Below are 53954 nucleotides of genomic sequence, written 5' to 3' on the forward strand. Positions count from 1 at the left end.
GGCCCAGCGTCAGGACATGTTCCTCCATGAAGATACAGAAGTGATTGTAGCCACCATCGCCTTTGGTATGGGGATAGACAAGCCGGATGTACGCTTCGTGATCCACTACAATATTCCAAAAAGCCTGGAAAACTATTACCAGGAGACCGGTCGTGCCGGCAGGGACGGACTGGAAGGCATCTGTATCTGCTATTATTCCCACAAGGATGTGCAGAAACTGGAACACCTGATGCGGGATAAATCCCTCAGCGAACGCGAAATGGGCGCCCAACTCATCAACGAAACCGTTGCCTATGCAGAAAGCGCTGTGTGCCGCCGCCGGGTGATTCTCCACTACTTCGGAGAACACTTCGAAACGGAAAACTGCGGTCAATGCGACAACTGCCGCAATCCAAAAGAAAAAATAGAGGTGAAAAACCGGGTAGTGATCATGCTGAAAGCCATCCGCGCGCTGGAAGAACGTTTCGGCAGCGAATACGTGATCAACATCATCACCGGCAAAACAAGCCCTCAGATCAACACCTACCGCCACGATCAGCTGGAAGTGTTTGGAGAAGGCAAAGAAGACGATGCACATTTCTGGAACTCCCTGATGCGTCAGATGATGCTGGAGGGACTGATAGAAAAAGATATAGAAGAATACGGCCTGCTGAAAGTCACCGACAAAGGCACCCAATTCCTCAAAAAACCATATTCCATTATGGTGGCTCTGAATCATCAGTTTGATGCAGACGCCATGGATGATGAAGATGAAGCTGCAGCGGAAGCACAGGCCTCCGCAGACCCTGCATTAGTGGAAATGCTGAAAGAACTGCGTAAAAAAGTAGCGAAAGAAAAGAACCTCCCTCCTTTCGTTATCTTCCTGGAAACTTCCCTGGAAGACATGGCCACCCAATACCCTACCACCGTTCAGGAACTGGAAAAGATCCAGGGCGTAAGTAAAGGTAAAGCGGTTCGTTATGGTAAACAGTTTGTGGATGTCATCACCAGGTATGTAGAAGAAAACAACATCACCAAACCGGACGACTTTGTCATGAAAAGCGTGGTGAACAAAAGCGGTATGAAAGTATTTATTATCCAGAACATCGATAAGAAAATACCGCTGGAAACCATCGCCAAAAATAAAGAACTCTCCCTTTCACAATTACTCGATGAAATGGAAACCATTGTTGCCAGTGGTACCAAATTAAACATCGACTATTGTCTGGATGAAGAGCTGGATGACTATGCCCAGGATGAAATCATGGAATACTTCAAAGGTTGTGAAACCTCCAGTCTCGCATTGGCAAGAGAAGAGCTGATTGAAAACGATTATACGCTGGAACAGCTGAAACTGATGCGTATTAAATTCCTGGTAGTATACGGCAACTAAGCCCTTTATTATCAGTAGCAAAGCATACAAAATGAGTATCAAACAAATACAGGAAACCATTGCCTCCAACAGGCAGAAAGTAGTGGCGCACCCGTTATATGCGGAACTGCAAACACTGGAAGACGTACGCACCTTTATGCAGTACCATGTTTATGCCGTTTGGGATTTCATGTCGTTACTCAAAGGATTACAACAACAGCTTACCTGTGTAAATATTCCCTGGGTACCCGTTGGCAATGCGGCCACCAGGTATCTCATCAATGAAATTGTAACCGGCGAAGAAAGTGATGTGGATAAAGCTGGCAACCGCTGCAGCCACTTTGAACTGTATGAGCAGGCGATGCAACAGGCAGGTGCTGATATCGGCAATATAAAGACGATTATAGCCGATGTAAAAGCCGGGAAGTCTATCCAAAGTATTTTGGAAACATCGTCGCTTCCTAAGGCTGTAAAAGGCTTTTTAGGCTTTACTTTTGATGTGATTGCTACCGGTAAGGCACATATCATGGCAGCTGTATTTACTTTTGGCCGCGAAGATCTTATTCCTGATATGTTCCTGGCATTGGTGAAAGACCTGGATCAGAAATTTCCCGGCAAACTGGATACCTTCATTTATTATCTCGAAAGACACATAGAAGTAGATGGCGATCACCATAGTCAACTGGCTATGCAAATGGTTAACGAACTTTGTGGAGCCGACGAAAATAAATGGCGGGAAGCCGGTGAATACGCCCAACAGTCGCTGTTTTGGCGGCATGAATTGTGGAGCGGTATTTTGCACGAAAAAGTGATTTTATAAATTTTTTGAAAAAATATTTTGCAATTCAAAAGATTGTATTACTTTTGCAATCCCCTCACGAGAGAGGGCAACAAAAAAGGATGGTGCGGTAGCTCAGTTGGTAGAGCAAAGGACTGAAAATCCTTGTGTCGCCGGTTCGATCCCGGCTCACACCACAGAAAAAAGGTCATCGGAAGATGGCCTTTTTTTATGCCTGCAAGCGCCGGTCCAAACGGGCTTCAGCATTTATTACGCTCAGGGAGCTCTGACCTCCGCAGGCGTATTCCATTTTATTAATTCGCCACTTTAATATACCCCCACCCTTCTCTTTGCCTGGTGATTATTTCATAAATCGCATCTGGTACTACTTCAACGCCCGGGATCAATTCACTGGCATTTTTATTATTCCGCTTCATCGTAGCACCACATACTTTTACACTCACTTTTTTATTGCTCAGCAGCTCCGTGAGAGCAGGTGTTATTTTTGATTTATCTTTCAGTACCATCTCTAATGCATCACCATAAACAGCTACCTCCAACTGCGCATCCGGACTACCTTTCAGGATGCCGTTCACTTGTCGCATTACGGTGTTTTGATCCTCTACTGATTTACTGGTAATATCAAATACTACCTTGTAATCCGCCTGAGCATAAGATGCGAGATATCCAAGCAAACATCCAACAAGTACTAACAGCTTCTTCATGATCATATTTTTTCTTGAAATGATGAAATATTAACCGGCAGTTTATCTGATGCGCCGCATTCCCCTTTGATGTAGAATAGGACCAAAAGGACCATATTTATGCTGTTGCTCAGAAAAGGTATCGCTGAAGGGCCCGAAAGGATGATCTATAGGCTTGGTGCTTACTACAGGCCAGTCTTCAGGAAATCTTTTAACAGGACGCTGTTGTGAATTAACAAAGGCTGCTACATCCCACGCTTCTTCGTCGGTTAATTGTGGTTTACTAAAGTCGGCGCCAAACGGCATATTATCTTTTACATACCCGGCAAATCTCGATAGCCTGTAAATGCCGGCGCCTGTGTTATAAGCTGACTTTCCCCACAATGGTGGATACTCGTACCCGACTGCACCTGCTGATAGTTTTCCATCACCATTCTCTCCATGACATTTACTGCACTTCTCCGCGTATACCAGCTTACCTTCTGTGGTATCTGCACTTCTTCCCAGGTAGGCGATTTCTTTTATTCCGCTTCCCGGTGGTTTATATCCTTTAGGTACATCTTTTCCGAGCCATTGTATGTAAGCTATCATAGCCCTGAGCTCCCGGCTGTTGCTGTCGAGGGCGTTGCCATCAAGGCTTCGGATCAGACAATCATTCACTTTTTTGGCAATCGATTCAACCGTGCCGCTCCTTTCCCTGAATTTCGGGTACGTAGATGCCGTACCGCCATAGTTGTTTCCCCAGCGTTTGGTGCCCGCCTCCAGATGGCAATTCTGGCAGTTCATACCATTGCTGATGGCCGCTATTTTCCCTTTGGGTCCCAGGTACAGAGAAGTATGCGCAATAAGATCCCGGCCATACCGGATCATTGCACCATTTGGTGTATGCGGAACCGTACTTGTATCCGGAGCCATCCACAACGCCGCCGTTGCCTTTTCTCCGCGTTTAATCTGGTATGCTAAAAACATTTTAATAACAACCAGGATCATTCCCAGCAACACCATTCCCAGCAACACCCAAAAAAAAATCTTTTTCATCCTGCAAAACAGTAGCCGCAATTCCGTTCCTGGGCGCGGCCTACGGCCCATACCCCGGAAGGTACCAGTTGTATTCCCGGTAAAATTCCTTCGATCCATTCTTTCTTAACACTGGCAGCATCGAGCGACATGTTTTGTGCTATCACTGCACTATACACTGTTAACGCCATATTACATACGCAGAATAATACACCGCTGGCCTGCAGTTCATTGATCCCGATCGCTACATCGCCAACACCCGGAACTTTAAAATCTCCCGGCTTAGGCTCCCAGAAAGGGTTTCTGATCGCCGGCGCCTTTGTGGCAGGATCATCTGCTTTAAATACTTCTCCAAATTTATACTTGGCCCATAACTCACTTTTCATAGCATATGGAATCGCCTCGTGACGCAACACCACTACTACACAACATTCTTTTTCGGGCGTGCCCGTAGCTGCATTGGTCAGTAAAAACACTTTAGGCCAGGCGAAAGGTAGTATGTCGTGCGGACGAACTACATCCAGCACCATTTTGTGTTTGCCCTTGATTTTATTTACCCACGCTTCGGGGTCTTCGAGGCCAATATTCATTTTTTCAGGAGTAAATGCCGCCTGCAGGTCCAAAGGAACAAAAGACGGCATGGCCAATACCGTTGCTCCTGTGATGATTTTTCCGAGAAAATCACGGCGGTTGGTTCCTTCGTTTTCGATATAACTCATATGATTGCTATTTTGGTGAATGCAATATTTACCCATAACATCTGCCATTGCTAATAGCAGGCAGTCAATAAACCAGCATTAAAGGATAGTGGGATTTTCGAGGAAACGGTCAAAAATATCAGGAGATGTATCTTCGACATAACTAAACTAATACGGCCAATTCGTCAACCAATGTTATCATTGCTTAACCGTATTAACGAGGGGAATTACAAGTGATGCTAATTTAGGAAAATAAAAATAGGGACTATCGGATAAAAGTGACAAAATCTAAATTCCCAACGCCAGCTCCAGGCTACTGCGGAAACCAGGATATTCATGCGGTAAACATCCCGCGAAATGCCTGAATTCATTGATAAAGTGCGTTTGGTCGCTATACCCAAACCGGTTAGCCAATAAACGCCATTGAAACTTTTTTTCTTTTTCCATGTATTCAATCGTTCGCCGGAAACGCACAATGCGACAAAACGTTTTCACGTGAAGCCCTGTTTGCTCAAGGAAATTTCTTTCTAAAGTACGCTTAGCAAGATAAGCCCCCGACTCCAATTGCCGGATGGTAATATTGCCATTTGCCGCATATATCATCCGTATCGTCTCATCCAGATTTCTCGAATATCTTCTTTCGGTTAAGAACTGCCCGATAAGAAATGCTTCCAGAATAGCAACCTGTTCTTCTCCACTAATGCATTCCCTTAGTTGCTCCCCTAATTCATGCATTTGAGATCCGACAGTAACTGACAGATCAGTACTTTTATTAGTGAAATTTGTTGCCGGAATATGGAAGAGTTTAAACCAGCCGCCTGGCTTAAAATTTACCACCAAACTTTTCATCCCCGCATAAATGCAGCGTTCACAAACCACATCATTGGGCCCTGTAATACTATCTGATGCTACGTATTCCATATTTGTAACATCATAAACCTTATCCGGCGGGCCTAAATTAAATGCCAGACTTTGGATAAGGTGCGGCAGTATGGTCATCTTCCGGTTATCGTCCTCCTGGAAATCACTTTCCAGGATTAAGAGGGAAAGTATATAATCCCGTAACAACCTGTGTGGCCGGAAAGATTGCACCTTGAACATATTCAACCGTTTTAGAGATACCGAATAAGTAAATAGTAGCTACGACCAACCTTGAATCCATAGGGCAAATATAAGAATCATTATCCTTCCTATAAATCTGGGAATCCTTGCCAGATCCTCCACAAAACATTTCGACCTCTCCCCACTCCTTTCGACAGAAAAAGGGTTATCGGAAGATGGCCTTTTTTTATGCCCGTAAATATAGTCACAACAGGGCTTCAGCATTTATTAGGCTCAGGTTTTCAACGTGGGAATATCTTCTTTCAATATGCGCTAAATACCAATATACTCCCGTTTTCCACTCGCAAATCCTCATCGAATATTATACAATTCTCATAGCATTAGCTAAATGCTACTCTTCCATCTATCCCGCAAATGCGTTCCCCGAATTATGTTATATTTATAGTAATCAAAATAATCTCCCATGGCAAAACAAATGTCTGTCATTTCCTTTACGGGAAAACTCGGGAACCTCATAGGGTATAAGCGCAATGGCGAATACTTCCTGCGCTCCATGCCGGAAAAAGTGCAGCAAACGGCTGCTACCCGCCGCGCATCCAGGCGCTTTGGCATCGCCAGCAGGAAAGGTGCTTTTATCCGTCATGCTTTTTACGGCAACCTGGATATCCATTGTGACAGTGGCCACATCAATCGGCTCAACAAGCTACTCATTGCTGCTGGCGATCATCATGCCGCCATCACAGGCTTCCGCTTCAATCAGCATAGCGGCGTAGATCGTTTCTTTACGGTAGCTCCCCGCCTTTTCAGCAACGGGATATTAAATATTCCCGCACAAACCATCGCCGGGTATAAAGGGGTGGCTGCCCTGGAAGTAAAAGTGATCGCAACCCGTATTGACTTTACATCACGTCAGGTGGCAGGTAGCGAAACGGTTACGCTCATGATAGATCCGGATACCACTTTCCAGGAAACAAATGTTTCGCTGGAGGTACCCGGGAAGGGCTCACTGGTAGTGGTTTTCCAGGTAAGAGCGATGTACAGAGACGGCCCATCCCGCAACAGGCAATATATGGCCGCCGATATTATTGCGGTAGCAGCACCACAGGTACCCAAATATGCTAAAAAACGTACTTACCCCAAGCGGACAAGATTGCTTCCTAACCTTACCTATACACACGCATATCCAGCTATCATTCAACTGGAATAAAGCCATCTTGCCCACGGAGATATTTTGATGAATAATCCCTTTATACCTGCTTCCTTTGAATAATATATTTCTTTCCGCAGCTACAGCCAGGCACTGAAGCAGCCCTGCTATGGCCGATTGTGGCCTCCTTCCATTTGCTGATACAATTTCATCGGGGTTATACATCCGGAACTCATCTCCACATCAAGTCCACCTCTCCTACACTGCTACTATAGGTATATAGCGGGTGTCAGGCATAGCATCGAAAAAATCCCGATAGCCTGTAGATGCCGGTGCCTCTATTATAAGTTTTCTCTCCCCACAAAGGTGGATACTCATACCCAACAGCAGAAAAAACAGGTCATCGGAAGATGCTCTTTTTTCATGCTCATAAACATTGGCATCTTGAAAAGTATTCTTTCTTTTTAACCCCTTTTTAATTCTTTTATACCTTCTCAAAACATAGTTTTTTATTACTTTTCAGAAAAAATGAAATCCCTATTACCCCTGTTTGCGCTGGCACTGATCCCAGCCATCGCTGCAGCACAAAAAATTGATCTGAAAGTGAACGCCGGTGCTAACATCAGTATACTCCCCAACTTTAACAATCAAATTATAATCGTGAATGGTTTTACAATTCCGGGTGTAATAAGTGTGGCCAATGCCGCCAATCCTCCTATGGCCACCACTGCTACTTCTAAAACTAAACAGCAGGTTGGTTTTAACTTTGAAGTCGAAGCCGGGAGGAAGCTAACTGATAGATGGAAGATTTCACTATCACTGGGAGTAAACCAGATCCGGTATGATTACGATACCCACATTTATCAATCCATTATTTATAAAAATGATTTTGATTTAAGCGAATTAACAACGAAGTATGGCGATTCAAAGTTCACCTACCTCACATCTCGTCCGTTAAATGTTTCACTGACTTTTGACAGGTTCTCTCTACAGGCGGGCCCTATTGTCAATTATCTGATTGGCAAAAAATACTCCAACTATGTGGTTGTTTCCAATGTAGATACCCGGGAAGCAATCGGCGCCTTCTTTGAAAGCAAGGGAGATGTACAAAAATTCCTGTATGGTATACATTTGAATGCCCGCATGGCTGTGGCAAAAAACCTGGAAATTATGCTGGGTAGCCAATACTTCCTAAACTCCCTCTATAAAAAAGAAACTACATACAAACCGGTATATGATAAAAGCAAGGCACTGCAGATTCAGTTAGGATTGAGCTATAATTTTGCCGCTTTTATCAGGTAATCCCAATCTGCATTGCCTGATAACATATACTCCCGTTTAATAAAGACTTCCGGAAAAGGCCATCTTCAATGGCTTTTTCCAGGCCATAAGTATCATTCACAAAAAATAATATCCTTCCGCTCAGACAGACGCAGAACATAAAATATCCACTGCAATACAGTTGCGCTGCAGCTGCCAATTGCCGGACAAATTTCTCCAATACCAGTAATCACCCACCCTTTCAGGTGGGAAAGATGCAATCATCCATTGCCATCAAAAATAAACCCGCTTTGTTTCCAGCACCTTCAACATCTCTCCCTTTACTTCCGCCGTTCTTTCATTAAAGCGTTGCAAAGACTTCGTTACTACCCGGTCCAGGAGGTGAACGGTTCCATTTTCGACCGCTTCTTCAAACAGTGCGATATCAGCAGAACTGATCATCTTTCTTTCATACCAGCTGCTGCTTAGTACCAGGTAATGAACGTCAAAACCAGATTGGTTAAAATATACCAGTATGTTTTGTACATCCTTTATACCATTACCAGGCACCAGATTCATGACCACCAAAAAAGAAGTGTCAGATTCCCTGTGAAACTGAATGATGGTCTTAATACGGATCAGATAATCTTCTGAACCATTATAACGGGGAAAGATAACTACAAACTGCTCTTCTCCAAATGATGCCGCTTGAATCGGCTGCTTGAAAGGAAAAAACATCTTCCTTTCAAAGATTTGCTGGGTCGTTTTTCCTTTGCCTGTATGGGGGTTACCAACAATAGCAAAAAACGTTCTGGGCTTAACAATCATCTCCCAAAAAGCAAAAAAAAATGGAAAAGACTGTTAATCAATTCCAAATAGTATCAACATTGTAGATTCCTTTATGGGAAAATAAATACCTGCTATACTTTTTCCGCCAACAGCGCAATGAGCTGTGCACAAGGCAGGAAGAGTATCTGCGCTAACAATGTACCGCCAATCCTGGCAATAACCATATAGGAAATATATTTCCGGAAAGAGCTCTCTGCTACCTTACCCAATACCACATCATCTGTAAGGATCGATAAATGAGGATCTATAAATAACGCCATTAACACAGTAGCTACCCCATTTATAACCCCGGAAAGATTACTGGCCGTTGTTCTGTATTCCGGATTCAAATAAGCCGCATATACACAGGACAACACCGCAATAGTAAGTATGGCCGTGGCCAGCAGGTTATACAAAAATATACGCCATGGAAAACTCTTCTGAGCCGTTAACTCCACTAAATGATCCCTGGATGGCATTTTCAGATTCTCCTTCACAAACTGCATTCCTGCACCGGAAAGACCCAGATAAAATAATCGGGGTATCGACTTATGCACGCTGAAATGCACCACCGCCCTGGACAATAACCGCTGAAAAGTAGGGATAAGAAATGCTCCCAGGACAGACCCGACCGTACATGACAAAATAATGTACCTGAACATCAGCGTATTGGAAGCCACCTGCAACTTCAGATCCTGTTCTACCGTTTTAGCCAATAGTGGCGCCTGTAGCGTGTTAGCAGTTCGTGATAATAATACAAGGATATTAAATAATGAAAAGGTAATGGCAATTCTTCCGGTCCTCACTCCCACTATTCTTACCGCGTAAGATAATGTAGTGATCAGGTTGATCAGCAAAGTGAGAACAAGTACAATAATAATCTGGGTAGTCATTTTAGTAGCAATTATAAACAGCTACTAAAATAATCTTTATTCTGTTCTAAGGCTTTTTACGGGGTTGGTAGTCGCCAGTTTCCGCGTCATACCAATAATGACAAATGCTACCAATAACATCAGCAACACACCCACTATTAAAAACGGTCCGGCGCCAATGTTAATTCTATAAGCATAATCCATTAACCAGGTATGTAATAAGTACCACGCCAGCGGCCATGCTACCAAATTAGAGGCAACAATGATCCAGGAAAATTCTTTCACGAACAACGTAATAATATTAAGTACAGAAGCGCCTAATGCTTTCCTTATTCCCATTTCCTTATTCCTTCTGGCAATACTTAAGGTAACTATTCCCAACACCCCAAGTAACACTATCATCAACGATACAATCGTAGCAGCCCTTGCTGCTTTCTGCATTTGCGTTTCTGTTTCATACAACTGTGCAATGCTGTCATCCAGGAACTTAAAATCAAAAGGAGCATCCGGAAAAACCTGTCCCCACTTATTTTGCAACGCTGCTATTTGTTTGGAGGTATTACCCGCATTTAGCCGAAACGAGATGAAGCGATAAATACCCATTGATTCTACCGTCATAAAGCATAGTGGGGAAATTGCATCCCGCAAGGTACCAAAATGAAAATCACGGGTAACGCCGCTCACATACATCACTTCATTAAAATTATGCATCCGCACCGGCTGATTTATCGCCTCTGCCGCACTTTTCCAGCCAAGTGCATGAACGGCCGCTTCATTGATAACAACCTTCGATGAGTCTGCCTGCGTACCTGTATAATAAGCACCCGCGCTCATCTTAATCCCATAGGTAGCCACAAACCGTTCATCTGATATAACTGATACTGAGGAAATAGCAGTACTGGAGTCATTCTCCGGCCTATAAATCATATTAGCCCCATTACTCCACCCGTCAGGGATCGCATAAGAAAATGAAGCATCTTTTACCTCAGACATCGTACGAAACTCATCTCTCATTCTTTCCATATGCTTTACACCTGAAAAGGTCCAGTCCCGCGGTACCGGAACGGTGATAACACGCTCCTTATTAAAACCGAGATCTGAATTAAAAAAGAAAGATACCTGTCTGTCTATGACGATGGCGGCTATGAACACCACGATAGCAGTTACAAACTGCACGCTTATCAGTGCCCGCCTGAATAACAACTTCTCCTTTACATTCTTCAGCTTTCCTTTTAACGCAGTTACAGAAGGTTGTGCAGACAATACAAAGGCCGGATATAATCCTGCCAGAAACCCCGTAAACAGAATAATAAATACAGGTAAAAAAGCAAACCAGGCAGGGAAGGAAGACAAGCCTGGTATATCTTTTCCTATCATCTGGCTGAATAGTGGTTTTAACAAAAAGAACATCCCGAGTGATACCACAAAAGAAAATGCCACCACTAACACCGATTCCGTAATAAACTGAAATACTAGCTGTCTCTTTTTACCACCCATGGCCTTTCTCACACCAATTTCTTTTAACCTGGTTAAAGAGTTCCCAATAGAAATATTGATGAAATTAATAATCGCCATCAGCAGGATGAACATTGCCACGAAAGAAAAGATGGTGACCATTCTACCAGCAAGACCTTTATACATGCCCATATAAACGTCCTTTAATGCTACCGGATACACCTCCAGTGTTTTTTGTATTTCAGAAGAAGCATTTGTTTTTATTAACGTAGCCAGTGGCACTTTTAATTGTTCCGGTTTTACCCCCGGCTTCAATAATACGTAACCAACAATATTAGGTGATAACCAGCTATTGAAGCCAAACTCGCGGCCAAAGTACCTGATACTCGCAGGCCCCATGAATATTTCATTACCCGGCTTGCTATAGTTGGTAACAGTATTGAACGGCAAATCTTTTACTACCGCCGTTACTTCAAAATCCTCATTTCTCCCATCAAACGATTGAATCTTCAACAGCTTTCCTACTGCATCTGCTTTACCAAAATATAATTTTGCCTTCTTCTCCGTAAGCACTACTGCGTTAGGTTTATCCAAAGCAGTGTGAGGATCGCCGTAAGCAACCGGTAAATTAAATACATCAAAAAATGTGGAATCTCCAGGATGTATCCCTTCCCGGTAATGCTTATCTCCTACTGACACCACTGTAGTAATGCCATCATGACTATATGCTTTCTCTATCAGCGTAGGATAATTGTCCTGCAATGCTTTTGTTAGTGGTCCTAACGTTGCAAATTCAACCCCGGTTTCAGGATTCGCCCACTTACTTTTCAACAAAAAAATACGATCGTTGTTTTTAACGAACCTGTTTACCTGTAATTCCCCCCAGGTATACGCTCCTATCAGCAAAACAAAGGTGATTCCTATAGATAATCCCCAAATATTCACCATCGCAAAAAACCGATGCTTCACAATATTTCTCCACGCAACCAGGAAGTAGTTTTTTATCATAAGACAAGAGTATAGGGCGTTAGTGCAGCTAAAAAAATGCCGCAACAGAAAGTATTGATAATCAATTCCATTATTCTCGCTTCATTGTCCGATAACGTACATACACTGTCCACTTCTGCACGACCTCTTTTTTGCACGAAAAGTACTAGGACCTGGTAAATTAGCATATATATCCTTTCCTTTTATTTGTATTTTGTACACTTATTCCTCGTTAGTAAATGTTTAAACATGAAGAAACTACTGGCCATAGGCCTGGTATTGCTGACCCACCTGGCTTCGGCACAAAATATACACATCCGTATTAATACCCAACATGTTAGCCTGGTATATGGCGTTAGCGCTGAAGGAAGGCTGGTACAACAGTATTTAGGCCAGGCATTGCAGCCAGCCTTCGCGGACACCACTTTAAAAGGTAAACAGGAAGCCTATGTAACAGCTGGTATGGAAAGTCTGCTGGACCCCGCCATCCGAATAGTACACAATGACGGTAACCCTTCTCTGGAACTGAAATACGCAGCTCACGAATCAGCGCCACAGAAAGAAAATGATGTCACCGCTACCACCATTACGCTGAAAGATCCCGTATACCCGGTAACCGTTATCCTTCATTTCGAGGCCTATTACAAAGAAGATATCATCAAAGCCTGGACGGAAATAAAACACGCAGAGAAAAAACCGGTACAGGTAACCGCATATGCCTCTTCCATGCTGCATTTGAAAGCGGATAAATACTGGCTGACCCAGTTTCATGGCGATTGGGCAAAAGAAGTAGACATGCAGGAACAATACCTGACCACCGGTATGAAAATTCTTGACAGTAAATTAGGTACCCGCGCCAACATGCTTCAATCTCCTATGTTTCTTCTCTCTCTTGATCACCCTGCAGAAGAAGAAAACGGCGAAGTATTGGCTGGTACACTCGCCTGGACAGGTAATTTCAAATTTGGCTTTGAGGTAGATGAACATAATGCACTCCACGTTAATGCAGGAATTAATCCCTACGCCAGCGACTATACGCTGAAACCAGGTGAAATATTCACCACTCCGGCGTTCATCTTCACATTGTCCCCGAAAGGAAAAGGACAAGCCAGCCGCAATTTTAATCGCTGGGCACTTGACTATGGTGTCCTGGATGGACGTGGACCACGCCTTACCCTGCTAAATAACTGGGAGGCCACCGGCATGGACTTCAATGAACAACGCCTGACCGCCCTTTTTGGAGGTACCAAAAAATTAGGCGTAGACCTCTTTTTGTTAGATGATGGCTGGTTTGCCAATAAATTTCCCCGCAATGCCGATAATGCAGGTCTGGGTGATTGGGCCCCCAATACCACTAAACTCCCACACGGCCTGGGATACCTGGTACAGGAAGCTCAAAAACAAGGCGTTAAATTTGGTATCTGGCTGGAGCCCGAAATGGTCAATCCAAAGAGTGAGCTGTATACCCAACACCCTGAGTGGGTGTTGCGCCTCCCTAACCGTGCAGAAAATTATTTCCGTCATCAAATGGTGCTAGATCTCACCAACCCGGCAGTACAGGATTTTGTATATGGAATAGTAGATAAAACAATGTCGGAAAATCCGGGAATCGCCTACATCAAGTGGGACTGTAACCGTATGCTCACCAACACCTGGTCTCCTTACCTGAAAGAAAAACAATCACACCTCTTCATAGAATATACACGGAGTTTATATAAAGTGCTGGACAGGGTCAGGGCAAAATATCCTCACCTGCCCATTATGCTTTGTTCCGGCGGTGGTGGTCGTACCGATTACGGCGCCTTAAAATACTTCACCGAATTCTGGCCCAGTGATAATACAGATGGTCTGGAAAGAATTTATATCCAATACGGTTACTCTCACTTCTTCCCATCTAATACAATGGCAGCACACGTAACCAACTGGGGCCATCAATCGCTGAAATTCCGTACAGATGTAGCTATGATGGGTAAGCTGGGATATGATATAAAAGTAGATGACTTCACCGAAAAAGAATTACAATTTAGCCATGATGCTGTAGAAACGTATAGGCGTATTAGTGATGCTGTATGGTATGGTAATCTTTATCGCCTCGTTTCTCCATATAAAGAAAACAGGGCGGTGTTTCAATACACCAGTGAGGATCAGAAAAAAACAATTCTGTTTAACTACCTGATGAATATCGCCAAGAACGATGTTTTTGCAGCAGTAAAATTACAAGGCCTGGATCCTCAGAAAAATTATCGTATCCGTGAAATCAATTTGTATCCTGACACCCGCACCTCCTTTCATTTTGATCAGCTATATAGTGGTGATTTCCTTATGAAAGAAGGCATTCAACTGACAGGCAACGGCAGATCATTGAGCAGCAATATTCTTGAAATAACAGCTGAATAATTTTTTAGAAAGTCAAAGCCCTGTTTCTTTCGGAAACAGGGCTTTTCTTTTTGCAAAAGTCGGGTTTAAAATAGAAGCGATTGATTCACTATCTTCAGTACATCAAAATGCGTACGTATGCTTCCTTTTGCCAATATGCCTTACGGTAATGCGCCTGGCTATTGCTTTCCGGTAACAGAACTTTGTATGTTTGCTTTGTTGCTTATTTGCGGCTGGCATGCCTTTAAAAAAGGTACCGGACATGTATCCTGGTTATTGGGTGCATTGGGGTTCGGCCTGCTGTTGGAATATGTAAATGTCGCCACCAATAGCGGCTACGTATATGGCCGTTTTTGGGTAATGCTGGGAAAAGCCCCTCACAGCATTCCTTTATGTATTGGGTGCGGCTGGGCAGTGATCATATACTCATCCCGGTTATTCACTGATAACTTCGCACTTCCTCTTTGGGCCGCGGCTGCATTCGATAGTCTGCTGGCATTGAATATCGATTTGAGTATGGATGTAGTAGCCTATCGCCTCCACATGTGGCACTGGGATTGGGCAGGTAGAGGTTATCCCACAGAAACCCTTACAGGGCAATGGTTTGGCGTACCTTATGCAAATTTCTATGGCTGGCTGCTGGTTGTATTTTTCTATTCGTTGTTCGGCAGACTACTGGAAAAAGTATCCGTTACTGCTATATGGAAAGCCATACTCCCGCTGCTTTCTATCATCATTTCCCAGGTGGCGTTGTGGGTGGCATTGTTTCTGCTGGCTGACTTATTGAAACAACTTTTTGGTATCAGCAGCATGCATAGGCTGATCGCATTATTGGTATTGCTTGTAGCGTTAGTCATCTCCGGATATATAAAAAAGGGAAAAACAGGAGTTCATTATTTCCCCTTTGCAGCATGGATTGTTCCGTTATGGTTCCACGTGTATTTTCTGATGTGGTTATTTCTGGGAGGCTTTGCCGGAGAAAACAGCCGGATGACTACCTTTTCTATCTTCAATGTGGTATTGGGTTTGCTCATACATTTACCATTACTAATAAAAAAGAAACCCATAACCATTTTAGCGGAAACGCGTTAATAGTATATCTTGCTTACAGTTTATGAAAACGCTTATCGGTTATCTTACGGGAACAGAGTGGCATCCTTATATTAAAATAGGTAGTAGCATTTTGCTGGTGCTTATTTTCATTGGCCTTGTAGCCACTATTCTGCTGGAAAACCGCAACCCGGTTAAAGCTATTGCATATATACTGCTGCTGGTATTTATTCCTGTTTTAGGACTCATTGTTTATTATTACCTGGGCAGGGATCTGCGTAAAAAGAGGCGGTTTACCTTAAAAGGCAGTAAAGATGAGGGGTTGTTTTCCCGATACTGGGAGTCTCAAAGAAGTGAGATAGAGCAAATGCAGCTGGAGTTACGGCAACTGGCAGGCAACAAGCAGGAGCTTTCTGCCATGTTGCTGAATACACGGCAATCTGTTTTAAGTAAAAACAACCAGGTACAACTACTGATCAATGGAGAAGAAAAATTTCCAGCTGTTTTTAGTGCCCTCCGTGCTGCCAAACACCACATACACATAGAATATTACATGATTGCTGCAGATGACGTAGGCAATGAAGTCACTGAAATACTGATTGAAAAATTAAAGGTAGGTGTACAGGTACGTTTGCTCTATGATGATATGGGTAGTGATCGCATTCATGCTATCCCGAAACGCCTGAAGGAGCATGGCGCCAGTGTATATCCTTTTTCGCCGGTGCTGGTAGATTTCTATCTGAATGCCAACTACCGGAATCACCGGAAAATTATTGTAATAGATGGCGCTGTAGGTTTTGTTGGTGGCATCAACCTGGATGAGCGTTATATCAACAATGGCAAGCACGCCACCTTCTGGCGCGATACACATCTCAGGATTGAAGGCGATGCCGTAAACATCCTGCAGCTACAGTTTTTAATGAGTTACCGGTATTGCAGTAAAGAAGTGTTTCCCTTTGCGGAGCCTTATTTTGTACGATCAGGATTAACAGGCACCTGTTTTACGGATATTGTTGCCAGCGGCCCGGATTCCGAATGGCCGGTGGCCATGCAAACCATCCTGATGGCGATTAACATTGCCAAAAGGAGGATACGTATTACCAATCCCTACTTTATTCCCACAGAAGAACTGTTGACTGCCCTGCAAATGGCTGCACTGGCAGGCAAGGATGTACAGCTGATATTACCGTTAAAGGGTGATTCCTACATTGTTCAACATGCAGCGCTTTCCTATCTTAAACCATTGCTGGCAGCGGGCGTGAAAATATTTTTTTATACCCGTGGCTTTATTCACGCTAAAACGATGGTGGTAGATGATAACCTCGCCTGGGTGAGTTCAGTTAATTTCGATAACCGCAGCTTTTACCTGAACTGCGAAATAGGTGCACTTATTTACGACAAAGAAGTGGCAGGCAAACTAAACCGGGCATTCGAAGATGACCTTTTGTATGCTGTCCCCGTGCAGGAAACCAGGTGGAACAAACGTAATTTGCTCAAGCGGTTTATGGATGCGGTGTGCAGACTCCTCACACCGCTATTATAAGGCCCCTAATCTTTCTCTTCGTCCAGGTCGAGGAACTCACCATTATCTTCTTCGAGATCTTCGTGCCTGTCGCCTCCTATGCTGTAAATATTATTTTCTTCGTCTTCCTCTCCTATTGCTTCGTTCTCATCATCGAGTTCTGCCCCTGGAACATCGAGGTCATCGCCTACTTTATCTTCCCGCCAGGTTTCTTCCTGTTCGTTGGATTTATCAGCGGGTTTTCTCTTTTCAGTGGGTAATTCACTGTTGTGCCGGAAAGAACCAGTTACCGCATCCATATCTACATCCACTTCTTTATCCCGGTTCCGTTTGCTCATAATATCTTCTCCGGCGGGATATTCAGGATAACCGGGAAATTCCTCTTCTTCCTTTTTAATGGGTTTGTGATCTCCCTTACCTGGTTTGTTATCTTTATTGCTCATAATCAGATCTTTTAGTGTGGATAATGCTGAAAATGCCGTGCCACATACAGTAGCAGGCATTGTATTATGATGGATAACAAGATAGTATAATGATTGTTTAACACCCACAGGATGCTTGTCAGCGCTTTTTACCCACCAGGTTTAGTTGGAAGGACACACCTGCGGAGTATAGTTTCACCTGTCCCAATCCTACCCCATGAAGTGGAATTTTGGCGTAAGGTTGTACCCCAATGATTAAGCGCCTTCCTGCCGGATGCTGGTATAATGCGCCTACATTTAAAATAGCGAGGTAATGTTGATTCTGATTTTCTACTGTTTTTTCCCACTTGGGAGTGTATTTGTAGATATACTGATATTGTTCTTTCAGCATAAAATAGTTCGACACTCCAAGCGTAGCGCTTAACGTATTGTTATTTACCTGCAGAAAGGTATAGTTCATATTCACGGGTATATCCAGCACATCACAATTGGCATTTACTTTTACCAGATCATAAGGTACAGAGCCACCGGTAGGTGATGTATAATCTTTATTGGTAGCGCCATATAGTTTCTTACTGTATACGGCACCGGTGGTAATAAACCAGCGGCTGTTGAAATAGTAATTTGCCAACACGCCCACATTAAAACCCACCTTCCCATAATTCAGGGAAGGCGCCACATTCAGATCTGGTCCGAGTGTAACACCTATAGACAATCCTTTTGAATTGATTTTCCGTCGTGGTATTTTTCTATTCAGATCCGGCTGAATGTCTTTATCTATAGGTATTTCAGCGATGGGTGATATCTTCGTATATCCGTTGAAGTTATTAGCATTCTTTGTTTTAATAAAGTTGATTTCATTTTGCTTGACAACGGTAATACTATCTATGTTTGTTTGTTTTCCAGCTGCGGTGCTGATATCCAGATGATAATTTCCGTTTGCTGTTATATTTTTTTCCGGGAGATGATTACCTGGTTTGCTGACTGCTTTGTTGTTTGATTCGTTTTCAGGAGATGTAGATGCGCTCGACAGATGCTGTTTAGTTTGATTTATTGTTTCGTTATTATGTTTGTTTTCGGGAGATATAGATGCGCCCGACAGATGCTTTTCCGATTGCTTTATTGCTTCGTTGTTTGATTCGTTTTCAGGAAATGTGGATACACCCGGCTGCTGCTTTTCTGTTGGTTTGTTGGTTTCTTTATCTGGAGTACTTCTGTTTAACTCGGGTATTACCTTATCCTGACTACTCCCGTTCAATACAGAAGTTTTTTGCGCAGAAATAGCAGCACGTTCTACTTTCTTATCAGCAGTAGATGACTGAATGATCCACCAGCCTATACCTCCCAGGAGAGGCAATAGGAAGAGCCACCACCAGCCTACCGGACGTTTGTTCTTATCGCCGGCATCCAGCAGTGATTCCATTTTTGTCCAGGCATCCTGGTCAAAAGGAATATCAGCTTCATTCAGCTTGTTACGGATGCTATTTTCAAATGCGTCATTCATTTTTGTATAAGGGCATATTTACGTCCACTCCATCAGATGTACTCATGGATGCTTTCGTAATTCTTTCTTTCAGTATTTTTTTTGCTTTAAATAAATTTGATTTGGAAGTTCCTTCAGATATGCGCAGCATGGCAGCTATTTCCTGGTGCTGGTATCCTTCCATAATATACAGATTAAACACGGTTCTGTAAGCAGGTGGTAATAACTGTACATGTTTCAACAGTTCTTCATAGGATAGCTTATCTATTATTTTCTCATCTGTTCCTGGCTCTGGTACCTGGCTAATATCATCTACAAATACCAGTTTCTTTTTACTTCTTAAAAAATCAATAGAAGTATTCACCATAATTTTAGCTAACCATGTTTTAAATGATCTGCTGGTGTCAAATGATTGAATGTGTTGAAATATTTTAAGGAATCCGTCATTCATGATTTCAACTGCCTCTTCTCTGTTTTGTGCATATCTCAGACAAATACTTAATCCATACCCGAAAAAATTCCGGTATAACGCTTCCTGACTGCTGCGTTCTTTTCTGCAGCAACCGGCAATCAGATCATTAATATTGTTCAGCTCCTGCACAAAAATATTCTTGTCTGCTTTTTGTATTAAATGCGTTTATTGATGTCCTTCTGAAATAATTGTTTGATTTTGGTTTTTAAAAAATCAAATCTGATTGTAGATACGATCAACGAAGAAAAAAGGTTGCTTTCGGTTTAAAAAACATTCCCGCTTAAGGAAAACGCATTTTCAGCCCTTTTATTCGATTCGACCCTGTTTTTAACACTTATATCCGGCTCTTTACAGATATACGAAATTTAAGCCCTTTCTGAAGGTCGGTTTTTGGTCATTTTTACATTTTTTTTGCCTTTTTTGACCCTTCCAACATAAAAAAAGCGGACAAATTGTAAAACAATCTGTCCGCTTCAAAACGTCTATTTTTCTATCTGCCCATGTATACCATCAGGATTTGTACATCGCTTGGATTAACTCCACTTATGCGACTTGCCTGACCTAAAGTATGCGGACGTATCTTATTAAATTTTTGTCTTGCTTCATTTGATAACGAAACGAGCTTGGCGTAATCGAAATTGGAAGGAATCACGAGGTCTTCCAGCTGACTCATTTTTTGCACCAGCTCATTTTCCTTTTCAATATATACATCGTACTTGATCTGAATTTCTGCCTGCTCCAGGGTGTCCTTATTAAATCCGGCGAGTGCGGCTGCAATTCTTGGTACCTGGTCCTTTATGGAGAAAATATCCAGATTTGGACGTAACAATATCTGGTGCGCTTTCTGTTTTTGTGTTAATGGAGCAGAAGATCTGGCTTCCAGTAATGCACTTATTTCTTCCGGTTCTACTGATATTTCTTTCAGTATACGCTTGATCTTTTCTACGCCGTCTTTCTTTTCCTGCACTTTTTCCATTCTCTCTGCAGAAGCCAATCCCATTTTAAAGCTTCTTTCTGTCAAACGCAGATCCGCATTATCCTGGCGAAGCAGTGTTCTGAACTCTGCTCTGGAGGTAAACATGCGGTATGGTTCTTCAGTGCCTTTATTAATCAGATCATCTATCAGCACACCAATGTACGCTTCACTTCTTTTCAAAACAAACGGCGCTTCTTCTTTTGCTTTCAGATGGGCGTTGATACCAGCCATTAAACCCTGACAGGCAGCTTCTTCATATCCGGTGGTACCATTTATCTGTCCGGCAAAAAACAGGTTCTGCACGTGTTTGGTTTCCAGGGAAAACTGAAGTTGTGTAGGTGGGAAGAAGTCATATTCTATGGCATATCCTGGTCTGAACATGCGGCAATTTTCAAATCCGGGCACCAGGCGAAGGGCTTTCATTTGTACATCTTCAGGTAAAGAGGTAGAGAACCCATTCACATAAATCTCCACAGTATCCCAACCTTCCGGCTCTACAAACAGCTGATGGCGCTCTCTTTCTGCAAAGCGGTTGATCTTGTCCTCTATACTTGGGCAGTAACGAGGACCTGTACCCTGAATACGTCCCTGGAACATCGGAGATCTGTCAAATCCGGTGCGGAGCATTTCATGTACGGCTTCGCTGGTATAAGTAATCCAGCAACTTCTTTGCTGGGCGGGTTTAATTTTTTCTACATCCAGGTAGGAGAATCCAACGATTTCTTCATCTCCTTTCTGCTCTTCCATTTTAGAATAATCCAAACTACGTCCGTCAATACGGGGAGGTGTTCCTGTTTTCAAACGATCACTTTCAAATCCAAGTGATACTAATTGTTCAGTGATGCCAGTCGCTGCTTTCTCAGCTACCCTGCCTCCACCGAATTGCTTATCGCCAATGTGTATTACTCCATTTAAAAAAGTACCGTTGGTAAGTACTACTGCCTTGGCCTGGATCTCATGTCCTAGTCCTGTAACAACACCATGGCAACGACCATCTTTCACCAAAAGGCCCTTTACCATATCCTGGTAGAAGTCTACATTTGGTGTTTTCTCTAATGCTTCCCGCCATTTTGCGGCGAAAAGCATGCGGTCATTTTGCGTACGGGGACTCCACATGGCTGGTCCTTTGGAACGGTTCAGCATGCGGAACTGGATCATAGACTGATCCGTCACTATTCCCGAATATCCGCCCAAGGCATCAATCTCTCTTACAATTTGTCCTTTGGCAATACCTCCCATTGCGGGGTTACAGCTCATTTGAGCGATGGTTTGCATGTTCATGGTCACCAGTAAAACCTTGGAGCCCATATTAGCAGCAGCGGCAGCGGCTTCACAACCAGCATGTCCTGCGCCTACAACAATGATATCGTATGATGGAAACATAATAACTTTAGAAAGTGCAAAATTACGTAGAAGAAGGGAGATTGTTCTGAGAAAGTGGAATGTTCCACGTGGAACATTCCCGCTCCTCTTTATTATCTCAAACAAAGGTAGCCTTTGTGGATCCAATTAGATGTTCCACGTGGAACATCCCTCCAAACTATAAAAAATAATTATCCCCGAAAAAAGGACTATTATCTGTAAACCCGGCGAAGTACTATAGAAAAGAATTTAGTCTCTCTATTGTGCCCTCGTCATAGAAGATAACATTTCACTAAGATCTATAAAAAGAGGACTACATCATATATTGAGGTCTTTCCTTAAAAGTTTAAACTCCTCAAAAAAGACAAGCAGACCATAATTTGCAACAGGAGAATCCTACTCAAATAAAACATACCTGGATTCGAGGACCACGATATTCTCAGAAGCTCTTCCCAAATAAACTGAATGGACGGATATCACTTTCTCCTCCTAAAGACCCTCGACTTTCAGAAAGTCGATTCATCTAAATGCCCAATACGTTTCAAAACGACCAGATAGATGTTCCACGTGGAACATCTCCTTCAGCAACTCCATTAAAAAACAAGTCTCTCCACGATTCCTATTACACTGGAAGTCTTCACTAAAGTAGAAAAGCTTACTTCACATTCGACTCTATAAAACAACAACCACTTCCTTATTCAAAATATTAGCATTACCTGAAATAGGAAAACAATGTTTCACGTGGAACACTGCAACCTTCATAAATGGTCCTTCTCCCGATCCAAGCGGAAAACATATCCTATAGTGGAAAATGATACCGTCAACATGTTTCACGTGGAACGTCCTAAAATGAGAAATGTTCCTGACGGAACACTTCAACTCTTATAATATACCTGATAAAGCTAGTTACTTTCCAAAATACTTCATCAGATACTCGTCCTCCTTGCTCCGCATAAGGGCAGCATCTTTTTTACTCTTATCTTTAAATCCACATAAGTGTAAAGCTCCATGGAAAATAACCCGATGCAATTCTTCGTTCACCGCCGTTTTGAATTTCTCGGCATTATCCAGCACTCTGTCTATGCTGATATAGATCTCACCTTCTGTAATTGCAGGATCCTCTCCCATTTCAAATGTTACGATATCTGTATAGGTATCGTGCTGCAGGAACTGCTTATTAATCTCCAACAAGTATGCATCTGAACAAAAAACAAAATGCAAACTTTTTAAACCCTGCCCTTCAACTGAAAAGAGCTCAGACAGGAATAATTTCAACTTCCGCTTCTCTTTTAAATAATCTTTTACCTCGTGCGATGTAAATTGAATTGCCATTTATACTAAAAAAATTAAGTGGATGTAAAAGTAAAATGAAATTTTGGATTGGGGCGACCTTTCTTTTTGCATATTGACTGTACAAGGGTAACTTTGCTTATCATTCATTAATGAGCATCTCAATTGTCCCGGAACAAAGTTTAAACAGATTAATAATCAGGATATGAAAAAGGGCGTTATAAAGTTATCTTCCCTGACAACGGGAAAAAGTGCAGTAATTATAGAATTTGCAAAGGATGATCTTCATATTAAACTGATGGAAATGGGCTGCGTACCAGGTGAAACAGTGAAGATTGAAAAAATTGCCCCTCTGGGAGATCCTATTTCAATTATGGTGGCTGGATACAATTTATCTCTTAGAAAAACCGAAGCGGATCATATTTGGGTAGAGGAAATTTAGTTTTCCTCTACTTTCTATTCTTTTCCCCTCTAAAAAAAATTTTTTATCCTAAAAAACAAAAAAATTGCGGAAAAAGAGCCCATTTTTCCAAAAAAAAATATTTTTTCCGCGTTTTTATTCTCATTTTTTTCTATTAGATAGAAAAAAATAAAAAAATTTTTAGCTTTTTCCACCATTTTTCTCTCTCTCTCTCTTTTCTTCAGGAACCAAAAAAAATATATTTTTCATCTGTTTTCGCACACATTCATCTTATTTCCGCTCTTTTTAACTCATACAAAAGAAAAATTTGTTTTTTTTCCACATTTTTCCTCACTTCCAGTGCTTAAAATAGCAAGACAAAGATCTTCAGGTCGCTTTTATCCACATAAAATACCGGGCTTCATTTATATTTTATAAAATTACAAACGAGTAACCCCACAATACGATAAAATCTCTTTACGATCATTTTCCCAAATTAAAAGTCAAATACTCTATCCTCAGCCGCCTCATTTCTTCTCAATTTATCTTTACGTTATCCACATGATTATGAGAATCATCCGCCTGTCTTGAATTAAAAACAAACTGTTTTCAACTTTTTCAGCACTCTCTCCAGGCTTAAATCCTGGAAGATTTACCCATTCAATTAAAAAATCAAATCCTGGTCGCACACACAATGTCCTGAGAATTCCCTACTTAATTTTGGAACAGTAGTATCCACAAAATTGCCAAATAAGCAAGTCTCAGCGCTTTATCTGTCATCGGAGAATCGATTCAGTAATTTTTTTCCGACAACTTATTTGCTATACTGAAAATATCAAAATCTCAGGCCACTCTTCATCATCTGAGACTTACACCAAAATCCTTTCCCTTGCAAAACCCTGAAATAATTTTAAATATTAAGATCTCAGCGCACTCCTACTGCGTTGAGATTCCCACGAAAATTCAACCGTCGGCATAAGTATAAACGCAATGACAAATATTAAAATCTCAGCCCGCTCCTCACCCGCTGAGATTTCACCGGAATCTCATTATCAGAGATTTTCACAAGAAGTCTATAAAAAAGGAAATCTCAGGACACTCATAGTGCGCTGAGATCTAGCCAGATTTTTCCATTCAGTAATACTTTCAAATTCAATTCCCAATATCCAATTGTCAGCCGCCTTGCAAGGCTGTGAGCTTTAAACGGAATATTTATTTTTCAATTAGTTTTTAAGACATAAAAAATATCGGATTCTCAGCGCCTTGACAAGGCGCTGAGAATCCGATGAATTTATGATGCCCTGGCATACCCCAATACAGGAGTTACTCTCAGCGCACTACAAGCGCTTTGAGAATTGAATGAAATACAAAAGCACGGGGTACCCCAATGATTTGACAAAATATCGGATTCTCATGGCACTCTTTTAAATCAATTGCTGCTGCCATGCGAATCTGTTATTTCGTGCAAAATGACCTGGAGAAGAAGTATACAGCCAGCGCCCAAGCTGCAAGAAATGAAGCTTAATTGCGAAAAAATAAAACAAAGTGGAAAAATTGAATGAGCTGAGAATTCGCTGGAAAATTCTCTATCGGCATAACCCAATGGAAGCAAAAAATACTAAAATCTCAGAGACTAAAAAAAATATTCGCTCACAGTCTCCTGGAATAAAATTCCGCACATCTGTTCACCAAAAGTTAAAATATCGAAACCTCACAAGCCTAGCAGCGCGCTGAGATTTTGATATTCAAATAATTCCTTCCCTTACCCAATGAAGGAATTATTTTTTAAATTCTCAGAGCGCTAAAAATTAATTTCAACTGGTTTTTAACATCAAACACAGGTCCCTGAAAGCTTCCAGCTATTCATTTCAAAGGAATTGATACAGGTGCGGACGAAATATACGATTCTCAAAAGGCTCATAACACGCTGAGAATTAATCGATTCGCATACAAATACGAAGGCCTTGAGAATATTAAATTCTCAAGGCCTTCTTCATTATCTTTATTTATTATTATTATAAAATAGTATTCGAATTAATTTGAAAATCAGATAGTTATATTAAAGTCCTGCCTGTGCACTTATTTCCAACATGCGTTCAATTGGCTTTTTTGCGGCTATTCGAAGGCTTTCTTCCATCGTAATTTCCGGTTGTTCGTATTCCATGCACAGGTACAGTTTTTCAAGCGTATTCAATTTCATGTGTGGACAATCATTGCAAGCGCAAGCATTATTGGGTGGAGCAGGAATAAAAGTTTTGCCAGGATTATCCTTCTGCATCTGATGAAGTATTCCGGTTTCCGTAACCACGATATACTCCTGGGCATCGTCCCGGTGACTGAATTTTAGCAAACCCGTTGTAGACCCAATGTAATCAGCGATGGCCAATACAGCTGGTTCACATTCAGGATGCGCTATCACCTTCGCTTTTGGATGACGAATCTTCAATTTTGTGATCTTTTCCAGGGAAAAAATCTCGTGTACCATGCATGCCCCGTTCCAAAGGACCATGTCTCTACCCGTTTTTTTGATCAGATAGGCCCCTAAATTCCTGTCAGGTGCAAAGATGATCGGCTGGTTGTGAGGAACGCTTTCGATGATTTTCTCGGCATTGGAGCTCGTGCAAATGATATCGCTGAGTGCTTTGATACCCGCAGAGCAGTTGATGTAGGAAATCACGATATGGTCCGGATAACGGTCCCGGAACTTCTTAAACAGCTCTGGAGGCGCACTGTCGGCCAGTGAGCACCCTGCTTTCAGGTCCGGTAAGAGGACTTTCTTCTGCGGACTCAGAATTTTTGCCGTTTCCGCCATAAAATGTACCCCGGCGAAAACAATCATATCTGCATCCGTTTTGGCAGCCTGCTGGCTAAGGCCCAAACTATCTCCGATGTAATCCGCAATATCCTGGATATCTGGTTCCTGGTAATAGTGAGCTAGTACGATAGCATTTTTTTTCTTTTTCAGATTTTCTATCGCTTCGAACAAATCCAGGGAGGGATCGACTGATATATCCAAAAATCCGTTGTGTTGCAAATTTTTTTTCGCTTCAGCGATTTCCATAATCATAGCTATATACTTCTTTAAATATTTAAAAGAAAAAGCCCACTACTATTAGGGCTGTGAATATGTGGAAATTAAATTTCCGGCTTGTGTACAAATGTAGTTGTTATTCCTTTTTGCTACGCTTTCCACATGAAATTAACATGCTCTTTCCGCGCCATTACTGGTTTTTCTTACTTTCATCCACATAGGTGGATATCCTTGTTGGTGAAAATCTTTTTGTTCAACAGGGTATTAGGAAAATGTTAAAAGATGGCATTTGCTATCCACAATTCACATCGTCATTTTTTAAGGGTAAATTTAACCACAATAACAAAATTAGTTTTACCTGTGAGGTAGGGTACCTTTTCCCACGTTATTTTACGTTTTACAGGGGTTTTTACACATCAATTGTGGAAAAGAATTGGTTGGGAATGAAAAACGGTCAAAATGCATACACGTCTAAATTAGCCCTGTTTTATTCACATTTTTATGTGGATTATAAAAACCGGCTTTTTAACATTTGTGAATAACCCTTTCATGTTATTATCACTTCATTTTTGTGGAAATACCAGCTACAGTCAACGTTTAAAAACATTAAAACCGAGGAAAAAAATAAGTTGTTAATAAAGCGTCCATGTGGAAAACCTGTGAATGATATATAGTCCACAAAAGTGTTATACCATCCTGAAACCCTTTGCTGTATTGAGTTTCAGGGCAAAAAATACTCTTTTGCAGTTACAGTTATTTTATTCTATTTTTGCTATCCTTAAAAATGTAGACTATATAATATATGTCAGTAATTCAGAAAATCAGGGACAAGTACGCCGTCATGATCGTTGTAGTGATTTGCCTGGCTATTGTTAGTTTCCTGTTGCAGGATGCCTTTTTTGGCAAAAGTTCTCTCACTCGTCGCAGTACAAGCGTGGGTAAAGTAAATGGTGAAGATCTGGACTTAGCAGACTATCAACGCCGCATTCAGGACGCAGAAAATGGCGCCCGTCAGCAAATGCCTAATATTGACGATCAAACGCGTCAATATATCCGTGAACAGGTTTGGAACCAGTTTCTGAATGAACAAATTATGCAGGCTCAATACAAAAAATTGGGTATTGTGGTAACTGAAGCAGAAGTGGTAGACCAGATCCGGGGTAAAAACCCCAATCCGGTAGTTGTGCAGCAATTTACACGTGATGGTCAGTTTGATCGCGCCGCTTTACAACAAGCTATTGCACAGGCAGGCACCAATCCTCAGATCCGTGAAGGACTGCATCAGCTGGAAAGCTATATTTCCAAATACCAGGAACAACAGAAATATGTGACCCTTGTTAAACAAGGTGTATACTACCCAAAATGGCTGGCAAAACAACAACAGGAAGATAACAGTCAATCTGCTGCTATATCTTATGTAAGCGTTCCTTATGCTACCATTTCTGACTCCACTATTAAAGTAACAGATGCTGAACTGGATCGTTTTATCCAGGATCACAAACAGCTGTTTAAAGTGGAAGAATCCCGCAAAGTAGAATATGTGTCATTTGACGCTATTCCTTCCGCTATAGATTCTACTGCCGCTATCCAACAGATCGTTGCGATGAAACAAGAGCTGGATACTACTAAAGATGTTGCTGGTTTTATTAACCGCAATTCTGATATTAAATTTTACGATGGATATATTTCCAAGAACGAAGCAAAAGTTCCTCAGAAGGATTCTATCGTGAATTTGCCTGTTGGTGCGATCTTCGGACCATATTATGATAATAACCTGATCGTTTACGCGAAAATGGTTGATCGTAAAAATATGCCGGATAGCGTGAAAGTTCGCCACATCCTGATTGGATCCTCTGCTCAGGGTGGTTTGCCAGATTCTATTGCAAAGAAACGTGCTGATAGCATTGAAGTAGCAGTAAGAGGTGGTGCTGACTTTAAAGCATTGGTAAATCAATACAGTGATGATCCAGGCAGTAAACAAACTGGCGGTGAATACGATTTAACTCCTTCTTCCCAGTTTGTTCCTGAATTCAAAACATTTGCTTTTGATGGTGCTAAAGGCCAGGTTAAAGTGGTGAAAACCCAGTTTGGCTACCACGTAATTGAGATTATGGATCAGAAGAATATTGGTCCTGCCATTAAAGTGGCTTATCTCGGCAAATCTGTAGAAGCAAGTAAAGAAACGAATAACATGGCTTACAGCGCTGCCAGCGATTTCGCAGGTAAGAGCCGTTCTGCTGCCAACTTTGAGAAAGCAGTACAGGAAAGCAAGTTGAATAAAAGAATAGCTGACAATGTTCGCCCTATGGATTTTGTGATCCCTGGTATAGGACAATCACGCGAACTGGTACGTTGGGCTTACGAAGGGAAGAAAGGCGATGTGAGTAATGTATTTACATTCGATGATAAATATGTAGTAGCGGTTTTAACAAGTGTTCGTAAAGAAGGTACTGCTCCACTGGAAGATGTTAGACCTCAGGTAGAAGCTGAAGTTAAAAAACATAAGAAAGCAGAACAGATCATCGCTAAACTGCAAACTCCGGCCAGTCTGGATGCAGCAGCTAAAACTACTAACCAGCCAGTGCTGAAAGCGGAAGGTGTAAATTTTGCCACTCCGTTTATCGCTTCCCTGGGCTTCGAACCACGCGTTGCAGGTGCCGCTTTCAATAAGAAATGGGGTACTGCCAGTGTATCTGCTCCTATTGAAGGAAATGCTGGTGTATATGTAATTAAAGTAGATAGCTTCCAGCCATCTGCTCAACCTGCCCAGGAGATAACTGCTCAGCAGGCTGCATACGAACAGGGTGTTAAGTCCATGCTGGATCAACAACTGTTTGAAGTGCTGAAAAAGAAATCTGATGTGAAAGATACCCGTGGTAAATTTTTCTAGACCGCTACATTTTTTACTGACATAAGAAGAAGGGAAGCAGCAATGCTTCCCTTCTTTGTTTTGGCCCCTCTCTCCACCTCTCATACCACTTATTCACATTCCTGCGCCGATATTCGTAAATTTGTATCCTTAAATAAGGACAAAATGGACGAAATCATAAATAAAGTAGCGCTGAGTGGATTGGAAACCATAGATCTGGAGGATTATTATCCACAGGGAGAGACTGTGATCTTTGATATGAAAGATTACCTCTTTATGGGGCTCATCCTGAAAGAAAAAGATTTTCGCGCTTCTCTGCAGTCGCTGGACTGGGAACAATTCCGTGGAAAAAATGTGGGTTTAATCTGTAGTGTAGATGCCGTAATCCCCTTATGGGCATATATGTTGGTGATGACTAACCTGGAGCCCATAGCGGATTATGCTGCCTTTGGAGATGCCGAGTTTATTCACAAAACGCGTTATCTGCAAAACCTCGCTAAAATTGATGTAGCATCTTTTACAGACAAAAGAATAGTAATAAAAGGATGTGGGGATAAACGTGTGGGAGAAATTGCCTACGCAGAAATTACCCGCCTGCTTCGCCCGGTTGTAAAGAGTATAATGTATGGCGAACCCTGTTCTACAGTACCAGTTTACAAAAAGAAAGGCTAGAACTAGAACCAACCTCTTTTCCTGAAGAAGAAGATCATCAGTAATAATAATATACCCATTCCCCCTAAAGTATAATAGTACCCGTGTCTGGTTTCCAGCTCAGGCATATAATGGAAGTTCATACCATAAATTCCGGCTAAAAGTGTTGGCGGGGCCATCAAAGTAGTTACCACCGCCAGCACTTTCATTATTTCATTCATTTTCAGGTTCAGCTGCGTATGATACATTTCCTGTAGGTTCAATACTGTATCCCGATAGTTATCTGCCAGGTCATTACATTGAATAATGTGATCGTACACATCTTTATAATACTTAGTCACTTTATCTTCCAGCAGATCACTTTCACTTTTGAGGAAGCCATTTATTAATTCTCTCACCGGGGAGATGGCCCGCTTGAATAAAAATACCTGCCGTCTTAGATAGTTGATACGGGCCAGTGTGCGGGTATTGGGCTGATGTTGCACCAGGTCTTCCATCATTTCTATCCTTTCTCCCAGCTTATCCATTACAATGAAGTAGTTATCCACAATAACATCCAGTAGGGAATAACACAGGTAATCCGCTCCCCCATTGCGTATCCTGGAGCCTTTCAACAAAAGTTTGGTTCGTACCGGATCAAATACGTCCCTGGTAGGATCTTCCTGGAACGAAATCACGAAATTTTTACCCAGTACAATGCTTACCTGCTCCATATCCACGGAGGATGTTTCACTATTAAAGTAAATCATGGGAAGCAAACAGAACATGCGATCATTGATTTCATCCATTTTTGCGCGCTGTCCAATGCTGAGTATATCTTCTTCTATCAGTGGATGTATGAGGAATTGCTCACAGATAGCGTGGATTTCCTCTTTTCTGATACCATCAATATTAATCCAGCTCAGTTGAGAGGACTCCATATATTTGAAAGTATCTTCTACCTTATCCAGTACAAGTTCTGAACAAAGACTTGTGTTATAGTCAAAAACAGTGATTTTACTATTATCCGCCGGCTTACGGAGTGCTACTCCCTCTGCCGGGTTAAAATTCATGATACGTTGCTTCTTCACTTTGAATGGATTCAGGACTTGTACTACGCCGGGAATAGGCAGTTTATTTTTCAATGCCATATGCAACTGATGTTATCAGGATTTAAAATCGAATTTAAAGTAAAAATTGCTTAGTAGCCGGTTAACAGAAAGAATTATGCCCTTTCTAAAAAGGCATCGAAAATGCCCTACTTCATCAGAAAATCATCGTGTGCATGAGAAAATAAATGCGTAATATCTGTCCTATGGGACATATAGACTAATTAATATGAGGATCAACCTCCTCATATTATTGACAAATAGGTGGTTAATATAGTTTTAAGAAGATAAAAAAGGAGGATGTATCAGATAAATGATACATCCTCCTTTTTTCCAGTTACCTGGTTGTTTTATGGCAAGAGAAGCTGTTTTAAAACTTCGGAAGTTCTATCACCGGTGGCGTTCCGGTTGCTGGTCTTTCAAACAGATCACCATATTGTGCATTAGCAGGTTTGAATCCGCTATTCCATAAATAGAACCATCCATTTTCTGCACCGCCGCCATAATCAAGACGATCCTTTGCTTTAGCGGTGGCATCGTTGGAGAATTTCGCTTTTGTCAGTTCTATCCATTCACCGGTATTGGTTTTTATCCAGTGATTGCCGAAATAGCCTTTGCGGCCCAGGTGTCCGTTTTCAAAAGAGAAATTTTCCAGGAAAGAGTAAAGGTGTCCCATATATTTCCCATCTTTAGGCGCTCTGAAACTGGCGATCAGCTTCCATTCTTTATGCTCGGGAACATAAAAATAAGCAGTATAGGTAGTGGTGCTGCCAGTGGGAACGCTGTGCATAAGGAAGCGATAGGTATCACCGGCTTTCCAGTTGTACACCCAATGACTATGACCGCCGGTACCTTCTCCACCAAATCCGCTTGCATCTACACTATCTCCTTTTGCCAGCATTACTACCTGATCTTCATACTTTACTTTGCTGCGTTCCTGTGGTTCTCCGCCTGCATCCCAAACAGAAAAAATCACTCTTCTTTCTGTAGGAGAGTTTACCTGCATACCAAAGTAGCCACGATGAAAACCGCATGACATGAAATAGGTACCGAGTTTGTCTTCTCCTTCTGGTACTTTAATTTCTCCATAAAACCACTCTACATTTTTGCCTTCCGGAACAGGATAGTTTAAATGTACAGAAGCCGCACGGCGCCACGGTTTGGCGTTAAATTGTATATCTTTTGTTGCGGCACCCGTTAAAGAAACGGCCTTCACATCTGCGTACACAGACCCTGTTTTTTCTATGCCTTTTAAAGAAACGCAATAGAAACCAGGCTTCTTAATATTCGTTTGCAGAACAGGAATATTTACAAAATCACTATTATTAGGAATGCTTACTATTTTTTCATTTCCATTTAAGGAAACGCTTATTTTGCTGACTGCATCTGCTTTTGCCAGCAATGCTACTTTAAGTGGCCCGGTAGTAGTGGCATGAAAATAAAAATTAACGGTGTTACTATTACCGGTCCAGTGAATGACGCCTTTGTTATGATTGATGTCTACATTTTCTTCCACCGGATCTGCGTAGGCGGCAAAGCCGGGAAGTTCTATGGCGGGAGCCTGTGCGAGGGCATGATCAGCAGCCAGGCAAATAGCCAGCAAAGCTGAAAAGAGTGTTTTCTTGTTCATTGTTCTGTAATTGTATATCAACAAATAAAGTAGCATCTGTTTCCAAATGCAATTTTCTCCGTAAAAAATTACAAACGAATGAGAAAGCAGATAGGATGCATATGCTACGGTATGAGTAAGAAATTATACAGGTCCGCAAACGCACTGATCTTTTACAATGGTCTGCCGGCGTCACCATTTGCAACGGGAATTGTTTTTGAGGTTGAAGGCGATGGGCATGAAGGTTATCTTCTGCCGAAGGCTAAATATTATAACACTATATAAAATAGCATCTTATGGAAAATCAATTAAAAGGAAAGAAAGTAGCTATTGTAGTAGCAAATGGGTTTGAGGAAGTGGAACTTACCAAGCCATTGGAAGCATTAAGAGAAGCTGGCGCCACTGTGGACATTATATCACCAGAAGAAAAAAGTGTGCGTGCCTGGGCCGAAACCGACTGGGGAAAAGATTATCCGGTGGATAAGAATATAAAAGATGTGATTGCGCAAGACTATGACGCGTTGGTATTGCCAGGAGGTGTGATGAATCCGGATCATCTGCGTACCAATGATCGCGTGATTGCTTTTGTGATCGGATTTTTTGATGACAGCAAGCCTATTGCCGCCATTTGTCATGGTCCATGGACGTTAATTGAAACTGGGGAATTGGATGGCCGTAAAATGACGTCGTTCAAATCATTGAAAACAGACCTGGAGAATGCGGGTGCATTGTGGGTAGATGAGGAAGTGGTGACTGATAACGGTCTTGTAACCAGTCGTACGCCGAAGGATTTACCTGCGTTTTGTAAAAAGATGATCGAAGAAATTGCGGAGGGAAGACATGATCAAAGGGGAAATAGCGCTAAGCGTGGCGGTGTGCACCAATTGGGGTAAATAAACGTTTCAGGAGTGAGTCACCTCACTCCTGCTCTATTTCTTCTTTTTAGGCTTTTTGTATTTTACTTCTACATTGGCAACGCCGGTATTCAGCATTCCCAGTTTGGAAGCGGCTTTGTGTGAGAGGTCTATGACACGTCCGGGAACAAAGGGACCACGGTCATTGATACGCACGTTGACGCTTTTGCCGTTAGCGATGTTAATAACGGTTACGCGTGTACCAAAAGGTAAAGTTTTATGTGCTGCGGTGAGTTGTCGCTGATGGAATGTTTCGCCACTGGCGGTTCGTTTGCCATCGAACGAGTCTGCGTAATAGGAGGCTTTTCCGGTTTCGGTAATTTTCCGGCTACAGGAGGTGGTTACTGTTGTTATCAGAATAACGAGCAGCAATACAGCATTGCGTTGTAAGGGCGCAGGGATAGGTTTCATTGGTCGCGATTTAGACAATGCTATAAAAATAATCATTTTTCTGTGGCTTTTAGCTGCCGGCTGCGCGTAATTGATGAATGGTGCTTTTTATCATTGCCGGAACAATGAGCCGGTGGAAAGGCTTTACAAAAAAGAAATAAATTTTCCCCAGGCGGTTGTTGAAATGCACAGCAGTTGTACAGAGTAGTTGTTGGTCGGCGGGCTGTTGCTGCAGATAAAGTGAAACGCGGAAATCAAGGTGCTTGTCATTTTCTCCCAGAATGACTTCATTTTCATTCTTGTCCATGATTTTAAAGATGCCTAATTGATCCCCACAGTTAAACGTTCCGGGGCCTTTGTGAGTTGATCCTTTACCGATTTTAAGACCAAAGGGGCTTACTATCAGGTCTCTTATTTCCTCGAGTTTTTTGATCCAGTTGGGAGCTCCGATAGAAAAAGCAATTGCTGCTTGTGTAATGTTTACGGGGTGAGCAGTAGAAATGTTGGAAGTAAAGCAATCCTGATAATGAATGGTAGCCATTTGCTTGTACAGGAGGGAGTCTATGGGCAGGGTGGGTTTTAAAACAGTCATATAGGTGGTTGTTTCTAACGCAAAATTAACGGTAGTAGTACCATTATGAAGATTAATTTTTATTTGCCATGGCCTGCTTATTGAAAATAAGGAGGATGAACAATGTGGGAAAGCAACTGTTTTTATCATTCATACATCAGTAATATAAATATTATGGCAAAACTTGTAGCAGATCAATTAGTGGAGATGCTGGCAGCTGCCGGCATTAAGCGCATTTACGCGGTTACCGGCGATAGTTTAAATCATATAAACGATGCGGTGCGCCGTGATGGCAGAATACAGTGGATACATGTAAGACATGAAGAAGTGGGAGCCTACGCAGCTGGTGCTGAAGCACAGTTAAACGGACTCGCCTGCTGTGCCGGTAGCAGTGGCCCGGGGCATGTACACCTGATCAATGGTTTGTACGATGCACACCGTTCAGGTGCTTCTGTGCTGGCTATTGCATCTACCTGTGCGACCAATGAATTCGGGAGCGATTATTTCCAGGAAACGAACACTATCAAATTATTTGACGACTGCAGTTGTTATAACCAGTTGGCCACTACGGCGGAGCAGGCACCCCGGATGATGCAGGCTGCCTTACAGCATGCGGTACATAAACATGGGGTGGCCGTATTTGGTTTACCGGGAGATGTGGCGGCCGCCGAAGCCAAGGATATTCCTACTGCTACCAGGTTGTATCATCCGCGTCCGGTTATTTGTCCTTCCCCACAGGAATTAAAAGAGCTGGCGGAGTTATTGGGCACAGCCCCCAAAATAGCGATTTATTGCGGGCTGGGAGCTGTTCCTGCCCACGATGAGGTTGTAGCCCTCTCTCAGTTGCTAAAAGCGCCTGTAGCCTATTCATTTCGCGCTAAAATGGGCATACAGTATGATAATCCCAATGAAGTAGGCATGACCGGCCTGTTGGGCCTTGCATCGGCTTATAAAAGTATGCACGAAGCGGATGTACTGTTGTTACTGGGGACGGATTTTCCTTATACTCCTTTCCTACCGGAGAAAGCTAAAATTGTGCAGATAGATATTCAGCCGGAAAGACTAGGTCGCAGAATTGCATTAGAGATGGGCCTGTGTGGTGATATAAGCGACACGCTGAAAGTGCTGCTGCCAATGCTGAAAGAAAATACTGACCGGAACTTCCTGGATTCCATGGTAGCGTTTTACCAGGAAGTGAGAAAGAAAATGCAGACTTATGTAGATGATAATGGAAAGGAAGATGCTATCAGCCCCGAGTTTGTAGCCGCCACACTGAATAAGATTGCCGCCGAGGATGCCATATTTACAGTGGATACGGGTATGACGAATGTATGGACGGCTCGCTACCTGGAGGGAACAGGAAAGCGAACGTTGCTGGGGTCCTTCAATCACGGCTCTATGGCCAATGCTATGCCTCAGGCTATTGGCGCTGCTTTGGCGCAACCGGGCCGGGAAATATTTGCCTTGTGCGGAGATGGTGGTTTGACCATGTTACTGGGTGATCTGATGACCATTAAGCAATATCATCTTCCTGTAAAAGTGATTGTATTTAATAACCGTGCATTGGGTATGGTGAAACTCGAAATGGAAGTTGCCGGATTACCTGACTGGCAAACGAATATGGTAAATCCTGATTTTGCTGCGGTAGCTGTAGCGATGGGTTTTACCGCATTTACCATTCACAAGCCGGAAGATGTGGAAACCGTATTGGCACAAGCCAACAAAACTGCCGGGCCTGTACTGGTGAATGTATTTACTAATCCGGAATCATTGGCAATGCCGCCGAAAGTCGAGTTTGCGCAGATGAAAGGGTTTGCACTCTGGATGGGGAAACTGATTTTAGGAGGAAGATATGAGGATGTATTTGATGCGGTAAAATCAAATTATAAACACCTGAAAGATGTGCTGTAGAACGGAATTAAAATTACGAATTACGGATTTGTGGGAAGAAGACATACGTAACCTTTCCTATTCGTAATTCGTAATTTTTAATTCGCAATTCTTTAGAACGGATATCCAATTGCGATATTGAGAATCAGGTTTTTTTTGCGCCATTCCGGATCACCGAAATCAATTTTATTCAGTACCCAGCGCTCATTTTCCGGCAGGTATGGAATACGGAAAGGCATGGCCAGATCCAGTCTTACTACCACAATAGACGCATCTATACGTAAGCCGATACCACCGCCTACGGCTATTTGTTTATAGAAAGAACTAAATTCAAATTTACTACCGGGTTTATCCGGGACATCTTTTTGCAACCAGATATTACCGGCATCTATAAATGCTGCTACGTTAAATACACTGGCCAGGTGTATACGTACTTCGGAGTTGAACTCCAGTTTGATATCGCCGGCTTCGTTGGCCAGTAGCGCTGATGTATCTACTGCTTTGTTATGATAAGATCCGGGCCCCAGTGTACGTGCCCTGAAAGCCCTGATACTGCTGCTTCCTCCTGTAAAGAATTGTTTTACAAAAGGCAGGGTGGCGGAGTTGCCGTATGGTAAGCCGTATCCCAGTAACAGCCGATTGATCCACTGTTTGCCTTTACCAATATTCCAGTAATGCCGGCCTTCCACCGTAAATCTTTCGTATTGTGCAAAAGAGTTACCCAATATCGTTCTCTGGCCGGTGTCATTCTTTGGTATCAGCAGCCCTGCAATGTTACCGGATATGTCAACATTACCGTTTACATAAAAACTATGGACACGGTTAGGCTGTTGATTATTGTAAGTGATGTTATAGTTACCACTCAGTATAAATTGTTTTTCAATAGCATTGCGCTGGCCTGGATCATTCTTCAATATGCTGTCGTAAGCAGCCGTGGTTTTAGTTGGCAGTACATAAGTTATAGCAATTGGTGAAAATGAATGACTCAGGAACTGCGTGCGTTGCCAGAGATATTGCAGCTGGAGCGTATATGCGTTAAGGTTATACATGTCAGCTCTGCTGTATAATTCGTATGTGGCGCTTATACGTGTTTTCGGTACATAAGGGGTACGAATATTTAATCCACGGAATGGCGTAATGAATCTTGGAAATGTAACGGCTACTTCTGCTCCCAACCCATATGAGTTAGATCCGCCGGAACTTTTATTACCTGTTTGCCATTCCATTCCTCCGCGCAAACCAATTTCGAGCAACGCGGCAGAATGCAGCCAGTTACGGTTTTTAGCTGTGAGTTGGATTTCCGATCCAATGAAGCCATTAGACTTGGAAGTGCCCCGGAGTTCTGCCTGCAGGGAACGGCGTTTATAGGGTGTCAAATAAAATTTAGCATCAAGCCATCCGCTGTCGAGAGAGATACGGTTATTCACCATAGCGCGGTAATTGCTCGCCAGTGAAGTGTCACGGGTGTAAGTCGGATCCCGTTTAAGCCGCCCGCCGGAGGTGTCTCGCCTGCCGGCATTTCTTGCGGAAGAATCTCTTCTACCACCAGGCAGATTTGGGTTACCACCAATGATATTATGAATAGAAGTATCTCTTACCGGTGAAAACTGTCCTTTTACAAATTTGAACACACCCAGATTAATCAATCGCTGTAGTGTAATATTATGAGAGCTGAGGCGATATAAACTATCCGGCCGTAAAAATACAGAACGATCAAAAGCGGAGGATTTGAAACGTTTGGCAGAGTCAATGATGTAAATGCCTTTATATTTTACCGGCGTGCCTAATGTGGAAGTGGAATCATTGTCCAATGAGTAATCCGGGAATAAGGAAATATCATGCATCCGGTACGGGCGCAGTGCCAGCAAAGGGGTATTGTCTTTTATTTTTACAAAAAGATCTACTTGCCCGCTATTAGTGCTATCTACTTGTATCAACAAATAATCAGGTGTAAAATAATAGAAACCCTGCTCTTTTAGCATGGAGTGTATGCGTTCCCGTTCGGCCTTAATGGAATCGAGCGAATACGGAGCACCTACTATCAGCGAACTTTCCGGTTTCGTTTCTTTTACTGTTCTTCCGATGGCACTTGTATCTGTTATATACGTTACGCTTTTAATGGTATACCGGTGGTTAGGAGTAGCAGTATACTTAATAGACGCTTTTTTCTTGCCGGAGTTTTTAACGGCAGACACAACATCAGACTGGAAATAACCATTATCCACCAGGTATTCTTCCAGAATTTTGGAGGTATAATCTGGTTTAGCCTGACTGAGTAACACAGGAGGCTCCCCCCATTTTTTACGCAATATATAATTGAGTCCTTTTCCTTTGGGTTCGTTTCCTAAATTATAAAGCCATAATTTAATAGGCATACCCAGGAATTTCCTGTTCCTGTTAGGACGGATGCGTTTATTCATTCCATCCACCAGGGAGCTGTAGTCGCGTGGCTTTTTCTTTGTAACAGTATCTGCTATCCATTTTACTTCACTGCCGGTATATAAGCGATCTCCTTCCGGTACTGTACGAGTAGTACTACAGGAGCTGACCACCAGGTATCCCAGGCAAAACAGTATACAGAAGAAGGTGATATGACTATTTGCTTTTCGCATCAGGTGTCGTCGTATTTTTATCGTCTTTTTTATTTTTTTTCTTATCGCGGACTTTTTGTTTCTGCGATGTTGTTTTGGAACGTTGCAGAATTTCCCTGAACTCATCATAATCCATGATGAGCGCGAACGCCACACCTGTTTCCACTACCTGTCCGTCAATAACTGTATTGTTATCATTGTTTTGGTAAACCCGGATCCGATAACGTCCATCACGGGTAAGTTTGTATTCAACGGAGATATCACCTATCAGGGAGCTGGCATTTTGCTGGTTGCCCTGCAGCATAATATTTGATCCAACGGAAACGGTTAAACGATCATTGAACAACTGTTTGGAAGCACCTACTTTCAGATTGGTTGTTTCCTGTGCAGTACCGGTTGAGTAATCTTCCTGGTTTTGCAAATCGAAATTGAGATCTATTCCTTTTATCAGGTTACCGGCCAGGTTATTCAGTTGTTGTGAAAGGATTTTACTTACACTGTTTTTCGCTGCCTGTCCTACGCCACCACCATTTCCACCATCCAGTGTACTCATAGGATCTTCCGGAATAAACGTATTCAGCACAAGTAAGCCCATTACCTGTTTATTCAGCTCTGATGGATTCTGATTAATTTGTTTCAGCTTGTTGTAAGGAGTACCGCCTAGTGTATTCCTGTCTTTCTCCGCCAAGTCAAGTCGGAAACTGATATCGGGTTTTAACAGACTGCCTTTGATCATGAGATACACTTCAAATGGCATCCGCTGTTTGTACATATTACGCTGCTGGGCACTGATGTCCTGGAGCTGACCCGCTACCAGGTCGTAAGCCGGTGCATTTACGGTATATTTGGCCGTGATATCGAGGTCGGCATTGGTGGCGTCACCGTTGAACGAAATAAAACTTCCTTTCTGAATATCGAAGGACCGTTTGATGAGTTGGTTCAACGACATTTCATATTTACCTTCAGAAATTTCATAACGGCCGGTAAGACTCAGTTTGCTGCTGGGGTCCAATGTGGCGTTGATATTGGCGGTACCTTTTGCCTGCACATAGTCACCATTCTGTGAATCGATAATAATTTTGATGATAGATTCCGGCGTAATCTCCAGATTGCCAGAGAGGAACATTCCTTTCAGGCGGGTGGTCTTATATTTTAAACTGTCTTGTTTAGCCAGCAGTGCAGAATCTATCGGGTTAGACATATCCACAAACTCGACTACTCCTTCCCTGTTAGCCAGTCCTGGTTCGTCCTGTGGTAAGGTCATGGTGACACTGGATTTATCGCGAAGCTTAACGGTAGCGTCAATCCTTGGCAGATCCAAAGAACCACGGATTCTTACTTTACTATCTATATAAGCAGGACCGTAAATCCATTGATCAGGATTTTGTTGGCTGCCCAGTGCCATGAAATTGTCGGCAGTAACATCCAGATTGAAATTATAATGGGTAAAATCTTTTGTATTGATACGACCATCTACCACGAGTTCGTTGTTGGCACTGTCGGCAATGACGAGATTATTCAGCAGTATGCCTTTCTCATCTATCACAATATCTTCATCCGGTAAATGGAACGTACTACCGATCATTGTCACCATTCCGGTAGCATTGTCGAAATGCAGCGCACCGGTTACTTTGGGAGCAGAGGCAGTACCGGAAATCTCAAATTGGCCATTGGCGCTGCCGGTCATTTTGGTTACATTCCCCATAGTAAACGGCTCCAATGAAGCCATGCTCAGCTTATTGATATTCAATTGCGCATTGATGGTGCTATCGTAGGTGCCTTCTACTTTAATGTCATTGTCGTTACCCGTTAGTCCGGCAACTAGTTTATACTGCCCCGGACCATTGTTTTCCACATTGGCATCCAGCGTTCCCATGCGTGTATTCTTCACCGTTAGACTGTCTACTTTCAGGTTAGCATGGATGAGTGGAGACTTGTCCCAGTTGCGCACAGTAGCTTCTGCATTCAGCGTGCCATTTGCGAGGAGTGTATCCGTGGCCAGCAGCCCTGTGATGGTAGCGAGCTGGAAGTTAGCAATGTTGGCCTGTAATGCTGGTACCGCACTGGTATCACGCAATGTGGCGATTTGTATGGATTGGTCGCCCTGAGACAGTTTGATATTGGCGGTATCAGGTGCTCCGTTTTTAATGCGTAAAATATTGTTGTCTGCAACGGTCCATTCCTGTTTGTTAAGCAGTAGTCCTGGTTTCAGGGATAACTGCATGGCGTTGTCTTTCAGGAATGTGAAAATACCACCCAATTTGTATTTGGGTTGTCTTTTTACATCATCTACCTGTAGGTTAAAATCTACTACACCGGTGTTGGCAGTAGCGGTGAAAAAGGTATGATATAATGGAAACGTAGGATGCACCATACGTGCCAGTGATATGTTTGTTTGCAGAGAAGTATCCAATATGTTTGCATATAGCCGCAGACTATCTACCTGTAAAGAGTCATAGTTGATCTTTGGCAGATTGGCATGCAGTATCAACAGACTGCTGTCACTGTTTAAGCGACCATCCATTATCAGGGGTACTTCCATGCGTAGTGCGGGCAACATGGCCTGTAAGCTTTTAGGCCATAACAGGGATGCATTCCATGATAGCAGCTGTCCTCCGGGAACTTTAATGATGTTGGTAGAATCAGGCGGAAGTAATGGCTTGTTGATAACGCCGGCAAAAGCGCCGCCTACTTTTCTGTAGTCGATATGTCCGTATGCGTTGATTAGGCCAAACGGGCTTTTTAAGGTAATGTATTGCTGATCATCATATTTCGCGAGCAGCGCAATACTATCCAGCGGAAATACCTGTCCGTTGGTAGCAATTTGCCAGTTGGTTAAAAAGGCGTTTCCTTCGATGCGTTGTGGCTCAATACTATTGAAATCAGCAATCAGCTTGCCTTGTATGGTTAGTGGCTCTGTGTACCAGTGAGTGGCGTAGAGGTCTGCTTTGGTGAGATCCATGTTCACCTTTAGTCCCTTCACCGTGGTATCTACCAGGTGACCGCTGATGTCGAAAGTAGCGGTAATACTGCTGTCGGCACTTTCTCCCTGTGCTTCAAAGTCGCCATTATTAATACCGGCATTTACGCTTACATCGTGATACGTATAGGCGTTATAGGTAGCCTCATTTAATTGAATGGCTGCTTTGGCGGCCATTTGTTTAATCGTATAGCCCTGGCCGGTAGCGCTCAATTTTCCGGACATCCATCCATAAGTGGTATCATACAGCATGATGCCAGGGTTGGCGCGGAAATAAGGGATACTCACCGTGTAGCTGCTGCGGATGCTGTCTGTTATATTTAACAGGTGTGCATTGATGTTGGCGTTGGCGTAATCGCTCTTCAGTTGCAGCTGTGTAACGAGGTCTTTCATCCCTCCCTTGAACATACCGGTAATGAGTATGTGCTCTGGTATGCGTGGAGTGTCGGGCAAGGTTCCGGCAGGAAGCCAGGAGCGCAGCGGATTGTTACCAGACTGGATATAGAGGTCCGGCAGATTAGCGCTGAGGAGGTCTGGATTGGTGGCGTGAAACACCTGACTATTGTCGGCTTTAATCAGGTTCCCTTCATGGTCATTGATATAAAGCTGTTTGATGTTCAACTCACCCAATGTTCCTTTTAATATAGCCGCGAGCGTTAGTTCTTTTTTCCAGAGTGGGGCAAACGATTTGTTTTTGCGGGCATCCGGTACGAATGGCAGCCATTCTCCCAATGCTATATGCACAGAGTCGAGGTTAGCATCCAGGCCCAGCTGATCCAGTTTATCGGAGATGCCTGCCCAGGAAGGCACTGTTATGAGAATCTGTTTACGGAGAATACTTTTATTTGTTTGCAGCAGGAAGTTGCGTAATGCCAGGGTATGTGGCGTAAATAATACATCCATGTTGGCTTTGCGGATGGCAAACCCGGATTTCTCCTGTGCAGTGAGTGATTTTATAGCAACAATAATGCTGTCGGGTTTATACCGGATATTATTGATTTTACTGGAGATGTGGGTCAGCATCAGGTGATTATAATCCGGATCAGGGCCCGCGGCTTTAGGAGCGGGTCCGCCGTTATCATATTTAACGGCTAGTTTATCCAGGTTCACCTGTGTGGCGAAAACCTGCCAGGTATTGGGTGTCGTGTCTTTTGGTGCGGAAGGAACCGAATCTTTGCCAGGCGCCATCATTACAAACCCGGTGGTGCCGCTGATGGTCAGATCGCCGACTTGTATACGTGTGGAGTCCTGATCCATGCTGCTGTTGCGAAGCAACAATGTACCAATGTTCCAGGCGGTGGAAATGCCGCTGCCATCATCGGAATATACGAAACTACTATTGTTGATCTGTAGCTTTTTCAGCAGCAGGTGCAATGATGAGCTGTTGGTATCTGCCGGCGGAGGCGGAGGTGCAGCAGACGTTACCGCCGGGGCTATATAACTCTGACGGAAGAAGCCTTTCAGGCCATCCAGGGTAATGCCTCTGAAGGCATAGATCCCATCGTCAATCAGTAAATCATCCGGATCTACGTGCAGGCTATCCCAGGTTAGTATGGCATTCATACCACCAGGCGCATCTGCATAGCTAAGTTTCACTTTGCGCAGCGAAATGTCTTTTAACCGGAATTGCATGGTGGTACCTGTTTCCGGAGCAATAGTATCAGGGGCTATTTTGGGACTAACGAATGCATCTACCGCAAACTGGTAGTTAAAAGCGGAATCTCCCTGATGCCGGTACACATTTATCAGCACAGTATCCCATTCCAGTTTATCTATTCTCAGTTCATTGTTGATAAGTGAGAGCAGGTTATAATGCACTTTCAGTGAGCTGGTATAAAAAAGGGCCTGATTGGAAGTATCGCCTACATACACATTGCGGAGTTCGAGGTACTGCCATCCCCTTGCGCGGAGATAGCCGATCTGCACTTTAGTATGTAGTTTCTTGCGCAGGTATACTTCTCCCTGTTCTCGTAAGTAATTTTGGACGCCGTTGAGTTGTAATAATAAAACAGCCATTACGGGCAAAAGAAGCACCGCAACAATTATCCATATAAGCCATCGCCACCAGGGGCGGCCGTGTTTTTCTCCGGTTTCTGCTGGTTCTGTCACTATGATGTATTACAATAGTCAATTATTGAATATAAACGCAAAAGCACGTTTATGGTTTACTTTACCGGCAGGATAGTTTAACCAGGGCGCTTGCCTTCGGGGAACAACAAAATCCATACCTGAGCGGTACCGGGAGTAAATAGTTATTGCAAGAATACATCAAATACGGTAACGGACATACTATTTTTTGGCAGAAGGTTGACAATGAGGTGAGTAGGAAAATGCACAGATTGGCGAAAAGTGATGGATCGGACGGGTGGTGGTTGGTTATTCTTCTTTTCGAATGCCCTGGTTCAAGGCATGTTCATCTTTTTTTTCAATTCTTCTTTTTACTTTATCTACATCTTCAGCGGGGGGAAGGGTTTCCGGTTTTACACCTCTTTCTACCAATATTTTTCTGACGGCGGAGTTGTTATCCACATGTTCTTCTGTAATACTACTTTCTCCTTCAAGGTTTTTCTCTACAACATTGTGGTTCGTGAGTTCCGTTGCCAGGTCTTTCGCCTTGATGGTTAGTGTTGGTAAGAAATCAGCCAATGGCCGGTTGTCAGGAACCTGCAATTTTTTCTTCATATCGCGGGTATTAAATCCACCAAATAAGGCCTGATCTCCTTTTGAACGAATGCTGGCAAACCCCTTTTCATCAACACCTCTTTCATAAAGAATTCCAGACAACACTTTTTCTGACTGGGATAATTTTTCCCTGGCATTGATACGGTCGATGTCCAGTAGTCTTTTTTCAATGATTTCCTGTTTTCGGGTTTGAACAGCAAAGTAAGTTTGAGCAAAGGCAATGGGAGCTTTTTGCGAATCACCGTTTTGGGCAATGAGGTAACAGGCGTAGCGGGTAAGGGCGATATCTTCTAATTCTCTCTTACCACCTTTCCCCAAACTGATCATTTTGCTGATATCAGCAAAATGATCGGAAATAGCCACCCCGCTGCTTTCACAAGCATTTTTAGCTTTTTCAATAACCTTAAGAAAGTTCTTCCATTGTAAGTACCCCAGAATTTCCTGCAATTCTCTGGCACTCCAGCATTCAATTCCTTTGTGGTCATAACGGGCTTGCTCAAACTGAGCAAACAGCGCTTCAATCAATTCTTTTTTCATGAAAAGAAAGTGTTTAAATCATTTCACAATATTGTGAAGCGCAAAAATAGAAACAGGGGAAATTGCTTTGGTTAAGGGAACTTAAACATGCTCAATTTGATTTGAACTAGCTCACGGTATTACTGGCTTATTCCGTTGATTGAATCGGTATATATAATATTCCAGCTGGTCTTTCTTTTCCCTATCTGCCCTGAATTCATCGAGCAGGGCACTGTCCGGTGGGAGGATATATTTTTTGAGATTGTAGGCAGATAATTCCAGTATTTGACCAGTAACAACGTTCAGTACTTTTTTTAGCGCCACAGGTGTACTGACGCTGTTGGTGGTCATATCAGCCTGATTGAGATAGTTGCGCGAAGGTTGAATGCCATGTAAGGTATAAATGCAGTAATAGCCGGTTTCTTCTATTTTGTTGAGACCATTGTCTTTGATGTAGATATTGGTGCCATCGCAGAAGCCCCAGTAATTTTTCACTTTATGTTCCTGGCCGGTACCATCCCGGAGTACCAGTTCGTTTCTGTTGGCCAGCAAATATATTTGCGCAGCGGAACTACGGTTTTTAATCACCAGGTCGCCTTCTTCGGAAGGATTATTGGCTTGAAACTCTTCGAATGATTTATATAAGCCCTTTTTGAGCTGCCGTGCATCGGTGATCAGCACCGTTTGTTGTCCTGCGGCACACAGGGACAAGAGTAAAAAAATCCAAAAACACCCCAATTGTTTCATAATTAACAAATGTATAGGGTTTCGGAGGCGACGGTAGGTAGAAATAGCTGAATGGGCCTATTTCTTCTACTGAGATGATAATTATATCGCTGATTTGTGGAACACTATTTCTTCTTCGGGGCGATTAGCATATTTTTCTTCATTTCAGCAATGAGATTGCGGCTGATGGCGGCAAATATTTTTTGTGCCTCATGATTTATATTAGTTTGCAGGAGTGCCGTCCAGATAGGCTCACTATTAAGGTCTTCCGTAATTTGGAGATCTATTTTTTCCAGGAGGCGTTCATCGTAAGTAGTGGCACTTTCATCATTTTGGTGTCCTTCCCGGACATAACGGCCGCCATTTAAAATATTACGGCTCGCATAGTAGTTGATACTTGAACTTATAGGGCTGATAATGAGTATGGCGTCATGTTTATTGGTCAGTACTGCTTTCTTGAGGTTTTCGTTGATCTGCGCATCATCTGCGCCCAGGTATTCATATTTATAGGTGATGTCATCCTCTCCCAGACGTTTATTCAGTTCATAAACGATGTCGTGGATAAATTTCCTGCTGGCCATGTTGCCAGAACCCAGGATGAGCAGATTTTTATAATCTTTTTGAATGTTGTTAATCTTAATGGTTTCAATGTTTTTGTTGTTTCTGTGGTTTTGTTGGGCAATAGAAGTCAGGTGCAATAATAGCAGCAAGGTAAAGGGGAGACAGTATTTCATACAGTACAGGGAATATAATTACGCTAGTAAAAGTAATTAATTCTGTTTAAAAAAATATAGGCCGGGTAAAAACCCGGCCCGGCTGAAGGTTACAACAAAATCTAAACCTGCTTATGAGAAAAACTTGAATTAATATTATAATGCCATTGCCTGTAATGAATGGTCCTTGCTTTCCAGTTGGGAGCTACCCATCAGGAATTCGTCCACTTTTCTGGCACACTCGCGACCTTCGCTTATTGCCCATACCACCAGTGATTGTCCGCGGCGCATATCGCCGGCAGTGAACACTTTGGGGATGGATGTCAGGTAATCTTTTTCGGTAGCTTTTACGTTACCGCGTTCATCTTTTTCTACTTCCAACTGATCCAGTAAGCCGGTGTGCTGCGGATGTACAAAGCCCATGGCCAGTAAGGCGAGTTCGCAGGGCACATCTCTTTCAGATCCCGGTACTTCGGTGAATTTCGCTGGTCGGCCATCTGCGCTGGCAGTCCACTGGAGATCTACCAGGCGGAGCGCCTTCAGGTTACCGTTATCATCTCCTATAAAGGATTTGGTAGCGATGGCCCATTTACGGTCTGCTCCTTCTTCGTGAGAAGAAGATGTTTTTAATACCATCGGGTAGGTAGGCCATGGCATATATGCCGTACGTTCGCCCGGAGGTTTCGGTAGTAATTCCAGTTGTGTAATGCTGGTTGCACCATGACGGTTGCTGGTGCCCACACAGTCGGAACCGGTATCACCACCACCAATTACAATTACATTTTTTCCGGTTGCCCAGATATCGCTGCCTTCAACGGCTCTCTCTCCTACTCTTTTGTTCTGTTGTTTCAGGAAGTCCATTGCATAATGTACTCCTTTCAGCTCCCGGCCGGCAATTGGCAGGTCGCGTGGAATAGTAGAACCACCAGCGAGTACAATTGCATTGTATTCTCTCAGCAGATCATTGGTACTAACGTTAACGCCTACGTTGGCATTGCATTGGAACACGACTCCTTCTTCCTCCATCAGTTTCACACGACGGTCGATTACCCATTTTTCCAGTTTGAAGTCTGGAATACCATAGCGTAAAAGTCCGCCTGGAGCGTCATCACGCTCAAACACGGTAACAGTATGGCCGGCATAGTTTAATTGTGCTGCCGCTGCTAAACCTGCAGGGCCGGAACCAATAACCGCTATTTTTTTGCCGGTACGCATACGGGGCGCCTTGGCCTGTACCAGTCCTTTATCGAAAGCAACTTCAATAATATGTTTTTCTATCTCCTCAATGGCTACCGGTGGCTGGTTTATACCCAGTACACAGGCACTTTCACAKGGTGCCGGACAAATACGTCCGGTGAACTCCGGGAAGTTATTGGTAGAAGTTAGGATATCGTACGCATCTTTCCAATCCTGGCGATATACGGCATCGTTAAATTCTGGTATCACGTTACCCAGCGGGCATCCGCTGTGGCAAAAAGGCACACCGCAGTTCATGCAGCGGGCAGCTTGCTGATTTAATTTGTTATCAGGAAAGCGCTCTACAAATTCATTATAGTGGCCAACCCTTTCCCGGGGGTCTGCTTTCCCGGGCAGCTCGCGTGTAAATTCCAGGAATCCTGTAGGTTTACCCATAATTTTCCTCCACAAGTCCCTTACCTGCAAGGGATATTTTGATGATGAATGTTAATGTTTCTCTTAGTGACCTACTTTCTGGCCCTGTACTTTTCCTGATTTCAGCACTGCCTTGTATTCTTTCGGGAATACTTTCACAAAATGACGCAGTTGGTTCTCCCAGTCTTTCAGGATGAACTTGGCCACGGTGCTGTTCGTGTAGGCGTGGTGTTTAGTGATCAGGTCCTGCAGCAATGCTACATCTTCCTGTGCCAGCGGATCGAGGTCGATCATTTCCCGGTTACAGTGATTAGCGAAAGTACCTTTTACATCGTATACATAAGCGATACCACCGCTCATACCTGCACCAAAGTTGCGACCGGTTTCACCCAGTATCACTGCTTTACCATTGGTCATGTATTCGCAACCGTGATCACCTACTCCTTCTACTACCACGGTAGCACCGGAGTTACGTACACAGAAGCGTTCACCTGCTTTACCGCGGATATAGGCTTCTCCGGAAGTAGCTCCATAGAAGCAAACGTTGCCTGCGATAATATTTTCTTCTGCCTTGAATCCAGCTTCTCCCTGTGGATAAAGGATTAGTTTGGAGCCAGACAAGCCTTTACCGAAATAGTCATTGGCTTCCCCTTCCAGTTCCAGCGTTACACCTTTAGTGGTGAAAGCACCGAAGCTCTGGCCTGCAGATCCTATGAATTTGAAATGCAGGGTATCTTCCGGTAATCCTTCGCTCTTGTAGCGTTTGGATATTTCGTTAGAGAGAATGGTACCAATGGTACGATCTGTATTTTTTACAGGGAACTGCTGATATACCCTGGCTTTCTTCTCCAGTGCAGGCTGTGCGGCCTTGAGCAGTTGCCAGTCTATTACCTCGCTGATGCCGTGATCCTGTTCTTCCTGTTTGTACAGACCAGTTTCGCCGGCAGGCGCTTCGTTGAATAATATAGGAGACAGATCGAGTTTTTGCGATTTCCAGTTGGTGATGTTATCACGTACCTGCAGGCAACCTACCTGACCCACCATTTCATTGATGGTACGGAAGCCCAGTTCTGCCATGATTTCGCGGAGTTCTTCCACGAGATAAGTGAACAGGTTTACTACGTGTTGTGGATCGCCGGTAAAGCGTTTACGCAGATCCGGATCCTGGGTAGCTACTCCAACAGGGCAGGTGTTTACATGGCATTTACGCATCATGATACAACCTTCTACTACGAGAGCAGCAGTGGCCACACCCCATTCTTCAGCACCGAGCAGGGTAGCAATTGCAATGTCACGGCCGGTTTTCAGCTGACCATCTGTTTGCAGTACTACGCGGGTACGGAGTTTATTTTTTACAAGTGTCTGATGTGTTTCAGCTAAACCAAGCTCCCATGGCAAACCTGCGTGTTTGATAGAGCTTTCCGGAGAAGCACCGGTACCACCATCGAAACCGGAAACCAGTACTACATCGGCGTGCGCTTTAGCCACACCCGCTGCAATAGTACCTACACCTGCTTTGGATACCAGTTTCACACTGATACGGGCGGCGCGGTTTGCGTTTTTCAGGTCATAGATCAACTGAGCCAGATCCTCAATAGAATAAATATCGTGGTGAGGAGGCGGAGAAATCAGACCTACTCCTGGAGTGGAGTGTCTAACCTTCGCAATCCATTCATCTACTTTATGACCAGGTAATTGTCCGCCTTCGCCAGGTTTTGCACCCTGCGCCATTTTAATCTGTAACTCATCGGCGTTGGTCAGATAGTAGCTGGTAACCCCGAAACGGGCGCTGGCTACCTGTTTGATGGCAGAACGCATAGAGTCGCCGTTAGGCAGTTGCTCATAACGCAGCTCATCTTCCCCACCCTCACCGGTATTACTTTTAGCACCAATGCGGTTCATGGCAATGGCCAGTGTGGAGTGTGCCTCGTGAGAAATAGATCCAAAGCTCATCGCACCAGTAGCAAAACGCTTGAAGATGCTGGTGGCTGGTTCTACTTCATCGATTGAAATAGATGGACGGTTAGGCTTAAACGAAAACAGACTACGTAAGGTGGCTGCTTTTTCGCTTTGGTCGTTTACCGATTTGGAATATTTCTTGAATGCTGCGTAATCGCCCATACGGGTGGCCAGCTGCAGGTAGTGAATGGTAGTAGGATTAAAGAGATGGAATTCTCCTTTACGTTTCCACTGATATACACCACCTTCTGTTAAGCGCTGAATAGGTGTTTCTTTACGACCGTAGCCCATCCAGTGTTTTGCCAGTGTTTCACGGGCAATATCATCCACGCCTAATCCCTGTATACGGGAAACGGCGCCGGTGAAATATTTATCAACTGTTGCCTGGTTGATACCCAGTATTTCAAATATCTGTGCTCCCTGGTATGATTGCAGGGTAGAGATGCCCATCTTGGAGAATACCTTGAGGAGGCCATCACAGACAGCTTTGATATAATTCTTTTTCAGTTTGTCTACATCCAGCGAAGTATCCAGTTTGTTGTTCAGCTTCATATCACGGATGGTGCTGAGTGCCAGATAAGGGTTGATGGCAGTTACGCCAAAGCCCAGCAGGCAAGCAAAGTGGTGTACTTCCCATACATCGCCGGCTTCAACAATCAGTCCTACCTGGCCACGGTAACCCTTGCGGATCAGGTGGTGGTGAACAGCGGAAGCAGCCATGATAGAAGGGATCGCAGCGTGTTCAGAGTCAATGGCGCGGTCAGACAGAATGATTACTTCAAAACCATCTTCCACAGCATCTACTGCGTAACGGCAAAGACGGGCCAATCCTTTTTCCAGAGAGCCGGGCTTACCGTCTGCTTTGAAATAGGTATGTAACGTTTTGGCCTGGAATAAACCGGTGTCGATACTGCGTATTTTTTCCAGCTCATGGTTGTTGAGGATCGGATGACGCAATGCCAGTCCATGGCAATGCAGCGGATCTTCATTGAGCAGATTACCATTGTTGCCTACAAAAGTAGCCAGTGACATCACCAGTCTTTCCCTGATAGGATCAATTGGTGGGTTGGTTACCTGAGCAAACAACTGTTTGAAATAGTTGCACAGATGTTGCGGCTGGTTGCTCAGTACTGCCAGCGGGGTATCGGTACCCATAGAGCCAACAGGTTCTTTGCCATCAATGGCCATAGGGGCAATGATGTGATCCAGGTCTTCTGTGCTGTAACCAAATGCGCGCTGGTATTTAAAGATCTGATCATGTTCCAGGTGAGTAAAGGTTACTCTTGGTTCAGGCAGTTCTTCCAGGCGGATCTTATATTTATTCAGCCATTCGCCGTATGGTTGCTGGGAGCAGATTTGTTGTTTCAGCTCTTCATCACCAATAATGCGGCCCTGTTCCATGTCTACGATAAACATTTTACCAGGTTGCAGGCGGCCTTTTTCTTTGATGTTTTTTGGATCGATCGGTAATACACCGGCTTCAGAAGCCATGATTACACGATCATCTTTTGTTACCACGAAGCGGCTCGGACGTAATCCGTTGCGATCCAGGGTAGCGCCAATGATTTTACCATCGGTGAAGGAAATGGAAGCGGGTCCGTCCCATGGCTCCATAAGGGAGGCATGGTATTCGTAGAATGCTTTCTTTTCTTCGCCCATATCTTCATTGCCATCCCAGGCTTCCGGCACCAGCATCATCATTACATGCGGCAAAGAGCGACCTGTCATGGTGAGCAATTCAATCACGTTATCAAGACTGGCAGAATCGGATTGGCCTTCTTCCACGATAGGAAGCAGCATTTCCATCTCTTCAGTAGTGAAAAACTTAGACACAAAGTCCCTTTCGCCGGCACGCAGCCAGTTGAGGTTACCTTTCAGGGTATTGATTTCACCATTGTGTGCAATGTACCTATAAGGGTGTGCCAATCTCCAGCTGGGGAAAGTATTGGTAGCAAACCGGGAGTGGATGAGCGCAAAGGCAGATACCATTTTCTCATCACTCAGGTCCGTATAATAATGACGCACCTGGTAGGTGGTCAGCTGACCTTTGTATACAATTGTTTTATAAGAAAGCGATGCAATATAGAACAGCGACTTTTCTTTCGGTACTGTATTGCGAACGGTTTTAGAAACGTAGTTGCGGAGTACAAATAATTTGCGCTCAAAAATTTCCGGATCACTGATATGATAAGGACAGGCGATAAATACCTGTTCAATTTCCGGTTCTACAGAAAGGGCTGTTTCGCCGATACCATCCGGACGTACTGGTACTTTGCGGTAACCTAAAATTTCCAGGCCTAATTTTTCTGCGCTGCGTTGAAATATCTCACGACACTCTTCACGCCAGCGTGGTTCTTTCGGAAAGAAGACCATGCCTACACCGTATTTCCCAAATTCCGGCAGGCGAATACCCAATTTCAGGCACTCGTCATACAGAAACTCGTGTGGCGTTTGAAACAGTATTCCTGCACCATCTCCTGTGTTTTGCTCACAACCGCAGGCTCCGCGGTGTTCCATGTTTTCCAGCATGGTTAAGGCATCACGAATGATATGGTGGGATTTACGACCCTTAATATGGGCAGTAAAACCTGTTCCGCAGGCATCATGTTCAAATTCCGGACGGTATAAACCTTGCGTTTGCTTCACTTCATCCATTTGGTTTAGATTTTTTGCTTTGGCACACTTCCCCCTCTGACTTACGCCGCGGGTGATGGTGTACGATATAATTCGGGAACGGTTTAAAGATACTAAAGGAATGCGGTATTTTTTGTATAAACTTTTGTCAGACGGTTAAAATTTAGGAAAAAATAAAAAAAAGCCACTAATTGTTAGAATAATTGAAAAAATGAAAGCTCCCCGGAGTAAATTGAGGTCTTTGATGAGGACACATTGAAGGGATGGATGGGTAACCTAAAAGTTATGGGCGACAATTTCGCATGACAAATAATTATCATGAGACGGGAGTGATTCAAACAGGAAAGGGGGGATAGTGTGAATTTTAAACATAAAGTTTATAGTGCATTAAGAATGCCCATCATTATAGTCAGCATTACCTTTTTATTATGCAGGCTCCGTCCAGGCTATGCTTAGCATCTGCTATGTACCTATAGTTGCAGCGCAGGAGAGGTGGACTTGATGCGGGGATGAGTTCCGGGTGTATAACCCGGATGAAATTGCATCAGAAGACGGATGGAGGTCGGAAATGGCCATAGCAATGCTGCTTCAGTGCCAGGCTGTAGCTGTGGAAAGAGATGTACTATTCAAAAGGAAGCAGGTATAAGGGGTTATTCATCAAAATATCTCCGGGGGCAAGATCGCTTTATTCCAGTTGAATGATAGCTGGATATGTGTATGTATGGGTAAGGTTGGGAAGCAATATCTTCCGCTTGGGGTAAGTACGTTTATGAGCATGTTTGAGTACCTGTGGCGCTGCCACCGCAATAATATCGGCCGCCGTATATTGTCTGCTGTTGGATGGGCCGCCCTTGTACATGGCTCTTACCTGGAAAACTACTACCAGTGAGCCCTGCCCGGGTACATCCAGCGAAACATTTGTTTCCTGGAAAGTGGTATCCGGATCTATCATTAGCGTGACCGTTTCGCTACCCGCCACCTGGCGTGATATAAAATCAATACGCGTTGCGATCACTT

At 43.3% G+C, this 53954-nt stretch carries 37 protein-coding genes, 1 tRNA gene and 1 pseudogene (1 of these 39 only partly in view); 13 read left to right on the forward strand and 26 right to left on the reverse strand.

What is annotated here, in order from left to right:
* The 3 genes from recQ to AB4Z08_RS33500 all read left to right on the forward strand — a co-directional run.
* Window positions 1–1372, forward strand: the 3' portion of a protein-coding gene (recQ, locus tag AB4Z08_RS33490) for a DNA helicase RecQ (protein WP_441578150.1). 830 nt of this gene lie to the left of the window's left edge; 1372 of the gene's 2202 nt are visible here — the last part of the coding sequence; the start codon falls outside the window, past its left edge; the stop codon is at window positions 1370–1372.
* Window positions 1373–1403: 31 nt separating this feature from the next.
* Window positions 1404–2171 carry a DUF3050 domain-containing protein gene (locus AB4Z08_RS33495; protein ID WP_441578151.1) on the forward strand — a complete coding sequence of 256 codons (768 nt, stop codon included), beginning with the start codon at window positions 1404–1406 and terminating at the stop codon, window positions 2169–2171.
* Between the two features lie 82 nt (window positions 2172–2253).
* Window positions 2254–2326 (forward strand) — tRNA-Phe (locus AB4Z08_RS33500).
* A gap of 117 nt (window positions 2327–2443) precedes the next feature.
* Here the strand turns inward: AB4Z08_RS33500 and AB4Z08_RS33505 are convergent.
* From AB4Z08_RS33505 to AB4Z08_RS33520, 4 genes are all read right to left on the reverse strand, one after another.
* Window positions 2444–2854: a DsrE family protein gene (locus AB4Z08_RS33505; RefSeq protein ID WP_441578152.1), complete on the reverse strand. Its 411-nt coding sequence runs from the start codon at window positions 2852–2854 to the stop codon at window positions 2444–2446.
* Between the two features lie 42 nt (window positions 2855–2896).
* Window positions 2897–3871, reverse strand: coding sequence for a c-type cytochrome (locus tag AB4Z08_RS33510; RefSeq protein ID WP_441578153.1), 975 nt, complete (start codon window positions 3869–3871; stop codon window positions 2897–2899).
* Window positions 3868–4569 carry a hypothetical protein gene (locus tag AB4Z08_RS33515; RefSeq protein WP_441578154.1) on the reverse strand — a complete coding sequence of 234 codons (702 nt, stop codon included), beginning with the start codon at window positions 4567–4569 and terminating at the stop codon, window positions 3868–3870. Before AB4Z08_RS33515 ends, AB4Z08_RS33510 begins: the two co-directional genes overlap by 4 nt.
* Window positions 4570–4836: 267 nt before the next feature.
* Complete coding sequence (locus AB4Z08_RS33520; RefSeq protein ID WP_441578155.1) at window positions 4837–5649, reverse strand: helix-turn-helix domain-containing protein; 813 nt, start codon at window positions 5647–5649, stop codon at window positions 4837–4839.
* 424 nt (window positions 5650–6073) lie between these two features.
* Here AB4Z08_RS33520 and AB4Z08_RS33525 point away from each other — a divergent pair, with 424 nt between their 5' ends.
* Window positions 6074–6817, forward strand: coding sequence for a hypothetical protein (locus AB4Z08_RS33525; protein ID WP_441578156.1), 744 nt, complete (start codon window positions 6074–6076; stop codon window positions 6815–6817).
* A 198-nt stretch (window positions 6818–7015) separates the two neighbouring features.
* Here AB4Z08_RS33525 and AB4Z08_RS33530 read toward each other — a convergent pair whose 3' ends face one another.
* A complete protein-coding gene (locus AB4Z08_RS33530; RefSeq protein ID WP_441578157.1) occupies window positions 7016–7255 on the reverse strand; it encodes a hypothetical protein in 240 nt (79 codons plus the stop codon).
* 30 nt (window positions 7256–7285) lie between these two features.
* Here AB4Z08_RS33530 and AB4Z08_RS33535 point away from each other — a divergent pair, with 30 nt between their 5' ends.
* On the forward strand, window positions 7286–8059 hold the full coding sequence (locus tag AB4Z08_RS33535) for an outer membrane beta-barrel protein (RefSeq protein WP_441578158.1): 774 nt from the start codon (window positions 7286–7288) through the stop codon (window positions 8057–8059).
* Between the two features lie 252 nt (window positions 8060–8311).
* On the opposite strand, the gene AB4Z08_RS33540 is transcribed toward AB4Z08_RS33535, so the two are convergent.
* From AB4Z08_RS33540 to AB4Z08_RS33550, 3 genes are all read right to left on the reverse strand, one after another.
* Window positions 8312–8755 carry a hypothetical protein gene (locus AB4Z08_RS33540; protein WP_441578159.1) on the reverse strand — a complete coding sequence of 148 codons (444 nt, stop codon included), beginning with the start codon at window positions 8753–8755 and terminating at the stop codon, window positions 8312–8314.
* Between the two features lie 182 nt (window positions 8756–8937).
* Window positions 8938–9738 (reverse strand): lipid II flippase Amj family protein, encoded by an 801-nt coding sequence (locus AB4Z08_RS33545; protein ID WP_441578160.1) that lies wholly within the window; start codon window positions 9736–9738, stop codon window positions 8938–8940.
* Between the two features lie 36 nt (window positions 9739–9774).
* Window positions 9775–12180: an ABC transporter permease gene (locus tag AB4Z08_RS33550; protein ID WP_441578161.1), complete on the reverse strand. Its 2406-nt coding sequence runs from the start codon at window positions 12178–12180 to the stop codon at window positions 9775–9777.
* Window positions 12181–12408: 228 nt separating this feature from the next.
* Here AB4Z08_RS33550 and AB4Z08_RS33555 point away from each other — a divergent pair, with 228 nt between their 5' ends.
* From AB4Z08_RS33555 to cls, 3 genes are all read left to right on the forward strand, one after another.
* On the forward strand, window positions 12409–14556 hold the full coding sequence (locus AB4Z08_RS33555; protein ID WP_441578162.1) for an alpha-galactosidase: 2148 nt from the start codon (window positions 12409–12411) through the stop codon (window positions 14554–14556).
* A gap of 117 nt (window positions 14557–14673) precedes the next feature.
* Window positions 14674–15627, forward strand: a complete 954-nt coding sequence (locus AB4Z08_RS33560) for a carotenoid biosynthesis protein (RefSeq protein WP_441578163.1) — start codon at window positions 14674–14676, stop codon at window positions 15625–15627.
* A gap of 22 nt (window positions 15628–15649) precedes the next feature.
* Entirely contained in the window at window positions 15650–17128 is a 1479-nt protein-coding gene (cls, locus tag AB4Z08_RS33565) for a cardiolipin synthase (protein ID WP_441578164.1), read from the forward strand.
* Window positions 17129–17133: 5 nt separating this feature from the next.
* Here the strand turns inward: cls and AB4Z08_RS33570 are convergent, their stop codons facing one another.
* The 5 genes from AB4Z08_RS33570 to ybeY form a co-directional block, all read right to left on the reverse strand.
* Window positions 17134–17550, reverse strand: a complete 417-nt coding sequence (locus AB4Z08_RS33570) for a hypothetical protein (protein WP_441578165.1) — start codon at window positions 17548–17550, stop codon at window positions 17134–17136.
* Between the two features lie 118 nt (window positions 17551–17668).
* Complete coding sequence (locus AB4Z08_RS33575; protein ID WP_441578166.1) at window positions 17669–19033, reverse strand: outer membrane beta-barrel protein; 1365 nt, start codon at window positions 19031–19033, stop codon at window positions 17669–17671.
* Window positions 19026–19613: an RNA polymerase sigma factor gene (locus AB4Z08_RS33580; RefSeq protein ID WP_441578167.1), complete on the reverse strand. Its 588-nt coding sequence runs from the start codon at window positions 19611–19613 to the stop codon at window positions 19026–19028. Before AB4Z08_RS33580 ends, AB4Z08_RS33575 begins: the two co-directional genes overlap by 8 nt.
* Before the next feature lie 361 nt (window positions 19614–19974).
* Window positions 19975–21843, reverse strand: coding sequence for a tRNA uridine-5-carboxymethylaminomethyl(34) synthesis enzyme MnmG (gene mnmG, locus AB4Z08_RS33585; RefSeq protein ID WP_441578168.1), 1869 nt, complete (start codon window positions 21841–21843; stop codon window positions 19975–19977).
* Window positions 21844–22728: 885 nt separating this feature from the next.
* A complete protein-coding gene (gene ybeY, locus AB4Z08_RS33590) occupies window positions 22729–23154 on the reverse strand; it encodes an rRNA maturation RNase YbeY (protein WP_441578169.1) in 426 nt (141 codons plus the stop codon).
* 163 nt (window positions 23155–23317) lie between these two features.
* Here ybeY and AB4Z08_RS33595 point away from each other — a divergent pair, with 163 nt between their 5' ends.
* Window positions 23318–23554 (forward strand): FeoA family protein, encoded by a 237-nt coding sequence (locus tag AB4Z08_RS33595; protein ID WP_441578170.1) that lies wholly within the window; start codon window positions 23318–23320, stop codon window positions 23552–23554.
* 2017 nt (window positions 23555–25571) lie between these two features.
* Here the strand turns inward: AB4Z08_RS33595 and nadA are convergent.
* Window positions 25572–26528 (reverse strand): quinolinate synthase NadA, encoded by a 957-nt coding sequence (gene nadA, locus AB4Z08_RS33600; RefSeq protein WP_441578171.1) that lies wholly within the window; start codon window positions 26526–26528, stop codon window positions 25572–25574.
* Window positions 26529–27345: 817 nt separating this feature from the next.
* Between nadA and AB4Z08_RS33605 the strand changes: the two genes are divergently transcribed.
* Together AB4Z08_RS33605 and AB4Z08_RS33610 are read left to right on the forward strand one after the other, a co-directional pair.
* Window positions 27346–29433, forward strand: a complete 2088-nt coding sequence (locus AB4Z08_RS33605; protein ID WP_441578172.1) for a SurA N-terminal domain-containing protein — start codon at window positions 27346–27348, stop codon at window positions 29431–29433.
* Window positions 29434–29577: 144 nt separating this feature from the next.
* Window positions 29578–30084 (forward strand): DUF2480 family protein, encoded by a 507-nt coding sequence (locus AB4Z08_RS33610; protein ID WP_441578173.1) that lies wholly within the window; start codon window positions 29578–29580, stop codon window positions 30082–30084.
* A gap of 2 nt (window positions 30085–30086) precedes the next feature.
* On the opposite strand, the gene corA is transcribed toward AB4Z08_RS33610, so the two are convergent.
* Together corA and AB4Z08_RS33620 are read right to left on the reverse strand one after the other, a co-directional pair.
* Complete coding sequence (gene corA, locus AB4Z08_RS33615; protein ID WP_441578174.1) at window positions 30087–31193, reverse strand: magnesium/cobalt transporter CorA; 1107 nt, start codon at window positions 31191–31193, stop codon at window positions 30087–30089.
* A 328-nt stretch (window positions 31194–31521) separates the two neighbouring features.
* Window positions 31522–32781 carry a DUF3472 domain-containing protein gene (locus tag AB4Z08_RS33620; RefSeq protein ID WP_441578175.1) on the reverse strand — a complete coding sequence of 420 codons (1260 nt, stop codon included), beginning with the start codon at window positions 32779–32781 and terminating at the stop codon, window positions 31522–31524.
* A 275-nt stretch (window positions 32782–33056) separates the two neighbouring features.
* On the opposite strand from AB4Z08_RS33620, the gene AB4Z08_RS33625 reads away from it, so the two are divergent.
* A complete protein-coding gene (locus tag AB4Z08_RS33625) occupies window positions 33057–33653 on the forward strand; it encodes a type 1 glutamine amidotransferase domain-containing protein (RefSeq protein ID WP_441578176.1) in 597 nt (198 codons plus the stop codon).
* A gap of 36 nt (window positions 33654–33689) precedes the next feature.
* Here the strand turns inward: AB4Z08_RS33625 and AB4Z08_RS33630 are convergent, their stop codons facing one another.
* Together AB4Z08_RS33630 and AB4Z08_RS33635 are read right to left on the reverse strand one after the other, a co-directional pair.
* Window positions 33690–34085: a septal ring lytic transglycosylase RlpA family protein gene (locus AB4Z08_RS33630; RefSeq protein WP_441578177.1), complete on the reverse strand. Its 396-nt coding sequence runs from the start codon at window positions 34083–34085 to the stop codon at window positions 33690–33692.
* A gap of 49 nt (window positions 34086–34134) precedes the next feature.
* Complete coding sequence (locus tag AB4Z08_RS33635; protein ID WP_441578178.1) at window positions 34135–34656, reverse strand: DUF2867 domain-containing protein; 522 nt, start codon at window positions 34654–34656, stop codon at window positions 34135–34137.
* A gap of 153 nt (window positions 34657–34809) precedes the next feature.
* On the opposite strand from AB4Z08_RS33635, the gene AB4Z08_RS33640 reads away from it, so the two are divergent.
* Window positions 34810–36546, forward strand: coding sequence for a thiamine pyrophosphate-dependent enzyme (locus AB4Z08_RS33640; protein ID WP_441578179.1), 1737 nt, complete (start codon window positions 34810–34812; stop codon window positions 36544–36546).
* A 92-nt stretch (window positions 36547–36638) separates the two neighbouring features.
* Here AB4Z08_RS33640 and tamL read toward each other — a convergent pair whose 3' ends face one another.
* From tamL to AB4Z08_RS33680, 8 genes and pseudogenes are all read right to left on the reverse strand, one after another.
* Window positions 36639–39137, reverse strand: coding sequence for a translocation and assembly module lipoprotein TamL (tamL, locus tag AB4Z08_RS33645; protein ID WP_441578180.1), 2499 nt, complete (start codon window positions 39135–39137; stop codon window positions 36639–36641).
* The gene (locus AB4Z08_RS33650) at window positions 39121–44205 is read right to left on the reverse strand and encodes a translocation/assembly module TamB domain-containing protein (RefSeq protein ID WP_441578181.1); all 5085 of its coding nucleotides are present in this window, start codon (window positions 44203–44205) and stop codon (window positions 39121–39123) included. The genes tamL and AB4Z08_RS33650 overlap by 17 nt, the downstream gene beginning before the upstream one ends.
* Window positions 44206–44472: 267 nt before the next feature.
* A complete protein-coding gene (gene dinD, locus AB4Z08_RS33655) occupies window positions 44473–45315 on the reverse strand; it encodes a DNA damage-inducible protein D (protein ID WP_441578182.1) in 843 nt (280 codons plus the stop codon).
* Window positions 45316–45426: 111 nt separating this feature from the next.
* Window positions 45427–46041, reverse strand: a complete 615-nt coding sequence (locus tag AB4Z08_RS33660; RefSeq protein ID WP_441578183.1) for a hypothetical protein — start codon at window positions 46039–46041, stop codon at window positions 45427–45429.
* A gap of 104 nt (window positions 46042–46145) precedes the next feature.
* Window positions 46146–46754, reverse strand: a complete 609-nt coding sequence (locus AB4Z08_RS33665; RefSeq protein ID WP_441578184.1) for a hypothetical protein — start codon at window positions 46752–46754, stop codon at window positions 46146–46148.
* Window positions 46755–46889: 135 nt separating this feature from the next.
* Window positions 46890–48365: a glutamate synthase subunit beta gene (locus tag AB4Z08_RS33670; RefSeq protein ID WP_441578185.1), complete on the reverse strand. Its 1476-nt coding sequence runs from the start codon at window positions 48363–48365 to the stop codon at window positions 46890–46892.
* A gap of 63 nt (window positions 48366–48428) precedes the next feature.
* On the reverse strand, window positions 48429–52958 hold the full coding sequence (gene gltB, locus AB4Z08_RS33675; RefSeq protein ID WP_441578186.1) for a glutamate synthase large subunit: 4530 nt from the start codon (window positions 52956–52958) through the stop codon (window positions 48429–48431).
* A 664-nt stretch (window positions 52959–53622) separates the two neighbouring features.
* Window positions 53623–53954 (reverse strand): annotated as a pseudogene (locus AB4Z08_RS33680) (hypothetical protein); the annotation flags it as partial.

The sequence above is a fragment of the Chitinophaga sp. RAB17 genome (genome assembly GCF_052114225.1).
Classification (GTDB): Bacteria; Bacteroidota; Bacteroidia; order Chitinophagales; family Chitinophagaceae; genus Chitinophaga.

Excerpts from the sequence above, each read along its gene's own strand:
- AB4Z08_RS33495 (WP_441578151.1), top strand. The coding sequence starts at position 1,404 with ATGAGTATCAAACAAATACAGGAAACCATTGCCTCCAACAGGCAGAAA.
- AB4Z08_RS33505 (WP_441578152.1), bottom strand. The coding sequence starts at position 2,854 with ATGAAGAAGCTGTTAGTACTTGTTGGATGTTTGCTTGGATATCTCGCA.
- AB4Z08_RS33510 (WP_441578153.1), bottom strand. The coding sequence starts at position 3,871 with ATGAAAAAGATTTTTTTTTGGGTGTTGCTGGGAATGGTGTTGCTGGGA.
- AB4Z08_RS33515 (WP_441578154.1), bottom strand. The coding sequence starts at position 4,569 with ATGAGTTATATCGAAAACGAAGGAACCAACCGCCGTGATTTTCTCGGA.
- AB4Z08_RS33520 (WP_441578155.1), bottom strand. The coding sequence starts at position 5,649 with ATGTTCAAGGTGCAATCTTTCCGGCCACACAGGTTGTTACGGGATTAT.
- AB4Z08_RS33525 (WP_441578156.1), top strand. The coding sequence starts at position 6,074 with ATGGCAAAACAAATGTCTGTCATTTCCTTTACGGGAAAACTCGGGAAC.
- AB4Z08_RS33535 (WP_441578158.1), top strand. The coding sequence starts at position 7,286 with ATGAAATCCCTATTACCCCTGTTTGCGCTGGCACTGATCCCAGCCATC.
- AB4Z08_RS33540 (WP_441578159.1), bottom strand. The coding sequence starts at position 8,755 with ATGTTTTTTCCTTTCAAGCAGCCGATTCAAGCGGCATCATTTGGAGAA.
- AB4Z08_RS33545 (WP_441578160.1), bottom strand. The coding sequence starts at position 9,738 with ATGACTACCCAGATTATTATTGTACTTGTTCTCACTTTGCTGATCAAC.
- AB4Z08_RS33550 (WP_441578161.1), bottom strand. The coding sequence starts at position 12,180 with ATGATAAAAAACTACTTCCTGGTTGCGTGGAGAAATATTGTGAAGCAT.
- AB4Z08_RS33555 (WP_441578162.1), top strand. The coding sequence starts at position 12,409 with ATGAAGAAACTACTGGCCATAGGCCTGGTATTGCTGACCCACCTGGCT.
- AB4Z08_RS33560 (WP_441578163.1), top strand. The coding sequence starts at position 14,674 with ATGCTTCCTTTTGCCAATATGCCTTACGGTAATGCGCCTGGCTATTGC.
- cls (WP_441578164.1), top strand. The coding sequence starts at position 15,650 with ATGAAAACGCTTATCGGTTATCTTACGGGAACAGAGTGGCATCCTTAT.
- AB4Z08_RS33570 (WP_441578165.1), bottom strand. The coding sequence starts at position 17,550 with ATGAGCAATAAAGATAACAAACCAGGTAAGGGAGATCACAAACCCATT.
- AB4Z08_RS33575 (WP_441578166.1), bottom strand. The coding sequence starts at position 19,033 with ATGAATGACGCATTTGAAAATAGCATCCGTAACAAGCTGAATGAAGCT.
- mnmG (WP_441578168.1), bottom strand. The coding sequence starts at position 21,843 with ATGTTTCCATCATACGATATCATTGTTGTAGGCGCAGGACATGCTGGT.
- ybeY (WP_441578169.1), bottom strand. The coding sequence starts at position 23,154 with ATGGCAATTCAATTTACATCGCACGAGGTAAAAGATTATTTAAAAGAG.
- AB4Z08_RS33595 (WP_441578170.1), top strand. The coding sequence starts at position 23,318 with ATGAAAAAGGGCGTTATAAAGTTATCTTCCCTGACAACGGGAAAAAGT.
- AB4Z08_RS33605 (WP_441578172.1), top strand. The coding sequence starts at position 27,346 with ATGTCAGTAATTCAGAAAATCAGGGACAAGTACGCCGTCATGATCGTT.
- AB4Z08_RS33610 (WP_441578173.1), top strand. The coding sequence starts at position 29,578 with ATGGACGAAATCATAAATAAAGTAGCGCTGAGTGGATTGGAAACCATA.
- corA (WP_441578174.1), bottom strand. The coding sequence starts at position 31,193 with ATGGCATTGAAAAATAAACTGCCTATTCCCGGCGTAGTACAAGTCCTG.
- AB4Z08_RS33620 (WP_441578175.1), bottom strand. The coding sequence starts at position 32,781 with ATGAACAAGAAAACACTCTTTTCAGCTTTGCTGGCTATTTGCCTGGCT.
- AB4Z08_RS33625 (WP_441578176.1), top strand. The coding sequence starts at position 33,057 with ATGGAAAATCAATTAAAAGGAAAGAAAGTAGCTATTGTAGTAGCAAAT.
- AB4Z08_RS33630 (WP_441578177.1), bottom strand. The coding sequence starts at position 34,085 with ATGAAACCTATCCCTGCGCCCTTACAACGCAATGCTGTATTGCTGCTC.
- AB4Z08_RS33635 (WP_441578178.1), bottom strand. The coding sequence starts at position 34,656 with ATGACTGTTTTAAAACCCACCCTGCCCATAGACTCCCTCCTGTACAAG.
- AB4Z08_RS33640 (WP_441578179.1), top strand. The coding sequence starts at position 34,810 with ATGGCAAAACTTGTAGCAGATCAATTAGTGGAGATGCTGGCAGCTGCC.
- tamL (WP_441578180.1), bottom strand. The coding sequence starts at position 39,137 with ATGCGAAAAGCAAATAGTCATATCACCTTCTTCTGTATACTGTTTTGC.
- dinD (WP_441578182.1), bottom strand. The coding sequence starts at position 45,315 with ATGAAAAAAGAATTGATTGAAGCGCTGTTTGCTCAGTTTGAGCAAGCC.
- AB4Z08_RS33660 (WP_441578183.1), bottom strand. The coding sequence starts at position 46,041 with ATGAAACAATTGGGGTGTTTTTGGATTTTTTTACTCTTGTCCCTGTGT.
- AB4Z08_RS33665 (WP_441578184.1), bottom strand. The coding sequence starts at position 46,754 with ATGAAATACTGTCTCCCCTTTACCTTGCTGCTATTATTGCACCTGACT.
- gltB (WP_441578186.1), bottom strand. The coding sequence starts at position 52,958 with ATGGATGAAGTGAAGCAAACGCAAGGTTTATACCGTCCGGAATTTGAA.